This is a genomic window from Paraburkholderia graminis, assembly GCF_003330785.1.
Classification (GTDB): Bacteria; Pseudomonadota; Gammaproteobacteria; order Burkholderiales; family Burkholderiaceae; genus Paraburkholderia; species Paraburkholderia graminis.
The window spans coordinates 229,905-287,575 of record NZ_CP024936.1 but is presented as its reverse complement, the minus strand read 5'-3'; the positions used below and the strand labels follow the sequence as shown (position 1 = coordinate 287,575).

The window sequence follows — 57,671 nt, the reverse complement described above, 5'->3', positions numbered from 1 at the left end:
GACGCGGTAGGTGTGCCTAGCATAGACCCGGAACGTCGCAACTTTTCCGTCAAAAGCTGGGCGGAATCAGTCGTCTTTCGTCGACTTGACTTCGCCAGCCTCTGGATAGACTGGAAACCAGGCAGAACTGACAGACAAGTGTCAGTTCTATCGATAGTCCCGGCGCATCGCTACGAACTGACACTTAAGTGTCAGTTATCTGATAGATCGCCGGCCCTTTGCGCCGAAGGCGAACCCACTGGCACTGATCTGTCAGTTTTCTATCACTTCGACGCTTGGACCACCTCAGTGAATGGAGTCATCTTGAAAACTTCCGTCTTCGCAATCGACGTCGGCTACGGCAACACCAAATACGCTTATCGCGCTGCAAGCGGCACCATCGCTACCGGTATGTTTCCCTCACTCGCACCGCTCGCCGCAAGCCTCGTGCTTTCGCGACATGACGATCGCATGCTCACCGCGCGCAACGTTTCTACGATCGTGATCGATGAGATCGAATACGAGGTCGGCCCCGACGTATCTCTCTCAGCCGCCTATGGCAACACCGGCCGCACGCTTTCCAACGATTTCGTCGCTTCGAATAACTATGAGGCCCTGCTCTTTGGCGCAATCAAGTTCGCGGGCGTAACTCATGTCGAACGGCTGCTGCTAGGGTTGCCTGTCCACACTATGAGTAAATATTCTGGCGCGTTGCGCGACCAGTTCACCGGGACCTTCGATTACGGCCCCGGTCAGGTGACGATCGACAAGGTCGTGGTAATCCCGCAGCCGCTCGGCTCTCTCGTAGCGGCATCAGCGAACCGTCAAAGCGAGTTCGGCCGCGACCATGCGCACCTGGTCATCGACGTTGGCTATTTCACGACGGACTGGGTCTACGCCACCGGCTTCACTATGGATGACAAGCGCAGCAACGGTATGCCAGGCGGCGCTTCGCAGGTCTACCAGCGCATCGCGGATCTCATTGGCAAGGACCAGGACGACAAGGTGGAGGAGATCGAGCTTATCGACAAGGCACTGCGCGAGAAAACGCCGTATTACCTGTTCGGCCAGCCCATTGATCTCGACCCGTATCTTCAAAAGTCGCAGCCCCTCATCAACGGTGTGGTCGAAGAAATCAAGAGCAAGGTTGGCTCGTTGTCCAGTGCGCGTTCGATCGTGCTGTCAGGCGGGGGCGCTTCGTTGTACGCGCCCGCAATACGAAAAGGCTTCCCGCGCGTGCCAATTGAGGTGGTCGAGGGGCCCTGCACCGCCAACGCCAAGGGCTTCCTCATTGTTGGCGAAGCAGGCCTCGCTCGCGAGCGCGCAGCCGCGAAAGCATGAACGGCAAGTTCGACATGAAGCTGGTCATCGACGCGGTGACTACGCCTCTCCTGCACGCCCGGTTGAGTCAGGCCAGCTCATACCGGGAGCGCGCGGCGCTTCTTCGGTCTCTCGCGGAAGCCGCCTTGCGGGAAAGCGTCGCTTCGATGGGCAAGTCGACCTATCCGGTGGCGACGTCAGCGGCCATTTCGTCCCGCGACGGAATTCCAACGGAGCCGCAACGTCAACGGGACACGCGGCCCAGCGTTGGGACATGCACAGCTTTGAGCTCAGAGTCCACGCCTCCGTCGGTGCCCGACGAAAGTAGCGAAGCTCATGCTTACGACGTCCAGGGAATCGGCGAAGCGTTCGGTGCATTCGGCTGAGCGCCTTGACTTCTCTGCCGGAATGCGAAGATAGGTCATGACATCGGGACGCGCGGCGCGCCGCGCCGCGCACCGGCGCAACACAGCGATAAGGAGGAGTTATGCTTGAACTGATGGAAATTCTGCACAACGGTCTGCCACTGAGCGAGCCGCGCTCATGGCTGCTGATCGCCACGGTCGCTGCGGCGTGTGTCGCAGGCTGGTACAGCGGCGACGTCGCTGCGTGGTATGCGAGCCGGAACAAGGACGGTAAGTGATGGATGCTATCGACCTGATGGTACCGTACTACAGGAAGTTCACCGCTCTGCCCTTTCTCGCGCGACGCGCGATCATCTTCGCACTCTCGATCTTCGTCTGGATCGTTGGCGCGGGGCTGGTGAACCTGCATGTCAATACCGACTTCTGCGCGCTGATTCTTATTGCAGGCGGTGTGGGTGCCTTGTGGTCAACCGAACTCTGGCGGCTGTGGAAACCCCTTTTCTATCTCGTAGTTGTGTGCATCGCGATCATGAAATGAATGTTTGCGATGAACAAAAAAAACGGCTCCACCATACCTGGTGGAGCCGTTTCGCTTTACATGATCAGTGAGACCGGGGAGCCGCAGTAACGAGAAGACGGCGCGCACAAAAGTCCCACGCGTCAACAAAAGACTGATCACGACATGCGTAATGCATGTTGCCGCGATCCTTGCGGTCGATCACATCAAATGCGACCGCCTCCGACTTGCCGACGCGCTGACGGCCACCTTCTGCACCGTTCGTTGCGACGATTGCAAAGCCACCCACGAGAATCTGGAACGAAGCCATTTTCCACTCCAAAGAAATTGGCCCGACGAGATAGTCCCCGATGGGGAAAATATCCCCACCGGGCGAACTGAAGAAATACGGCCGAAACCGCGATTAAAGATCGATGCTCGTTAGACGGCAGCGAGGTGTTGCGTATCGGATCTCGACGCGCGAGTTATGTCCGCTAGAACAACATCGGCGAGACGCGCACACCATTGGTCGGTGAAATCGGTTCCCCGCACGCGGGGACGATGCACAAGGACAGTAAAACCCTCTGCCTTGAGGCGCTTCGCTAGTTCGAGCCCACCCGCAACGCCTGTCGACTTTCCCGTCTTCGGATCGATGTCGTCGAAGTCGACGAAAATATGGACAACGAGGATACCCAGCCCCTCTGGCACCACAAATTGACGTAGCAGTCCGATATTCAGGCAGTACCACATTGGGACACCGAACTCCATATATGCAGCACAGGCCGTTTCCAGCCCCTCAGCCACCCCGATTTCGCCGTCTACAGGCTCCATCAGGCGTATGGCGCCACCCCGGAGGGGATTGAGCGTCATGTCGTTCAGCTTGTTGTCGAGAATCTCGCCATCGGCCGACACGATCCGCGCTTTAGCTGGTGAAGATCGCTCCAGAAAGGTTCGGTGCAACGTACCAAGCCGGCCATCGGGCAATTTGAATCGGGCGAGAATGCCCGGCCAGCTGCCGATAGGCTTCTTCTCATGCCGGTATTCCAGCATGCCAAGCCGCAAAGCCGGCGATGGTGCCATCCGCAATCCCGGTACACGTGCGCCGAGGTAACGCATCGCGAGATCGCCACTTGACACGGGCTTTGCTGAATCCCACATCGAATTGAGGCGGTTTGCGATAAACGTCGCGTCCGGCTTGCGTTTCGGCCGTGGTGCCTTGGCCGCTGGAGCGCTGGTGAGCGCACGCGGTGCAGGTCCCCCGTCCAGTTGACGCATCAGCCGATACAGCCCGATGCTGCTCAGGCGGGTGATCAACTGGAGGCCATCGCCTGCCATGGCCTTTCCGTTATCGCATTTACGGCATACCCAATCGCCACGCCCACGCTTGTTGTCGTAGGTGAAGCGATCGTCTCCGCCACATACAGGGCAAGCACATGCGTCGCCGGTGAGACGGTCTGCAGGCACGCCATAGCTCACAAGGAGCGAAATCCATTGCTCCGGGGAACGCTCGAAGCCAGCGAGCTTCTGCTGAAGCCACGCGTACTGCTCGGGCGACAGCTCTTTGCCTCTTACAGTCATGAGTCACTCTCCTTAAAGTGAGTTGGTTGGGTCGGTGCCTGAGACAGGCGTGAAAACGCGTGCTCAAAAAAGCGGTCCGCGCCGGAGCGGGCAGCTTTTTTCAGCAGACGTGCTATCGGACAAAGGGATTTGGCGAAAACAGCCAAGCGGAAGATCCGTCGCACGACACACCCGAGGGTGTGCCGTTGCGATGGTGAGGAGATACGGGAGTGAAGTGAAAGACTGGTGAGCCTTTACGGGATCAGATGACAGACCACACCGCACCTGCATAGGCGGGGTTGATCTTTACACTTTCCGGTTACGAGACCTCAAAAGGGGATGTCGTCGTCCATCTCGTCGAATCCACCTCCCGCCGGTGGCCGCATAGCGCCTCCGCCACCATGAGAAGGCTGGGGCGGATGAGCACGGGTGCCAACGTTGTCAGCTGCGGACGATCCGTTCGATCGGGACGCCGGCGCGGGCCGTTGAGAGCGACCGCTCGCTCGCTGCTCGAAGCCGCCATCGCCATCGTCATCGCTGCGACGACCGCCAAGCATCTGCATCGACTCGGCCACGATCTCTGTCGAGTAACGGTCAGTGCCGTCCTGCGCCTGCCATTTGCGCGTGCGAATACGGCCTTCGAGATAGACCGCCGAACCCTTTTTCAGATATTCCGAAACGATCTCAGCAAGCCGTCCAAAGAAGGAAACACGATGCCACTCCGTTGCTTCCTTCATTTCGCCCGACGCCTTGTCCTTGTAGCGGTCGGTTGTCGCAAGTCGGATATTAGCCACAGCGTCCCCGCTAGGGAGATAGCGCACTTCAGGATCAGCGCCGAGATTGCCGACGAGAATCACTTTGTTTACAGATGCCATTTTGTCTACCTCTATTTAGTAATTGACCAGAGCCATTTGTCCCACATGACCGGCTTGCCATCCTTGACCATTGCGGAGCCATCAGCCCTGATTGCCGGAACCTTGATCTTGCGTAGGCGCCTGACAGACACGACGTCACCGACGGCACACCTGCATTCGGCTATGGCCTCCTTCAGGCCTTCGCCCTGCAGCGTGCGCTCGCCGGATGAAGTGTCGATATGAATAGCAAACGACTTGTAAAACCGCCCGGGCTTCTTCCGGTCTGGAAACTTCTCTTCGCCCCAGCCCGCAATCCGGCCGATCACCGTAGATGCGTCAACCGGCTGGGCGCGACGCTGGCGAACCGCACTTACGTCGGCGGCATCGAAAGGTTCTGCTTCCACCTCCAGCGGTGATTGCGCTTCCTTGCGGGACGCATCAGGCGCTGCATTCAAAGTAGCGGCCATCACAGCGCTGTTTCCTTCGCGAATGGCGGAAGCGATCGCAGCCTTGAGCGCACAACGATGAACAGTCACCTTCGACCAGTGTGGCTCGAGGTCAGGGACGATCTTCAGGCCAAACTCGGTCTCTTCCGTATGGTCGTCGAAGGCCGGCACGAACTGGACGATGTGATCGCCTTCGTCGACGAACAGATGCGGTGTGTCACCGATCGTTACTACCGTTTCGTTCCCGGCGCCCTGCCCCACAACGTGTGGGGCTGAACTGTGGTCGGGAGCGGGAGCAACGGCGGCCGTCCAAGTCATCGGCGACATTGTTGAGTCTGCGGATGACTGCTGGCGCGGATGTTGAGCGGCAGATTTGCCTGGGAAGAGATCCGCGAGGACGCGGGTGAAAAGTGTCGCAGTGTTTCGCACAATGCCTCCTATAACAGAGTGCCGAAGCACATGCGGCGCAGTTCGCGAAGATCACGCTCGAGCAGCGGCGTGGTCAGGATCACGTCCTGCATTGTCTCGGGGTCAACGCCGTTGACCTTGCACACATAGACATAGGGCAAGGCGCCCTGCCAGTAACCCATGATCCACCCGAGGGTTGCGTGATAGTCGTCGATGTCGATCTTGCGATTGCGAAGCCGCTCGGAAAGCAGCGCCGCACAATCCATCAGCGACTCCGGCATGCTGTCGCCGCGCCGGCTGTCGCTCGCGAGAGAGATCAACGCATCGATCATCTTTTCGCGAACCGCGTCGGCCCACAGATGCGGGTCAGGCAAAGGCTCAGGCTTGGGAGGGATAACGACTACCGGCGATGACTCGCCGAACATGTCCAGCTGCCAGGCAGCCACATGCATTTCCATCAGATTGCTCCGGTGGCGCCGGCAATCTCATGTCCCATGACCGGGAATGGGATTCCCGGCGGGATAAAGGTGCCGTCACCAGGGCGGAAGCCGAGGTAACGGTAGGTTCTTGCGGTAACCCGACTTACTGGGTACCGGTCTTGAAAGGAATGACGACGGCCGACTTTGCGTATTGCTTTGTCGGCGCTGGTGCTGCAACGCTGTCATTCGCTGCGGCCGAAGCGGTTACGTTTTCGACGCTTCCACTCGCGGCCATCTGACGGGATGCAAGCTTTTGCGCTTCTGCTCGCGCAGCCGCAGCTTCGGCCTCCGCTGCTTCGATTGCCTTCGCCTTTTTCTTCATCTCCACGATCACCCAGCGTGCGCTGAGCAAAAGAAGGAATGCTGCGACGGCAAAAGAGATCGTCGCGAAATACACGACGAAGCACAGCGCGACCAGCTTGCCAGGCGAGGTGATAGCGTTTCTAAACAGAACTTTCAGCATTTTTCTCTCCAGAAAAATTCACAAAGGAATGTCCGGACAACGTCCGGGGGTTTCGATGCTCAACGAGCAAGGAAACTCGGCGCCATGCGCTTTCGTCCGCGCCCGGTGCTTTGGGAGGCGCGCACGGAAGTGCTGGCGTGTCTGAAGTCAGGTGGGGAAGGTAAGGGATAGGCGCGCGAGGACCTGCACGCTACTTTCGATGCGTCGAGCCGACGCGGGAGATAGAACGAGGTTACCGGGCCCGGCGTTACTGAGAGCCCGGAATGCTCGCGAACTTCATGCGGCTTACGCTTTTTCGCCGCCCAGCATCTTCGGACCACTGGGACGAGCCGGCTCACGGTCTTGACCCGGAAAGCTCCAGAAAAATTGGACCTTTCCGGGCTGCAATGTGAAAGATGGGGAGGCTCTGCCCCTTGGAAGCGGTCGCTTGACTTGGTCATTCCCGTGGCAAGCTTGACTCACCGTCTGATATTTGGAGTGAGTCATGAGTACAAGCCTGTGGATTCTGGCCGCGGTTGCTTACGTTGCATGGCGGACCTTACGTGCACGCGGTCTCAAACCACGCGCGGGGAAGGAGTCGCCGTTCCCGAAAGTACGCAGCGACCGGAGTGGCGACGAAGGAGAGGCGCGCGTTCAGGCCGAGTTGGTTGAAATCCTGACCTGGCTTTGCGGCCGGAACTTCTACCTGCACTGCGGCCCTCTCCTGCTCAACCATGCGCCCGGGACAGAGTTTCCTACCGCCGAGATCGACCATCTCGCCATTACGCCTTTTGGAATTTTCGTTTTCGAGACGAAGAACTGGACAGGTCTGATCAAGCCAGGGCCGAGTGCGGAGGTGTTGATACGTATCGGCGCCGACGGTGAACCGCAGGCGCGCAAGTCCCCGCTCAGCCAGAACCGCTCGAAACTTGCGTTCCTGCGCGGGATATTGCCGCCGGTGTGGTCCATAGAAGGCGCGGGCGTATTCGCTAGCGACAGTTGTGTCCTATCGCCGGAACTGCCCGTCAACATCGTGCGCCGCGCCGACTTGCGCCAGTGGCTAAGGGACAGACGCGCTCGGCACGCAGCGAGTAAAGCGATTCCGATAAACGTAGCGGCTGGATGGCATGCCATCCAGCGAATTGCCACCGCAGACGATGCGGCCGTCAGAAAGCATTGCGAAAGGCTGAGGGTTAACCCTAAAAAATTATCCGCTTCCTTCCTAAAGTTTTAGCCGGTTTTGCCGAATCTAGACGTTTGCTTCGGCGTATTCGTCTGATGTATCCGTCAAAGACGGCTGTTTTTCTGCCGCTTTCCGGAATGACGGGCAGGAAACGAAGCGTAAGCTGGGCTGGAGTTCCGGGGGACTCGAAGAGACTCGCACGTTAAGAGTCGAACGCCCGTTCGTATGTGCGCCCAAAGAACGATCAACTAAAGGCTTCCGCAATGAAAAATGAGAAATACCTTCGCCCTCCCCAGACTGAACGCTTTCTGGCCGAAAGGACATCTTCTCCGGTCATGACGTCGAATTGCGTCCGCCGCGCACGGCGTCATGCAGCATCGAAAACATATTGCGGGAAATGAACATGAGCCATCCCCAAGCACTGCAAAACATCAACGAGCCAGAGTTCGACCCGACCGTGCCCGAGGGGGACGACAACGGCACCGACCTGTCGGCCGATGAGTCCACACCGCTGGCGTTCGCTCACGTACCGGATGAGTCCGAGATTTCGCATACCGTACGCCAGTTTTTCGGCAACGAGATCCCGGAGTCGCTGCGGGCGATCATCGCGTCCGAAAGCAATGAAATCGCGCACTCAACTAGGAAGATTCTCGAAGAACATATGCGCATTGGTGGCATCCTCTTCAATCTGCGCAGCCGGATCGAGAGCCACTTCGCTGCATCGCAGGGCGACACGCGGCACGTACGCAACAAGGCAGCACAATTGTTCTACCGCTACGTAGAAAAGGCATTCCGGAAAAAACAAGACACCGTCAAGGTCTACATCCGTTCCTACCTACGCTTCAGCACTAACGCCGGCGCCGTCGAAATGCTGACGATCACTGACATGCAGATGCTTGTAAGCCAAGATGATGAAGTAATCGACGCGGTACTGGCGGCAAAGAAAGAGAACCCTGACCTGTCTAAGCGCGAAGTCAAGAAAATCATCGATAGCTACAAGGCCAAACTCGCCGAGAAAGACGCGAGCCTTGCTGTAGTGAAAAGCCAATTGTCCGAGATCGTCGGCCAACTCGACGACGTTCGCAATGAAAACCAGTATCTCACCGAAGAAACAAAGCACCTGCGTCTGCAGATTGAGCAGGACAAGGAAAAGAACAAAAAAACGATGGTAGATCTCGACGGCGCGAATCGTTCCGTCAGCACGATGCACACCGAGATATCTAGGCTTGAACGGGAGCGCGACACCTTGCTCCGTCAACTTGCCGAGGCGGCCAACCGAGTTCAGACGAAGGAAGTCATCGTCAGCGGACCGTCCGAGAACATCAAGCACCTGCAGGAAGCGGCGGACGGCCTCATGGCACAGGTGAAGGAAGCAACTTCGCAGATGGAAAGCCTACAGGCCGAGGTCGCTTTGCTGGAAGAACGGCGCAAGCAGCAACTGGCCGAGATCGAATCGAAAGAGGCTATCGAGCGACACATCCGGGAACTCATGAACGACTTTGGTTCGTTCATGCAGAAATACAAGACGGCCCAGTTGCTCGTCACGGCCGGCGGTTCGGTCGCACCCTTCGCCAATCTTTTTGCAGCCTTTGCAGATCATGTCGGCACCTTCCACCAGGAGTTACTTGCCGCCGCCAACGCCGCGTGATTCCCCGCCCGCCCAGCAACGAGAGATACAGGTTGTAGAAATGGAAAATAAAGAAAATTATCGTGCCATCGGCCGCCTTTACGTCCCAGATTGGCTCACCGAACAGATCCAGGTGGCGAACTTCAACATGGTTGATCACATGAAGTGGCTGCTGCAACAGGACAGCCGCTTCAGCGAAGTCTTCAACGTCGAACAAAAAGCCCTTGATCAGCTCCAGCTGAATCAGTTGTCGCTGCGCAATCTGTTGCGTGCACCATTCCTGATGGTCGAACCGACCCTTCAAACGGTCGAGGACTGGCGCTGCTTTGTCGACGATACCGCGACGACTGTGGCGGTAGACATTCTGCGACGGAAGACGCCGGAACTTGATGCTTTGGCGTCGTATGCTGTGGGGCACCAGAACGTGGCGTTCCTTTCGCTTGCGACGCAGATTCTCAATATGAGCGTCCTCGCCGCGCCAATGCTCGGCATGACGAGCGAGGTGGCGAAGTATCTGCTCAACGTCCCGCCGTATCGGCTCAATCTGGCCTTGCAGAGAATGAACGGTCTGCCTTTGTTCCGCTGGCGCTTTAACAGCCAGTCGTTCTGGTATGAGTTCGTGGGAAGCACGTTGACCGACGAGATGATCGCGCATCAGATCATGTTCACCTCGCCCGAGCAGGCGGGTGAACTTCCCGGTGACGCGCGATGGGGCGAGCTCCGGCTCGGCCGCGCAAAGAACGAAGCTTTCGCGGGAGCCCTGCTCGCTCATGGACTGCGTGCATCGACTGCGACCGCTCTCTTCAACCTCACGCAGAATCATACGCGCGGACTCTACTTCAAGATCCATGGCAAAAGCTCACCCTGTGGCAACACGGCCACCTCCCTGCCTTGGTTCGTCGAAACTCCGCAACACCGACTGCATGCCACGGTCTATGCATGGCTCTATCGTTCAGCGATTGCAATGGGTGCCTTGCCGCCCGAGGCCTTGATCGCGACTAATGACGTCTACCATCGCCTGTTTAATGGCAACCGCGTGATCTCTGCGGATCGCGGCTGGAACCTTATCCGGTCAATGGCGGCCGACACGCGCCTCACGATTGCGCCTTGCCGGACGTGCAGCACACACTATGTCGTCTCAAATAACGACGCGAAGATCGAAATGCATAACCGGTTTACTTGTCCCGCGTGCCAGCAACAGCTTGGGATGAAACGTCGCGCCGGGCGGAGAAATGCCAATGACGCCTGACACCTCGCTCAACGAATTGCCTGCAGGGCTCGTCATTTTCAGCACCGACGGCAAGGCTCAGTTCGGTTGGCAAAATCCTGAGACCGGGGCTTTTCACGCCGAAGACGACGGACACATGATTGTGAACGCTGTCGGCGCCGTTGCGTGGCATGCCGGGATAATGCATTGAGCTGAAGAGGATGAGCCCAATGAAAATGCAAGACTTTGACTACCTTGCGCGGGAAAGTAACGCGGCATGGCTCGATGGTCGCGGAGACGGTCGATTTGACCGCTACGAGCAGTTCTATCACAGTGAGCGGGCTCAGACGGCGGACCGATTTGATCTAGAAAAGATCAACGAGAAGTATGGCGCTTGGTCTGCGGGCCGGCCGTCGCGACTCCTCTCTACTTTGAGCGCACCCTGGTTCGGCCGCGTCGCGATCGCCCTGTTCAGCTTGTACATGGGCTGCCGCCTGGTACCTGGGTTCGCTAAGGCAATGCCCGAAGCTACGGGGTTGGCCTTGGTGGTCGCCTTCATCGGTCTTCGCGTATTCCACCGGCGCCGCAAGCGCCGCTGAGAGCCCGCCACTGGCTGGCTTTCTTACTTACGGGGCAGAGGGCTCAACATCGGCCGGATTTTTCCGTTAATCCATAGGATCACGCCTGACATAAATGGCGTCGGCGCAAACCCGTCCACTGGGTACCGTAACTGGCGGCGACTTGACTTTCGTTGCCGCTCTATAAGATGAAATCAAGGTCGCGCAAGGGGCACGGCCACATGACAATCGAGGAAGCAGAACAATGAACCACAAGAATATTTCAGCACTGACCGCCCTTTCGTTCGCCACAGCGGTAGCGCTGTCGGCATGCGGCGGTGGTGGTGGTGGAAGCAGCGGGTCGGGGGCGGCTGCACCGGCGACCACACCGTCTGGCGCCGGCAATCTGCAAACGTCGGTACCGGCACCCACCTATGCAGGCAGCACCACTCAAGCCGCAATCTTTTCGCAGCTAAATGCCTACCGTTCGGCAATGGGCGTCGGTCTGCTGAAACAGGATTCGGTGCTCGATACCTCGGCGTCGGCTCACGCGCTGTATCTTGTCAACAATTTCGCGAACAGCAACATCACAAGCGTCACACACAATGAAGTCTCGGCGTTTGCCAACTACTACGAGGCGACGCCACTGAGTCGCGCCCGCAAGGCTGGCGCTCCGGCGACGGAATGGGTTGGCGAAAACGCGGCGGTCGGTCTTCGCCTAGCGACGGGTGACGCAAACGCGGCAAGCTGCGTCGGTCAGTACCTCAACACTGTCTATCACGCAGTGGCCGCGACGTCGATTCAGGAAACAATCGGCGTCGGCTTCGAGACGAACGCAGGTCAAGGAACCTACGGTTGCGTGTTGGACTTCGGGGAAACAACCAATGTGACGGGCACGCCGATCGACAACGGGTTCTATCCCGGTGGCGGTCAGCAGATGGCAACGGATGCGATCGCAGTATCGCCATACCCGAACGAAACGGGCGTCGCACGCGCGATGATTGCCGAAACTCCAAACCCTGCGCCTGATCTTGCGTCGCCCGGCCGCCCGGTATTTGCCCGCATGACAGTTTCTAGTGCTGGCGATGTGGTTACGGTTTCGAGCTTTACGCTGAAAGCTCCGGATGGATCGTCGGTGCCTGGCCGCATCATCGTTCCCTCGGCGGCAATGACGGGATCGACGGGCGCAACAGCCGATGTGAACAATGCGCTTTTCAATGGCGTCGTGGTGTTCCTTCCCCTCTCTCCGCTCGCGGCTAACACCACTTACATGGCTTCGTTCTCGGGTCAGCGTGACGGGAAGCCGGTCAGCAAGACGTGGGCTTATACGACCGGAGCCTAACGACGGATTCGCAGAAAAAAAGCGCCCTGTGGGGCGCTTTTTGTTTGTTCAGGTCACAGCTGGATCAGCCACCGTCATAGCTCAAGTCCTCCAAGTAGTCATAGCCGGTAATATTGGCACTGCCACTTTGAAACCAGCAGACACCGATGCCGTTGCCTCCGGTGGCACCGCCTGCGGACGGGTTACCGAGGTCACGAACATAGTAGAAGTCCCCCGGACCTTGGCCGCCTCGCATGCTGCCTCCCATGCCAGCAAACATTCCGGGCGGATATACCTGGCCGCCTCCGAGTGTGTATGGCCCCTGCAAAGCCCCCCAGACGCCACGATACGTGCCATTGGTTCCGTTGAACCCAGCTCTTGCCATTTCTGCCGCTATCGCGGACTCACAAACCGATGCGAGTTGTGCCGTCCCGGGTAGAGCAGGAGGCGGGGCGGCGCAGCCGAGCCCGACCCAGCTGGAGCCATTCCATGACGGGGCAGAGGTCTGGTTGAAACCATTCGCGCAGGTCGGCGGCGCCTGATAGTTGCACTGCGGCGCAGAGTACTGCGACCCGATCCACCGCGCCGGCGCGGCCGTCGTCCATCCAAGCTGATTAGGACACATTGGCGGCGTCTGCCACGCGGTCGTCAGATGCCCCACGCACGTGGAGTCCTGGTTACTCACGGAGCACCGAACGGGCCCTGCCATTGCTGCGCTGCCGGCGGTCACCATCCCCGTAAGCACGGCGATCCACATGAAAATCCTGGCGAAGCTCATTTCCCATCCCTCTTCAATAAGTACAGAAGCTCGTCGCGATGGCAGTGCCGCCTATGATGTTTCCGCTGCCATCCGTAATGTAGACCGTCCATGGCCCGCTTCCGACCGTTGGGTAACTGATGACAGCAGTCGGGTCCGTGTACATGCTCTGGCCCGTCACCACCAGTAACGGGGTGCCGCCCGCAGGACAGTTCGGACTCGGCACGAACGTGCCGCCGCCCCCCGGTATGTTTGTGTAGCCGTACCAGAGCTTGGGACCGCCGATCGGCATCCACTGCAGGACACCCGACACGTTCTGGCATGAGAGCATCAGGCCCGAGTTGTCGCTCGCACCTGTCATCTGGTTGATCTTCGTGCACGCCACTCGCGGCCAACCGATATTGCCCGTCGAGACGGCCGTGCCAGCGGACACCGCCCCGCTCGCTGCTACCGCGCCAGTTGCGCCTATGTCGGCCGCACTGACCGTACCTTCAGCATCGAGGTTATGCACGTTGTGAAGGCTGACGTGATTGACGTTCTGGTCACCGGTCCACGTCAGTGCGCCGTCTCGCCGGATGTACACCGAGTTACCGTCCGACGTCGGCCCGTTCGTCGCGAGAACCACCGCGGCCGGGTTGCCTGATAACGGATTAGTCGCATTCCAGGCACCGTTGATGCCGGTAATAGTCCCGGAGTTCTGCGTCTTCGAAAAACCGAACGCGTTACCGCCTGCCTGTGCGATGATGGAAGCGCCGATCACATCCGGATTGCCAGCACGCATTACGGGCTTTGACGGGTACAGCACGTAGGTGACGTGACAGTCCCCTGCACTCGCGGAACAAGTCGACGGTCCGACGCTCATGCTAATCACGTATGCCCCGCCCCAGAATGGTCCATTTGCATGAGGCTGCTGGAGGTTGCCCTCGGTGAACAGATCGTTGAGCGTGGGCAGGTCAGTCGCGGGCAGAACAGCCACCGGCCCGTTCTGTGTGAGGGTCGCATAATGCTTCGTTACCCAGTTGCCGAGCGCGGCGTTGATGACGGCCTCATTCTGTCCTTCAGCCGTCAGCACCTGGTTGCGCCGCTTCGCTGCATCCTCCTTGATACCGACGACCGTCATCAATGCCGCAGCGACCAGCACAACCACCATCTCAACGATGCTGAACATGCCCCGGCTTCCTTAGTTGTTGTGCGTGGCGTACATGCCGATGCTGGCCGTCGCACCTGCCGAAGCGCAAGCCGTACCTGCGGTTGCACCGCTGAACGGCGTGTTCGGGTCGTACACAGTTGTGCCGTTGACGGTGACCTTCGCATAAGCCCCAGCGACCGCGCCGATCGACAGGGAGCAAACCGTGCTCGGCACCGGATAGGTCACGATCATGGCGTCGTCAGTCGACGCGATCGTGCCCGGCACCGCGGTCACCGCACCGCCAAAGATACCGGTAAGCGCCCCGGTGGATGTGTTCACGCGGGAATTCGCCGAATCAAACGCGTGGTTCTTCGCGAGGGTCTGCTGCGTCTCGGTGGAGAAGTCGACGTCGCTCGAGGTGGCGTCCTGAATGCCGCTACGAAAGAGTTGCGCCTCGCTCTTGAACTGGTGCGCGTGAATGCGATCCATGACGAAGCTGCGGCCCTGATACACGACGAGTGCGAGCAGCGCTGCACCGGCCATGACCGCCGCTCCTTCGATGAGTGACAGCTCGCCCGACTGCCTGCGTCGACGTGCCATCCTGAGAAGCGACGTTTTCCGGTCCGCCGGTGCGGGCATGGCTGCAGGCGTCGGCGAATTGGTCTTCAGGTTCGCGGTATTGTTGGTCATTTTGGGTCCTCAGTAATTGGCGCCAGCCGTCGATGACGAGTCGAAGCTGACAGCACCGGTCGCGACGTACGAACCGATGCCGAAAACGAAAAATAGGGCGACGGCAAATCCGAGCAGCACGTAGTGCGTGACTCGCGCATTCCGACGGACGGTTGCCACGACGCGATCCAGCGAATTGCGCCCGAGCGACTTGATGGCTTGTACGAACTGGTCGCGACCAGCCGCATCCGCAATCGTGTCCATCACCGTTTCAGAAAAGATGCCGGTGTCCAGCGCGCGCATTGTCTGGTCCGGATGCTGGGTGAGCCTGCGACCCATCCTTTGCAAGTGCCATTTGAGCCACGGATCCGCTGTCTTCGTGAGCCGGTCGAGCGACGCGCGCAGTGTGAGATTCGAATCGAAGAGCCCCGCCAGCGACACGATGAGCAAAGCGGCGCGCAAATCACGACGGTTGCGCCACATCAGTGGCATTGAATCGACCTTGTTGCGCAGATGACCATTCCACCGCTTGAGCGTGTGAAAGTACCCGAAGACGACACCTCCGACGACGGAACCGCTGATCCACCAGTAGTGGTACGCGAAGCTGTCGAACGCATACAGCGCCTGGGCAAATGGCGACCATTCCGAGACCGGCTTCGTATCAGCGACAGCGGGAAAGATCGTGCCGCCGAACAGCATCGCGTACAGGTACATGTAGACAATGAGTAGAGCCGGATAGGCCATCTGCACCGATGTTGTCGTCGCGAGGATCCCTTTGGCGTTCGCTGCCATCTCCGCGAGCTCGAGGCCGCGAACCGCCGCGTCCTGTTGCGTCGATGCGCCGGCGATCTCAAGAAGCGCGTACTCGTCGTTCGGGATGTACGGCCGGATCGCATTGGCAAAGTTATCGCCCGCCACCATCCGTTTGGCGATAGCCTGGAAGACGGGCCATGCCAGTCCCTTTCGATTGCGGTGGCGCTTCTCGAGCGTGGTCAGCCGCTCAAGAAGCGTCTCGCGGTTGCGCAGGCCCTTCGCAGCGACATCGAGCCGCGTTTCACGGTAGAAGTTCTCGCGCAGCTTGCTGAAGCGCCACGTCGCCACACGCATCCGTTCTTTCTGCGGCAGCATCATGAAGACCGCATAGACGAGTCCCCTGATCACGACGGCATCCTCCCGTCACGGTCCGCAAAAATCCGGTACTCGTCGAAGGAGCGCATCGCCGTGTCGATGAAGCGCGGGTCGATGATGCCCTGCGACGCCTTGTAAAGGGCGTGCTCGTAGATCGTTTTGCCCGTCATGTCGTCATCGTCAAAACCAGACACGCGTGTCGAACGCCAGACCTTCTCCGCGTTGCGCCAGTCGCGTACCGCCACGAAGTCGAGGAATTCCAGCGTCGGCCGGAAGATTTCCATCGCTAGCGTCTGCCCCTTGGCGCCGGCAGCTACTTTGCCTGCGCGGGTAAAGAGGCCCTTCAGACGGCAGTGCTCACAACCGGCTTCGTCACGGCATGCCATCGTCGATGTATCGAGCCCAAACTTCTTTTCCAGCGTGTGGACCTGTGCCGCGCTCAGAACGTCGCGCGCCGGCACCTTGCAATGCGGGCACAGCAGCGGAATCAGCTTCTGGTTGGCAACAGCGTTGACAAACTTCTCGGACGAGACCTCATCCATCGGCAACTGCAGACGGCCACCTGCGAGCCGCATGAACGCGCCAATCGCGCTGTCTGCATGCAGGGTTGTTCTGACCGGGTGACCGGTCAGTGCCAGTTCTGCAACGAGCGCGGCCATCACGCGGTCGCGGATCTCATTGACCGTCAGATCATCCGGGTCCATCCGCATCAGTGTGCGAATCACCTCAGCGCCTTTGCGGCTCGCATCGTCGTCGGACTCATCCGGACGGCGGGGAATCGATATCTCCGACAACCAGGGATGCGGAAACTCCGACGGCTCGCTGACCACATACTGTTTGCGCAGATCGCGCGACGAGAGCATGTAGGAGAGCGCCCGCAGCAATGTCGATTTGGCAGATCCGGTTTCCCCCGTAAAGATGGAAACGCCGCCACTGACGTTGCACAGTGAACCGAGTATTTTCAGCTGGCTGCGTGTGAGGCCCATCTGGTCCGGCATCAGCAACTTCAGATTCCGGAAGTTGCCGTCGAGCAGACGCAGGGCGACATCGAAGCCGCCGACGAGCGGCGAGCTCTGCCAGCGGATGTTGAGAATGTCGGTGTGCACAACGAGCGGGATCATGGCCGACTGCGGCGCGCTCGGCTGGAACGTCTCGCCTGAGTTTGTGTTGCGTGCGACCAGGTCCTGATAGGACGCGGACAGTGCGCGACGCACCAGCGACTTGGACAGCTTGCGATAGGTGTAAAGGTCGCCGTTTACCCGGAAACGCACTTCGACATCATCGTTGAAGTCGCGGTACTCGTAATGGACGTCGCCGGCGCCGTATTCGTGAGCGGCTTCAGCCACGTCGCGAAACGTTCCAATCGCGCGCGACGTTTCGGGGACGATTGCCGCGGAGCGGTTACGCTCACGAGCGTAGATCGCGTCGATGACCGCCTCGCCCGCGATCATCTCTTCATGTACCTTGATATCGGCGCGTTCAAGATCCTTCAGGTACGTCGGATACAGTGCAGATTCATGAAACGATTGCGTGGTGACGACGATCGCCATGCCCGCCTGGACCTCCACCGCCACGAACTCACGACGAGCCGCATCAGTGATGCGCAATGTCGCATAGGCACCGCGCTCGCTCAGGATGCGTTTGAATGAAAGCGCGTCAGGCGACGGAAGTTGTGGCAGTCCGACCGCGATCAGTTCGGGCTCCGGCTCCACAACCGGCCCAGCATGCGCATGAACTTCATGCACGTTGTCCGGCACGGGCGCCGACGTATCTTGGTCGCTTGTCGCCGGTAATTCCCGCTTCGCATTGCTGTCGGCCTCTGGATACCCCGGAGCATGCGTCTGCCCGTCCACGACTTCGGCCGCGGCCTTGCTGCCGTCTGTGGATCTTGCCGTCGCCGGTTCAGCCGCAGTCGGCGGGAACGTCGCGCTGCCGTCATATGCTGCTGGCTCGCCTCGTGCCTCCGGCGCCACATCGACGTACTGCACGAACGGCTGTGCATCCGCAGAGCGCGGAAAATGCGAATCACTCTCGTCGTGCACGTCTGCGTCGCTGATGTCGGCCATCCGCAGTCGCATACCCAACGTCATGGGCTGACCGGGCTTCACCTCAACCGGCTCGGCTTTGACCTTGATACTTTTCTTCCTGAAGCGCGGTTCGCGGTCTTCGGTAATGCCCGTGTCCGTCCCGGCGATGGGCATCGACGCAGGTGAGTCTTCCGAGAAGCCAGCGCGCAACGCGCGCAGGCGCCCAAAGATGCCACCAGTGGACGGCTCATTCTTCTCAATGCCAGAAAACATGCTCATGGTTAGCGTCCTTACTATTACCGACCGACAGCGGAAAGAGGCAAGTTAGGGGGCAGCGGCCCCGACAGATCCGGCACACCACGAGCCGCCAGGTTCGTTGCTGCCGTTTGCTGGTTATCCTGCGCGGGCGTGCCGCCGCTGATCGTCTCTGTCCAGGTCCGCGCGCCCTTACCCGTCCCTTCTGCAACGGTGACAACGAAACCGTCGACACGCTTAACGGTCCATCCGTTGAGCAGTTTTTCGCCTACATGCGCGGGGTACGAAGCATTGCGGTATTCGTAGAGGACCGACTGTCCGCTCACGTCACTGAAGGCACCGACGAATCGCACAGGCTCCGCGCGAAAACGGACAGGCGCCGGTTTGATGCTGGGGGGAGGTGCAGGCGCGTTGGTGGGCGCCGCGGGAACCACTCCATTGAGAGCCACACCGTTAGGCAGCCCGCTCCCATTGCCGGCCAGTTGCCGCGCAATAGACGATCGGGCGATCCGGTCCACGTCCTCGATGGACAGGCGCGACTCTGACGGCACGGGTGCCGACGCGGGCGCAATGGACACGGGCGTTGCAGCTGCGGACTGGGCAACTGCAGGCTGTGAGGCCGCGCTTGTATGGGCGACCGCTCTGGCGGCCGTCGATTCCGTGGTCAGGTCGAGGTCCGCTGACGGCACCTGTGAACCGGCTGCTTGCGGATGCGACGCCCGCGGCTCTGGCTGCGCGTGGACGGCGACAGACGCAATCATCAACGCGCACGCGAGCGCCGACGGGACTTTAGTTGAGCACATAGTATTTGCCCCTGGCAGTGAAATGAATACCGTTCTGGATCTGCACGCCACCGTCCTGCGTTTTGCTGGCACCGGGGTCTCCCAGCTTCAGTTCGACGGTGATCGTGTCCAGCGTCATGTTCGACGGCAGTCGCGCCAGTAATGGCGACTGCCACCGATAGCCGTTGATCGTCCACTCGCCCACGCGGATCATCTGCGCGGGTCGCGAATCGTTGGCGCCCACCGGCGTCGCGAGAAGTGGCTTTGGGGGATCGAGATGGACCGTGTAGCCGTAGCTGTCGAGATCAAAAGGCTTCGACGAAAGCTTCTGTGGCGGCGTCTGCAAGGCGTCGACCAGTCCCTGCTCCGTCGGCCAGGCTTTCTGGTCCCGCGCTGCCACGAAGGCGACAGTGGGTATCTGCGGTCCCCGCGCACCCGCATGCAAACCGTCAGCATCGAAATGCAGCGGTCGCATCGACTCGGGGGCCAACTGGCGAAGATCATCGAAGCTGCCGCCGTGGCGGCGCAGAGTCTCAGCGCAATACCCCTGCGTGCCACACACCGCTTTCTCGAAGACGAAACCTGCAACGACGGTTTCGCTGTCGCCAAGGCGTTCCAGCAGTGCCGGCGCAAGCAGATTCGCCCGCGGCATCTTCGCGGCAAACGTCTGACGCACCTGCAGCGCGTATTTCTCTTCGAACGATGGCTCGCGCGGCGCCGGGGGCGGCGGCGGATTGAGGATATCGGCCAGTTCAATGCCGCCAAATACCAGCGCGGCACCAATCACGACGATGGGCACGATGGATGGAACAGCGGCGGGCACTCTGGCCACGCGGGCGGTCTTGCGCGCGTCGAGCAGTGCATCGGGGCCAAAGCTCTCGTCGACGTCCCTGACGGCCGGCCCGGAGCCAAGCGTCGTCAGCCGCAGGTTCAACTTCAGACATTCCTGCTCGATCGCAAGCTTCCGCTCGTGGGCCTGCGGTACGGTGAGAACCTCATCACTGCGCACAACACCGCGCACAACAAAGACCACGTGTACGCGCTGATCGTCCTGCAGGAGAACCACCGCAGCCGCCTTGCCCTTGACCCGGGCGTGCTGGGCGATGCGAGCCGCTCCCGAGTAAAGCTTTGCGCCCTTGAGTTCGGCCACTTCAGGCGCGCAGAAGCCACCGATGACATCCTTTCCGATCCTGTACTCGACATAATGGGTCGCGCCGAAATCGTCGGCATACCGACGGCGCTCTGCGCGCATCTGCTTTGACGGATAGGCGCGCCACTCGAGTCCGAAAACAAGGCGCGCGTTTTTCTCGCGCGGCAGCGGATCGGTAATGTGCATAGCCGTGCTCACATCGACGGGACGACAGAAGCCGTCAGCATGATGACCTGGAAGGTTCTCGCCTTGTTCCACAGGCCCGTGATACCGGCGATGCCGCCGTTGGTCGTGCTATCAGCGTGACCGGTCATCTCGCCATAGAGCACTACCGTCTGTCCGTCGGACAGCGCGACGATCTGGTCGTCCTTGCTGCCGACCGTGTGCGCCAGCTGGATCGTCTGCTGCGTCTGTCCTGAGCCGACCGACTTCTCGGTGAAGGGGCCGTTCAGCTTCGAACTGTCACTCCAGTAGGCCAGCACGATCTGGTTGTGGTCGTTCACCGACGGCAGGATGTTGACGAAGTCGCCGGTCGTCACCGTGCCCGGGTTCAGCCCAGGTACACCACCTGACGTTGCCGTGAGGCTGCCCGCCGAGGAAGTCGTCGATCTCAGGTAATCGTCGCTCTGGAACGAAGCGATCGACACCGGCAGGCCATTGAGCGTGAGCTTGGTCTGCGTGTTGTCCTGCACCGTGCGGCCGTACTGGTTCAGCGCATTGATGACCGCGTTCGTGCCGGAGAAAGGCGCGTTTGGGCGCAAGACGGACATGCCAAGCGTACCGCCTCCGGACGACAGCGATGTGGGCGACACGAAGCTGATTGCGTACTTTGCGAGACCGCCCTGGATCGCGTTGAACACGACATCGCCGTTCACACCCGCCTGGCTGCCGCGGTTCAACGCAATCTGCAACGTGCGTACACGGATTGCCACCTGACGCGTCGATACCGCGTTTTCCTGGGCGAGCAGCTTGCCCATCGCATCGGCGGCCTCGCGCGTGTCATGGACCATGACAAGGCGGCTCTGGGGATTCACATTCACGCGCCCCATCGGCGAGCGAAGCTTGTTCAGTGCGTCCGTGATCGACTGGATCTGGTCGAACTCGCCCTGACGACCGGTCGAGGTTTGCGCAGAGAACGAACCCGTATCGCCGCTTCCCCCGCCGCTGCCGTTCGCCTGGTTGCCCGTGGACGTGTCCATGCCCTTCGACATGGTCGACTTGATGGAGACCTTGCCCGGGATGGCGGCGATCTGATACATGCGTGTCACGAAGCGCGTGATGTTGATGGTCGAACCATCGAAAGACCAGTCGAGCCCCAGATCCTCCGTCATGCGCGTGAGGTACTCGCCCGCCGTTCCGTCAAAGACCTGCGCATAGCGAGGCTTTTCGTAATTGTTCGCGTTGCCGCCGCCAGATGCTCCGGACGACTTGCCGTCGGACGACGCGCCCTCGCGCGGCACCAGCGAACTGCGCGGCACAAACACGTCAGGGCTCAGATGAACGGCATAGCCGGTCGCGCCGGACACCAGGTTGGCGATCTGGTTGATATCGAGATTCGCCGGCATCGTGATGCGCTTTTCGCGAAACGTCGCAGGCAGCGTTGCTTCATAGGCGACCGGCACGAGGCGATCGCCGAGGAACGCTGTCGGTACATCTTCAACGAGCGCCATCGAGCCCGGCAGATTGTTCATGGCAGCACTCGCGGTGCTATTGGCCGAGTCGTAGGCCGAATTCACATCGCCTTGCGTCACGGCACAGCCAGCGATGACGAGCAGGCACGCAGCAGCAATTGAAGTCCTGAGAATCTGGGCGCGACGCATCGTTACTCCTGGCAGTTGGCCGCGCGTGCCACCACGCGGATGACGTTGTTCGAATGGCGGCAGACGCGGGTTGGCACGCGCATGTGGTTGGTCGCTTTCATGACCTGAACCAGGACGGACGTGAAGTCGCCCGTGAAGGTCGCGTTGAATTCAAGTGGGAGGTCATCGTCGACCTTCCACGCGAGTTGCCACCCCTGGGTCTGCAACCAGCGGTCGAGTGCGTTGCGCAGATTGCGGTCCGATGGCGATACCGAAAACGTGAGTACACCGGCAGGCGCCGCTGCCATAGTCGTAGTCGTTGCCGCTGGCAGAACAACCGGAGCCACGGCCATCGAAACGGGCGCGGTGGACACGGGCAACGCCGGACCACTCACAGCCGCAACGGGCGGCTCGCCGGGCACATTACCGGCTGGCGCACCTGAAAGGACCTGCCAGCCGTCGCCTGCCGGCGCGGCGATGCGCGACGGGCCCGGATCGGTCGCTGCGCGCGTCCACGTGGGGCCGGCGATGAGCAGCATTACGGCGAGAACACGCGCCACCACGCGCGCCCGGTCGTTACGTTCGATGGTCACATTCATTGTTGTTGCCCCAGCCGCTGCAGGCGGCGATAAATGGCGTTTGCGTAAATCAGCTGCTTCTGCGTCGAGACCGCGTTATAGGCACCGACCGCCTTCCACGTCGGGCCGAACTGCCGGATGTTCGACGCAAGAATCCATGTGCCGACGTAGCCGTTTACACACGGGTTGAAAAGATCCTGACGCCGGATGCCGTAGCGCGCGAGCTTTGGTAGCCACGACGAATTGATCTGCATCAGACCGATGTCTTCAGTGCCGTTGCTATTCAGATTCACGGCGTTGGCACGCATCCCGGATTCGTGTTGCGCAATCGCATGGACAAGCTGCGTACTCACGTGCTGATACGCGGCAGCGTCATCAAGGCAGTCCGCGTGCGCGAGCGGCCCGCACAGTGCAGGGACCGTAGCGATGAGAACAGGAATCACGCGCCTCATGATTTCGCCGCTCCGGATGCAGCCGACGCCGTTGTCGGTGTGCCCGCTGCAGGACGCTCGAAATACTTCACGTCGTGACGCCGCGTGACATTCACGGTTGCGCCATCGGCGGTCACGATGAACTGGTCCGCCGTGCCGTTGAACATGTAGTACCGGCCCTTCTGCTCGCCTGAGCCCAGGTGCTTTACGTCGCTCACATGGACCTGCACGACAGAGTCTGCGAACTTGAAGAACGTCTGGCCATCGCGATCGAACACCGCCTCCAGATGCGCGGCGCTGCCCGCGTCGAAGTCGTACACCGTGCCTGCCGAGCGGCCCAGCTCAACCGTGCGCGTTCCGTCCGAAACCAGCATGCGTTCGGCACGCTCAACCGTCATGACAGCGGTTTCGCTATCCCACTTCGGGTGCAGCGATCGACCGTCCGGCGTCCTGAATGTCAGCTCGGTTGCGGGCTTTGCAGCGAATCGGATCTGCGTGTGTGTGTCGTCGCCATCGCGGATCGCCTGAGCGCCGAAGTACTGCGCGAGTAGCGACGCTTGCGGCGTACCAGCGGCGGAGCCGCTTGCTGCGCCCTCTTTCATTGCGACCGTTTGCGCGATTGCATCGGGCGGCGACTTCTGGCCAGCAGCGTAGTTCAGCGCGCCAGACTTGGGCGCGTCGCGATGCACCCTGATATGACGCGACGTGAAATCAACGTCAGCGTACAGACCGCTTTGCGTCATCAGGCGATCAAGCGCCTGCATCCAGTTCTCGCCGGCGCGGGTGGCGAAGCCGGTGTTTTCAGTCAGGTCCACATCCTTTTGGGCAGAGCCCGTCCAGCCTTGGGGGACCAGTGCCTTCACGACTGCGGCCACCGGCATCGAACCGCTCAGTACACGAACGGGCTCGAGCGAGCCGTGGGAGCCGATCAGCACCAGTCGATTCGTGAAGCCGTCGAACGCAGCCGGCTGGTCGTCGCGCAACGACGCGAGCGGACCGCGCGCGCCGTCTCCGATGAAGGCATTCGCCCTGGTCCAACGCGCGCTGGCCGAGCGACCGGCCACCGTGTAGGTGATCGTCTCGGGCGTGCCGTCGACAACAACATACGGCCCTTCCTGATGACCGCCAGCGGCTGTGATTACCTGACCCGCGCGCGGCTGGATGTACGTTTTGGCGCCGTCATTGAAAATGAGCGCCGGGCGCTCGGCGATCCCACCCGCGATCTCATAATCGAAGTCGAATGGGTCGGTGTTCGCGGCATGCGACGCCATCGCCACGAAGAGCATGGCGCACGCGACGGCGATGCGGGAAACGGTGTGCTTCATAGTCCGGCCTGGATCTGGTTGAGGTGTCGAGCAAAGCGCGCGAGATACGCCTGGCCCGGGACCGGATTGGCGCTGTGGTAATAGGCGATCGCCTTTGCAACCGAATGGGTCTTGCTGTAGTTCTCGTTGAGTATCTCTTCAGCGACGCGGATGCTTGTGGCCGGTGCAAGAGCATCCCAGGGCGACGCAAACCGGCGGGCGTGGTACCCCCAATTGATCTGCATGATGCCGACATCGAAGTCGCTGCGACCACGCGCGATCAGTGACCGCACAACGCGATAGGCGTCCTCGCGCGACCTGAAGAAGTAGCCTTGTCCAGCGATATTCAGCGTCCAGGGCCACGCGTGCCCATTGAGCCCTGACTCGTTCAGCGCAATGCCCGCCAGGACCTTCGGATCGACGCTGCTATGCATGAGCTCGAACGGCGTGACCGCGCTCGCACACGCCCAGCCTCCGCGTCTCTCCGTGATAGCTGCCTGTGCTTCGTCGTCGAGCATCGGGGGCTGGAGCCAGCCCTTACTGACGAGCAGCCCGGCCAGCGCGACCTCGCGCTCATCCACTGCAACGGTGATTCCGCTCTCAGGGTTGCTGCCTACCGGCTGCCCAACCAGGTGCGCGGCCCACGATCCAAAGGCGGAAAGCCCACAATAGAACACCGGTTTTCCATCGATCTTTGCGATCGTGCGCGCGGTGCCTTGCGCGAGCACGACGCTTGTCGGACTGATCACCTCTTGAATCGTTGCCGCATGGGCCACCGGCACAAACACAGCGATCAGCAAGGCGGGAAGAAATCGCTTACTGACCACGGTACGGCTCCATGTAAATATCGCGATTCACTTTCAACATGAAGCGACGCTCGCCCGGCTCGTCCGTGATTGTCGGCGGGATATTTTTGTACCGGTCGAGTACGGACTGGGCGGTGGTCGCCGCGACCTGTCCAGCCGTACTGCCGACCTGGGTGACGCCAAGCGGTCCAGTCGTTGTCGAGGTGTCACCACCGTCGAACTTTCGAAGCAGAACCGCAACGAGAAACGATGTGCCGAAGATCTTCAGGAAGTGATTGTTGACGTCACCGGAGAATCCAGCCTTCCCGTCGGCATCAGCGCCCTGTGCACCGAATAGCGGTACGTGTTTGCCGTTCGGCAGACGCATCTCGGTTGCTGCAACGAGAATGCTTTCCTGGCCGGGCTGAATGTCGGAACTGTAGGGCGCGGTGATCATGCTCCCCTTCGGAATCATCAGGCAGTCACCGCGGATGCTGTCGTAGACGTCCTTTTCGACAACCAGCGCAGCAGTGCCGGGCCTGTCTGAATTCAGGCCTTCGATCGACAACACCGGGATGTGATGCGGGGGCGACAGGACGCAGCCGCGCGCCTGCCCGACAAAACCCGTACGAGCGAAGTCCTGGCCATTCCCGGACTGATTCGCGACGTTCTTGATGAAGCCGCCATCGTGATCCTGGCTTGAATAGGGCCGCGGCCCCTGCTGTCCGCCGACGCCGGCAGCCGACAATGCAGCGGCCACCCGGTCACCCATCGAAGCGCCTGCTGCCTGCTGTGCGGCGGCCTGTTGCGCGGCAACCTGCGCGGGCGTGAGAATGCCCGGGATTTGCCCTGCCTGTTGCGGGGCGGTGTCCTTCACCTTCAGGCCGGCGCGAAAGATCGGCGAAGCGAAAACTGCGTCCGAATCTGCCTGTGACTTGATCTGCTGCGTGTGCTGGTCCCCAAGAAAATTATCGGCGTTCAACGCAGGCGTCGAGCTAGCCCCCGCTGCCGCCTGCGCGCCCGGCGCGGCCGCCGCACGCGCTTCCGAAGCTGCCTGACGCCGCGCCGCTGCCATCTGGTCGTCGATGGTCTTATTCAGATCCTGGGTATTGTTCGACTTGTCGACAACCTCCGCCTGCTTCGCCTTCTTCTGGAGCTTCGCCTCTTCTTCAGCCTTGTTGCCTTCCTTGACCTGATAGTAAAAGCCAAGTGCGCCAATAATGACGGCGACTACCACACCTGCGCTAATCAGCACGTTGCGGGGCGACTTGCCTTTGACGATCGTCGCCCGGTCGCTGTCTGGTTGTCCGTTTTGCGTAGCCATAGTTCGACTCAGAATCCGAACAGGCCCGGACGCCGGCGCCTGATGGTCACTTCCTCATTCGGCGCACGCAGCACGATTTCCTTCGCCATCTCCTGAATGACGATGTACTGCCCGCGGCGAATGAAGTTCGGGCTGACGACATCACCGTGATCCTTCACGATCGGGACGGCGAACGGAGCGTCGACCGGCAGGCGCAACCAGACCAACTTGCCATCGTCGAACACTGTCTCAGGCCGGAATGACGCAGAGCCGGAAACCGTGTAATCGAAGTTCAGCTTGTCCGGCGACACGCCGATGGGGCCCGAGTCGTTCGCTGAATTCTGGCCGTCGCGAGATTCGTAGCCAGCCTCTTCCCGCGCACGCACCTTTGCCATCAACGAGCCGGGGTAGTTGAAGCGCACGGTCTGATAGAACAGTCCGCCCATCGGAGAAGAGACGAGCGTCATGTCGTATTCGCGCAGGTTCGTTGTCAGATGCAACGTGTTGACGAGACCGGGCTTGATCGGCTTTACGAACACATGATTAGCTCCGTCGGTGTCCACGATCCATTGCACCGAGTCGCCCATCGCTGGGTCCGTGGTGAGCCGCTCGCCGGGCGCGAGCTCGATTGTCGTGTTCTTCAACGGCGCGGTCATGATCCGGTAGATCTGGTCGCGGCTGTACGGAAACACCGCCATACGCGCGTCGCCAGGCATCGTGACGGGATCGGTGCCAGCGTTGTAGGGATTGACCGGGCTCATTGGATCGCTCATGGCGTTCGCAATATCGAACGACACGCCCGACGGCGCGTCGCCCTTTCTCGCGGCACTAGCCGGCTGGCACATCGCGCCAACGCACAGCGCGGCGGCCATCAACGAGGCAAACGTTCGGGTCGCATTCATCATTGGGTCTTCTGCATGGAGAACAACGGATAGAAGAGCCCGAACGGATTGCGGCCGAGCGCGTCTTCGGCTGTGGGAGGGACAATCTGATAGCGGAAAGTCAACGCGTATTTCTGGACGACCGGCTTGTCGGTCGGTGACTGGGTCGTGCTGGTTGTGAACTCAACGACAGCCGTTGAGTCTTCGAGCAATGCGACGTTGAAGACGCGCGGCTCACGCACTAGCTTCGGATTGAGCGTAATGGCCTGGAATGGCGCGTCGGCCTTGATCCAGTCAGCGAACTGGTTGCGTGCGTTGCCGACCATCATCGCCTTGACGGCGTTGATGTTGCGCGCCATACGCGAAGCCTGGATGTCGTCTGTGAGCACCGGCTCGATCGTGAACCAGCTCTCTACCGTTTCTTTCAGTGCGGTCCGAATCGCCTGATCATCTGGCTTGTAAGCTGTCAACTGCCTGACCACAGCATGGCCGTTAGCGTCGGACGAGACGCCGTAAGCCTTGACCACCGACGGCGGCGGATTTCGCGTGTACACCGCCCCACCGGCAACGAACGCCAGAAAGAAGGCGAAAAGCTTCCAGTGATTCGCTTCCGTGCGCAGGCGCGCGCCCATATCGAAGATGAGCCCTTCCGGGTCCTCTTCCGAATAGCCACCCGGCGCTGTTGAGAGCGCTATCTGTTTTTTACTGCGGAATAAACGCATGACGATCGGTCCATTTGTGCCGACTCAATTGAATCAGCGCCAGCAGGAAGCTAGTCATGCAAAAGAGGTGTGATTTGCAGCCGCATTAGCGACACGGGATTCGTCCCGCGATTGGGACGAGCCGGCTCACGGTCTTAACCTACAAAGACGCTAAAAATGTGGAGCTTTTGCTCCGTGCGTTGAGCGAGATGGAATTACCATTGGACAGTCTATTTCCCCTCTTTCGTTTAAGGGTATTTCTTAACTCGTTGATTCTGCCAACTTCCTGTTCAGACTGACCGTGAGCCAGCTCGTTCGTAGTCAACAACCTCTCGCGAACCGCTGCTCTCAGTATCTGCCACTTGGCGAGCTTCGGAGTACGTGGCCACCCTTCCTAGTAACGAAGAATGACTCAATCAGCAGTGATCGCCGCGCGCGAGAACGCAAAACGAGAGCACACAACGATGCGGGCCTCAGGAGCATCGCTTATGGCCCGAGGGCGCTTCTACGATAGTTTGATGAGGTCGGGGGTCTGGGACAGTCAATCCAGATTGGCAGCGGACCTCGGCGAGTCAGCTGTGCAAGTAACCCGTTGTCTAAAAGCGTCTCGCCTCCTGATGTCGTCGTTCGGGTTTTTGGAGATGAAAAACGCATTTCTTTTCGAACCTTGGTTCTTCTCGGCGAAGTGTCGCCTCAGATCGGAGCATTGAATCTTGCCGCAAACGCGGTAAGATTAGGATAACGAAATTATGTTACTGTGCGTGAGATCCTCTTGGCACTTTTTGACGGAGCTGCAGCTCAGAGGGGCGCCGCGCTGCAGCTGCGACTAGCGGCGCGTCCGAGAGAGGACTTCGTGAGGCTTTACAGCAGCAATCTCAAGCAGTTGCGACAAAATATTCCCCGTGTTGAACGGCGGCTGATGCTGCTCGTGGAGCTCATGGGCTGGAACAACAGCCGGTCCCGCTGAACGCTGGGCGCCGCGCCGGTGCTCCCTGATCAGCGGGGAATGCCGCGATCTTGCTAACGACCAACCCGTTTTAACCCTAGGCTCCCACGGGTTCTTGACCTGGGCGCCACGTGTTGATACCCATTGCTATTTCCACCAGATATTCGGCCGCGAAATGCTGCATTCTCGGCAAGCGACAACTCTTCACCAGCCTTTCGGCGCGCTCGCTCGTCAAGCCGATTGATCTTCCACGGCTTTGACCTTCGAAATCGCCAAACCATCGAACTGACTGCTAACAAGCGCTTCCATAAGCGAGACGGTGCCTTCCGTCGCGGCAGACACCTGTCTACGGCTAATGGCATTCGCATCAGCGAGCTAAAGGGCTATTGATTTCGGGCTGTACATCCCGAAGGTTGCAAATTGGAGCACTTGGCGCACGCGGAAAACACGCAATCTTTTGCTTTCGGCCGTGCAACACCTACCTGGGGAGTCAGCAAGCGACGTGAAATCGCTAACTCGGCGTCAAACAGGTGGTGGAACCAGCCGCAAATCTTGCAGGACGAGGCCCTCATTGAAACGACTGGCCTCGGGTGACAAGCCGTTCCCCTAAGAGCAGATCCACGCTCGGGTTAGCGCCCCTTGCCGTTCCGCGATCTATTGAATACATAGCCGGCGAATCCGTCCTTGAGATCCGGGTATTTCGCTATCATTGCATCCGACAATTCCGCACTGGGATCGATGCCTAACCGCCGCAACGTCAGTTTTCCCGCGGGCGTCCCTTTATAGGTTCGTCGCCAGTCCTCCTGCTGCTTAATCGTCGCCGCTTCGTATGCTGCCCAACCGAGGCGGACCTCCTCGACCATTCTGTCTTGTGCGTGCACTTCTTGCGCAGCGATCCGCAAAGCCATGCGTGTTTGGACCTGCTGCTTCTCTTGCAACTCGCGTTTCTCTTCCTGTGCAAGGCTCTCTTGGATGTGCACCATCTGGCGTTCAGCGTCGGAAACAATCCACTGCTCTTTCAGAGCCTTCATGAAGAACCCGGCAGGGCTCTTCGAGATGTTGCCGAGCTTTAGGCTAAAACGCGTGCGCTCAATTGCCTGCTCCAGGCGTTCGTCGGTGTATTTGTCTCGATCTGCCGCGATCTGATTCAGCTGCGCGCTCGACAGTCCGAGTTCCTGCTTCAACGTCCTATACAGGGCTTGCGCCTGTTCATGCGTGTGCAAGACCCGCTCCGCCAACTCCTTCCGCTCAATGCGAAAGCGCAGGCGTCCGATCTTTCGGGAGCCGGGCTCATTGCGCGTCTCATAGGAAATGTTCAGATCCGAAACTTCGTTGATCTGCTCCACGGCCGGCGCCAACCAGTCTCGCTTGAAATATTTGAACTCGTACGCCTTGGCGCCCATTGCCCCTTGCCACGAGCGAAGCTCCTCTAACTCGAGCCAATCGGTTATCCCATCGTCCGCGTATGGCAACAGGTGATCGTACATCACTCGCGCGTAGCTGAGCGTGAACAGCGATGTTATACGCAGGCTTAGCCAGTGCGACTTCCCTGGCCCGCGTATTATCCCTATGAGGTCAGGTGGGACTCTGAACTGGAAGCGTCCGCCCTGATAAGAGATTCGACCGATTAACTGCACAGAGCCAAATGGCTTGCTTCCGTCGGCCTCTGGTGCAGTGGTGGCTTGTATCAAAGCTCTTTGCGCTTCAGTGATAACTTGCTCAAGGTGCGCGTTGTTACGGCTTGAGTACCGCATGAGCCACTTAAAGTAGTCCAATTCAACGTCATACAGATCCCGCGGCTGCTCTTCCTGTGCGACGATGAAGTAGGCCGCGTCAATTAAACGCCGAGCAGCCACCCCAAGATCGATGATGCGTATGAGAACGTTTTTTCGAGCAAATCCAATGTCTGAGCGGGCGGCGTCGAGCGGCAAGTCCTCAGCGCTTGCGTCGTCGAATAAGGCCAGTGCTAGTTGCCTAGATGTGGCCACTTGCCCTGCTATCGCCATTCGGCCTCCCGGTCGTTGTTTGTTCTCTGGTTGCCACGGAACCGTACCGTACCGACACAAAGGTGCGGTGTCAACACAGATGACCTCACCTTGCAGCGTCTCGAATCACAATTAGCCTCACCTTGAAAAAATCGCGCTCAAAGTACCTCACCTTGCTGCGCTAGCAAACCTCACCTTCGCGCCCAAGCCGTCTCACCTTTCCCGCCAATTAACCTCACCTGTTGGCTCAATCCACAGCACCTTCGGCACAGAACACCTCACCTTAGAAAGATAAGGCCTTGAATCTTAAGCCTTCGTTCCTACAGGTTAGTAGTGGGTTGGTTTTCTTTTTTTTCTAAAAATACAAACAACCTAACGCGGAGGACCGCGACAAACGACGTGATCAAGGTGTCGCGTCCGAGATCACTTGCTGGGAGCAACCCGCGACTGTACTCAACGATTGAAAGTCAACCAGAGGCCCTTTAAGAACAGCGAGACGTCAACAGCGCCTGCCCGAGCAGCTCGAGAAAGGTGAGGTGATTTGTGCAGCGGGGTGAAAAGACGCGCGCTCCTCTCCGGTTTGGCGTCGGTAAGGTGAGGGTTTTTGTGACAGCTGATGGACTGCGATGCAACGGACCGAGAGACAATGGTCGGAGTTTTCGCGCTTATATGGGGCTAAGTGCCTGAAAGTTATAGCGTTGCGGTTGCCGATCGCGTCCGTCTCAGCAGGGCATTGCTGTAGCTATTCTTCGGTGCCGCAGGTATTCTACGGTTCGGCGCTATTTGAATATCAAACCGTATAAACATCCGGTGAGTGTGCAGAAAACACCTCACCGTCAAATTTGGAAAGGAAACGCTAATGAACTTCAGCGAATTGCCTGGCATTGACCGAAGCGTCAAGCTCTCTCACCTTGGAGAGTTCGCTGAACGGCTGTCGGTCATGACGAATGAACTGCGCGACCAAATACTAGCGCCGCGTCCGCGAAAGGCACCTCCCTCATTTACTATCGGCGAGCTGTCGGAGCTCTGCGGGATCGATCGCCAGAAAATCAACTATCTGGCGACGAAAGAAGGTGGCGATCTACCGCCCGGCGAAACGCCCGGGACCGGTCGAGCACGAATATTTTCGCTTAAGGACGTACGCAAGTGGGTTCAGCAGGTATCTGACATCTACCAGACGCCTTTGGTTACCGGCACGCGCGAGCACCAGGGACGTGTTTTGATAACGGCCAACTTCAAGGGCGGTTCCTGTAAGACAACAACGACCATGTGTATCGGACAGGGCCTCAGTCTACGTGGTCGGAAAGTACTGGTTATCGACCTCGACCCGCAGGCGTCACTTTCAGAACTGTGTGGTCTATACGCGGAAAAAGATGTGACTTGGGAAGACACTGTGCTGCCATACATCTATGACCCAAATATCGAAGGCGGGCTGGGTGCCAAGGTGCAAAGCACGTATTGGGACGGACTCGACGTTATCCCGGCGCACAACTATTTGCACGACGCGGAGTTCCATCTCCCCACGGCACAAAAGACTAGCCCGGGTTTCGAATTCTGGTCTGTCCTTCGGAAGGGTATCGAGCCTCTGCGGTCCCAGTACGACTACATCATCTTGGACACGGCACCCTCTCTTTCGTACATGACGCTCAATGGCTTAATGGCGGCGGATTCGATGGTGATGCCTTTGGTGCCAGAAAGCTTGGACTTTATTTCGTCAGTATCTTTTTGGTCGCTGTTTGCCGAGGTCGCCAACGGCTTTGTTGAGCATGAGGTCGACAAGACGTATGACTTCATTTCGGTGCTTCTATCGCGCGTGGATTATGGCACGACGTCGTCCGCGCCGGTGGTGCGTTCGTGGGCGCAACGTGCATACGGGGATTGGCTACACACTACGGAGGTTCCGGCTAGTTCGGTGATGAGTAACGGTGCGCTGGCGTTTTCCACCGTGTTCGACTTGTCGCGAGCCGATTCCGTTGCCAAGACCTTGGCGCGTGTTAAGTCACCGCTCATGGAGTACTGCAAATGGATCGACGACCAATACGTTGCGCAATGGAGGGCTGGGCAATGAGCAACTTACGTGACCGCATGATGAGCAAGACAGCAGAGGTCCGAGCAGCGAAAGACATAAAGATTGAGCAACAGGACAAGCCGTCTAGCCCGCGCACGGCGCCCGGAATGGCCGGCGCGTTAGCTGCCGCACAGCAGCGCATCGTCGAACTAGAGAAATCAGGTGCGGCTTCTGAGCTCCCAGTCGGCGATATTGTGCCCAACCCTTGGCAGCCTAGGCAGGTCTTCAACGAAGCAAAGCTTACGCAGCTTGCGGAATCAATACGAGAGGCAGGGCTTGTCCAGCCCATTGTGGTTCGACGTGCTACGAACGGCTACCAGATCGTGGCTGGCGAGCGACGTTGGCGGGCGCACAAGATGATCGGCAAGCAGTCGATCAAGGTTGTCATCATCGAACTCTCCGACGAAGAGATGGCGATGCTGGCTCTGGTCGAAAATGTCGCGCGGGAGGATCTGTCCGACTACGAAGTGGCGCGTTCCATTCGGCGGGCGGAAACCGAGTTTCCGAACCGGAAGCGTATGGCGGAGGCGCTGGGGATGTCTCGATCCGAGTTGTATCGGTTCCTTGCTTTCGGCGAGTTGCCGGATTTCATCACCCAAGATCTAGACGTTCAGCCGCGACTGATGGGGGCGCACGCAGCCGAAGGCGTTGTATCGGCACTGCGCAACAAAAACGGTCGTGCGTTCGAGATCGCGCGGACCCTTTGGAGGAAGGTTGTGAGCGGCGAGCTCGACCAGACCAAGCTTGCACGGTCGATCAAAGCACAGATAGACGGGGACGGTAGACCGTCCGTCGGAGTGACTGATAGAACCATCGAGAAGATTTTTTCAGGGAAGAATCAAGCGGGGTCCATTACCAAAGATGCGGTTGGGTTTACCGTCAAAATCAAGGCGGGCATGATGTCGGCTGATAAGGAGCAGAAGATCCGGGCGCTTATCTCGGAGCTTTTCTCGAACGCCGAAGGCAGCCTTGAGTGACTGCCGCGCGGCCGCCTGAGGCAACGAGCTCACGAAAGCTCCGCCGATCGCGGCATGCGCCAGCGTTCCCCAGACGGTGTCCCCAGTGGGGACACGAGTGCTAGCGCTACGTTAGCCGGCTGACTGCCGAGCAAAAGGATTGCCCCTGCCGTCGCAAAGTTCGCGTCTTCACTGCGGGTGGGGCAACTGTCATCGACCCAGCGTGTGGCACCGGTTTTACGCCGCTTACGACGCAGCTTGCGGTCGTCGGCAAACAGGCACTTGTGTCCCCAGTGGGGACACGGCCTCGCAACCAGTTAGCCTCAAGATTTCGGCGCGGTTCCATCAGAGCCGTTCGCTTACGGTGTGACGCACAGCCACATCTTCGTCGCAACTGCGGTCTCCCCCGAACCCGTTCGCAGGCCGCCTTATTCCTAGCCGGTGCGAAGTCTGCCCGCGCCCCGGCAAAGTGAATCTGCTAGATAAGTGACGGAAAACTGACAGAAAGCGGTACGTCGCCGTTGACGCCCCGGCCGAGACGTCCGGAACTGTCAGAAAACTCCCAGATCTATTTCCCGAAGCACAACCAAAAGTGCCCACGACCTGTCGCTGACTGCCGTCTGCGCCCCGCATATTCTCCGCACGAAACTCGGCATTCAACAAGAGCCATGCCGACGCTCAGCGCAAGCTTTGCACTGCCAGCCGCCGCAGCGCCGTTTAGCGTAGGAACGCGACCTCTCGGCACCGGGTTCGGTTTTCGATTCGCGTGCCCTCTGGCCGTCGCGTCTTCGCCTACCTAGAGCCGCTCTGTGGTCACCGCAAGTTCGCCTCCCTCTATAGCGCCATTGGCCGATCCCTCTGGTTCCACAGTGCTGCGTGCAATGAGGTTGCATTGGCGCGGCTCTCCGGTCGCCGATCCGTGCCTTCTACGAACCAAGGTCTACGCGAGCTGTGGTCACGCGTCATTACGACGGCAGCGACACGGGTAACCGTAATCGGCGTTAAGGCGGTCGTCCCCGGGCGGCGAATGCCACCAGCGCCTCTCCGCGTCAGTTCGGCCCTGTCCGGTTTTGTGGCGTGGTGAGCGACTGTGATCGTCCTGAGTAAAAACGGACCGGCATCTGGATACTGCTCGACGACGCCTCCCGAAACGCGGCGATGTTCCGGTAGATACTAGGCAGCCGTAGCGGCCTCGCACGAGCGGGACATTGAATTGCTCGCCCTCGGGCCCAGTGGTTAGATGCCGGAACGTCCTGCCTCGGTGCGACGGATAGCGCAGACCTCCCAAATTCTCAGCGATAGACCTGCGCGGTGCGGTGCGGCCCACGCCACGCCCATTGCAGCCGTAGCCCCGGAAACGTTGGAGGATGGAATACCACATCGCGACGACCGACAGGTTCCGGTTAGCCTCCGCTGGACGTGCCTGAGCGTTCTTGGTGCGACGTTTTACTCTTCACGAATCATGTGAATCACTGGGTCGGCGCGCCAGCTAGTGGCCCCGTGCCGTCCCACGAACCATCGAAGTCACACCTCTCGATGCCTTGGTAGCGCGGTGCCGGTTTGCCAGCGCAGAAGGAGAGCGCAGAGGGTACCGGCGCGTAAGCTGGTGGCTTGATCACAGAACTCGCAGTGAACATGCAACCGAGCTCTTTTTCGCAAAAAGGTCTTCTGGCCAGCGTCAGTCGGCAGTGCGTCGGGCAAGGGCTGACGCCAATGGCAGTGTTGCAAATGTCGTCCGGCATTAAGCTTGCCGCCACAGCATCTACCATATCCCGTCATTCGCCGCGGCAGCGGAACATCGGAGATGTAGGCGGATCAGCATGGCCGTGCTCCGAGCGCCAGTTTGTCACACGCGCAGCTTTGGTCTCACGGCGACTGCCGCGCAGTGAGGTCGCACTCCCGTCATACCGAGGCTTCCACGACGCGTCGTCGCACTTGCCGGTGACGATAGAAGGCTTCGGCACTCAGGGTCCGCACGACGTTGGTAAGATGCATCAAATCCGTTGCCCGTCGCGTCCGGAGGTCGTCTGTCACATCGCTGCAGTCGGTGAACGGAGCCGATGGTGCCAGCCACCTTAATCATCGAGTGCTGGCGCCGGAACTGCTCCCTGCGGCGAAGAAATGATGGCAGGTCGTAACGCCCGTCCTGCCAAAAGAGGCGACGGCTAGCTTCGACATTAGTTAGGTAAGCTAAGCGATGGGGCCACGAACGAAATCGCAAGCGAATCGTCCGTGAAACAATGCCGAAGAACCCGGACTTGGTCCCAAGTCCTTGTTCGGCGGGACCTATTTGCCTTCGCCCGCCCAATGTTTCACGGCAAATCGACCGGCGTGGGAGTTCGCGACCTGCGGTTTTCACTCAAATACGGGGCGCTACAGCTAGTTTTCCTCATCAGTCGCTCTTTTCGTAGTGTTTGATACGTTTTTAATGTATTTATTACGAGCAAAGCGGGGAAATCCGAACTTTGGGACTGCGCGACCGCGCCATCAAGCACTTGGCACTCCAGCGCCGGGTCGCCAGAGCTAACTAGCGCTGTACTCATTTGGCAACCGGACGGCGGCTTCGAAGATGCCCGAGGTGCCCGGATGGTTCGCAGCTTCAGCGAAAGATCAACTTGGACTCAACGCACAGAGAACCGGAGAACGTTGTGGGCAACGCACGTATCGTTCGCGTTACGCACTTCCACGCGGTCGCGGCCCACGGTCGATCGGAGCGTCGGTCAACTTCATGGGCATCAGGTCCGATGTCCGGTGGACCAGCAACCTCTAGCCCGGTTCCGGCGTCGGCGCTCGAGCAAAGGCATTAGGGCTTTTAAAGGGTCATCGCAGCGGGGATGCTCTGCGCGATGTCGACAGAGCCGTCGTCCGGCCCCGCATAGCGGAGCCGCCCCCAAGCGTGCGCGATCGTCATGCTACGGCTGTCACCATTGGCCGGCGGCGGCAGCAGTGACCCGGGCCGATCTGGCCCGTTGATGGGCGGCTAAGCCTATCGCCAGAAAATGAAGGGGATGAAAGTTGTGGCTATCCGCCCCTTCGTTTCTGGACATCGACGGACGGCGCGTCAAACGCTCACACAACTAGTTTCGTCACTAGTCGTCAACTAACCTTGTGACTACGATGCGGCGGGTGGTCGTCGCTTGCGCACGACGCCCAGCCGACCGCTTGGTTGCGGCGTGTCCGCTTCACTCAAGAAACAGTGAGGGGCCCTTGGCCGTCGACAAACAGCTCGCTAGCGGCCACGCTCGCGGCCGTCGGGCTCGCGTTGACACTCGCGCCAAGGCAGGGTAGGGCAGCGGGACACTGCTGTCATGACGGGGCATTCTCGCGGAGCGCCCCGGTCCCGCTATGGCGTCGGTGACTGTCGGCGCGCACGCCTGCATGTCGAGCCTTTCGAGAGCGCGGGTTCTCGGGGGGGCGTGGGCGATGTGGCGAGAGACGCTTGTCGACCCACTCCGGTCAGACAACTTGCTCCAGACCGGTCAGTCAGCGGATTTCAAGTTTGCGGACCGGAATGCCAGTAAGCGGCCTATAAGGACCTTCCAGTTTTTGCAAGCTGGGTTTAGTGATTCATATGTTCGATTCCTGTATCGGTCAGTGGAGGACTACAACGACAACGGTTGGCGGCGTGACAGACTGCATGCCTATAAACGGCCTTGTTGGGCGCCATCACAACCGCGCCTGGGCCCGGATAGTAACCGCGCAGCAGGACTCCATCCGTTGGACGGCGAATACATTCGTGTAGCGCCTCACCGCTTATCGAGTTCGCCCGCTGCCGGTCTGACCTGTCGCTATCCTTCGTCAAATGCGTCCTCAACTTCGGAACCAGTTTATGGCGATGTCGTTTGGGGTATCAGGTGTTGGTATTCACAAATGCCGCTAGCCATGTTCACAGGAATGCTAGCGGCCAAAACGCCGGACGGCTTGCTGCGTAAGGCGGTGCGTGCGGTCAGCGCCATTCGACGCCTGTAGCGACGGTACAACAATCATAATGATGCTTGCTCAGTAACGCTGCTAGCGCGGCATCGGTGCTGGATATTAATTCTCACGGTCGACGCGATCCGAGAGGCACTTTTCATGGGTGGAGTTCAGTATCGTTACCGCCCGCATGCTGTCAGCAAGCGCTTCCGCGGTTTCTAACTTGGTTTAAGGAGCGGTAACTTTAACTCTTGTGCAAAGAGCTATTTTGATTAGCGCGTAGGGTAGTGTTCGGCCGCGGCCAGTTTCCGCGAGACGTATCCTGTTCGAAAAGCGGTGCTGTGGCCGCAACGTTTAGCGCGATGCTCGAAATGATCTACCAGCATATGCAAGGCACGCTAGCATAATTAATGGACATGCTAGCGGTGCTATGAACGCTGGCTAGCGCCAATTCTGAACTCCAACAAGTGCCGATGTTCATGATGCGTTCTCCTTTCGGTTGAACAAGGTTCGCGCCAATCGCGTCCTTGTTGTGATCCGCCCGGCGGGGAACGGGCTGGCTGCACCGCTTGCGGCCGCAACGCAGTGGAGGACCGGGAGGCGAAAAAAATTTGTCTTGCGAGGAATGCGCGCAGCGCAGGGGAAATTGTTTTCGCCGGACTGTTGCAGTCGTGAAATCCGAGGCGCAGCCGTGCCCTCGCCAGGATTCACACAAGACAAGGACGCCATGGCGCCGACCCACCCCGAAAGGAGTCGTGGCCGACTCGGCATCCCTGCTGCATAGCTTCACCGACTTACACCCTGGCGCGGGCGAGGTCCATCCCCGCAACGACAGATGAGAACGTCCCCGCCGCATTCGGCAGCGCCATGTTTGTGTCTCGACGTGGAAGCTCCATGGGCAAGGCCGGGCAGTATGTCGGGGAACCATCCTTCGTGACACGTGAGCGGTGTACCGCCAGCGTCACAGCACGTTTTCGAACAACCTGCCGCAGCAAACCGGGGCGCAGTCCTGAGCCCAGCGCATTGCGGTGAGGCGTCTCCGGGCCAGCCCCTAGAGGCAAGCGACTGCCCGCAGAACCGCAGGCGCGGATGGATCGAAACCGAATGGCCGTGACGCTATTGGCGGACCGGGGCGCAGCCTGAAAGCCTGGCGGCGCTTGCGCCGACACGCCCAAGATATCCAAGCTGGGTAGGACAGCGGCGGAAACAACGTCAAGCGATCGCCTGCGTAGGCTCCAACCAGCAGTGGCACTGAGCCAAGTACCGAGTCAACCGAACCACGAAGCAGTGCCCACTTGACATCCCATTTAGGGATTTGTACTATTCATCCCTAACAGGGATAAATCATGCAACTCCTCGGCACATCCAGGCTAGAGAACTTCATGCAAGAGCGCGAGGATTCCCGCGCGCCCTTCGATGCCTGGCGCCTGGAAGTCGAGGAAGCGCAGTGGGCTGGACCGGACGATGTACAAGCGCGATATGCCGACGCGTTTGTCCAACCCGACCGAGTAGTGTTCAGCATCAAGAACCTATACAAGATTGATGTGAAAGCTAGATTCAAGCACGGAGTTCTGCTGATCGAGAAGGTCTGGATGGCCACCACATCCAAGCCGGCTCGCAGTTCCGCCAAGAGCGCAGCCCTCAGGAGCAAGGCATGACGCATATGGTCCGCATACTGAAGAGCGATCAGGAGCTTGACGCCGCACTGCAGCGCATGGCCACGTTGATGGAGCAGGAGTTGTTGCCTGGCTCCGAAGACGAGGCAGAGTTCGAGTTGCTGAAACTGGTCATTAGCGATTACGAGTCCAAGCGGGTTGCCCGTCCAGTCGTCACGCCTCTACAAGCCATTGAATTCCGGATGGAGCAACAGCGGTTGACCCGCAAGGATCTTGAGCCTTATATCGGCTCTCAGTCCAAGGTTTCGGAGGTACTGTCTGGCAAGCGCCCTCTGAGCCTTCAAATGATCCGTCGTTTGCACAATGGCTTGGGCATTCCTGCCCAAGCCCTGCTCGGCTCGTCCGAAAATTTGAAGGGTGACGCCATAGACGAGGAAGCTGATTACGCCTACGACAAATTTCCCCTGAAGGAGATGCGCGAGCGCGGTCTGCTGAAAAGCGATATCAAGGACAAGGCACGGGAGCAGGTGCGCGCATTTCTGCAGCGCGTCGCGCAGCTGGATGTTGAGCCCGCACTGCTGCGAGCTCCCCTGCATCAAAGCGGCGCACGCACCATGGATACCTACGCGCTGCTGATTTGGCGAGCGGTCGTCGTGGACAAGGCGCATTGCAACCCACCGCAGGGCATCTACCGGGCAGACTCCATCACGCCAACCTGGCTTCGCGACTTGGCCAAGCTGTCGCGCTTCGAGCGTGGTCCGCTGCTCGCCCAGGAGTATCTGAGTCAACACGGCATCTGCCTCGTGATCGAGCCGCCTTTCAAGAAAACTTACCTTGATGGCTGCGCCATGCTGGATGGCGACCGTCCGATTATCGGGCTGACCCTGCGCCATGATCGGCTCGACAACTTCTGGTTCGCACTGCTGCACGAGGTGGTGCATGTACAAAAGCATCTGACTTCGGCCTGCCGCTTTATCGCAGACAACCTGGATGACAAGGGCCGCGCCGGGCAGGCCCAAGAAGATGAGGCAGATGCTGGTGCTCGTGATGCGCTGATCCCACCGGAATTCTGGTCGAAAGCAAAGGTTCGGGATACCCACGATGCCGAAGACGCCAAGGCATTAGCCAGTCAGGCAGGCGTGCATCCGTGCATCGTGGCTGGCCGAATGCGCTATGAAACGGGCAACTGGCGTTTGCTGAGCGGGTTCATCACTGAGGCAGGCTCCGTGAAGGCTTGCTTCTCGGAGCGGGGGCAATGAATGCTGCCATTTCCAACCCAACAAAAACGGGGGGCCGAATGACGAGCCAGAAATAGAAAACGGCCGAATACCGAAGCACCCGGCCGCTGGGTGACGAGCTTGTGACTCGCCGGATTGGCGTCTGCGATTGTCCATTGCCCGTTTCCTCCAGTCAAACGTGCAGATCGCCGAGCTCAATGCGTTCAACGCGGCTGTGGCCGTGATGCGCTACAAGCAACTGCGCGGGTTCTATACGGAGGCTGATCCCCTGTGTCATCTGCTCTTCGACTTGGCTGATCTAAAAATCGTGGGGCAGACCGACCATGAGATTTGAGGTGCAGCACGTTGAAGTCATGCCACAAAACCTACAGCCCGGCATCCTGTATGTTTCGCTGGAGTTCGAAACGGCACACCATCTCTGTGCATGCGGCTGCGGACACAAGGTCCGTACACCCTTGAGTCCCGCCGAATGGGAAGTACAGGAAACACCGCAAGGTGTGACGCTGCGTCCATCGATAGGCAGTTGGCAACTACCCTGTCGGTCCCACTACCTGATTCAGCGAGGTCAGGTGGTGTGGGCCGATCAGTGGAGCGATGCGCAGATTGTCGGAGGTAGAGCCCGAGACCAGCAACGGCTTCAAACCTATCTGGACAGCCGGCATCACAAGCGTCCTGGTTGGTGGAGCAGGCTTCTGCAATGGCTGGGCATCCGCAGTTGATGCAGCGAGCTGCAGGCCTTTGACACCGGGTGCGGCGACCGCCGCGCTCGGATTTTCTCGCGTCAAATGGCTCGTCGGTGACCGTGGGCGAACCTGGGCGCAATGACGGTAGCGGCACGTCGGTAGGGCCGCATGACTCCTTTATGAGCGGGTACGAACGACAGCGGCGCGCTCGGCGGTTTCCTCAAGTAGGCAAGTAAGCCCGACTGAAAGGCCGCTCCGCATCGCAAAGCTGCCGCTGTACACCCGGCGATAGAACCGTCCGCTTCGGGTCCAGAGCGTGTGAAAACGCAGTTTCCACACGCTCTCGGTCGCTTTATGCGTTTTGCATCGAGAGCTCAACCGAGGCGATCGCCGCGCGCGGTTGTTGGACGCTCCCCGGCCCATCAACAGCCGTTCACCTTCGCCGCTGCTGAGTCGCTCCCGAGACTGCTCCGCTTTCAGAAACCAGCCATTCATTCTGCAGGCGGGAGCAAGATCGCCCCTTGGAGCTTTCTCGACTTGCTGATTCCATTGGGACATCGGTGATAGGTTACGATGCCTCCGTTACGGGAGATTAACTGGAAGCCCCCAGAGTTTTCCTGCCCATGCGAGACAGCACAGAGGAGATACGGATGCAATCGCGGACCTTCGTCTTGCCGAAAGCCGGTGTGGCGTTTGACCAAAACAGTAAATGGCCTGCCGATAAGTGCACGGCCCTTAATGTACAGAAGTCGGTGGTGATTGTAGGCGCGAACGGTAGCGGGAAGACCCGTTTGGGCACGTGGATCGATCTATATTCGCCGCAGAAGGAATCAACGCTTCGTGTGTCTGCACAAAGATCGTTGACCATGCCCGATAGCTCGCAGCTTATTTCTCTCACGATTGCAGAGTCCGATTTAATCTACGGCTTTGGCAAGGCGACCGAGAACCAAAATCCCGCAGGATACAAATTGGTCAACCGCTGGGGCAGGCGTCCGTGCGCTTCGAGATAACAAGCAATTTCATCACCTCGACATAGTAGGCGTTATAGACCGTGACCGGCGAGGCGATGAAGAAATACAGGCACTTGGAGAGGACGGCATCCATGTGCTCGACGTGGCCGAAGTCGAAAATCTCTTCTGCACCCGTGAAGTCTTAGCGCTCTGCTCGACGCGCTTGGCAAGAGATGCACAGACCGATTTCGAGAAGATCGCCAAACTCGCCTTCGAACGTCTGAACTCGGAACTCGAGACGCAGGTTTCGATGCGCGTCGCCGCCGAGATCAAATATCGTTTGAATCTTTTCGACCTGAAGGCGAAGGGCCCGGATGCCCTCGACAACGCGCTCAAGCAGACGGTAGCGGACATTCATGTTCCCGTTCTATGTTCCGAAACAAAGGGATTGTTTGTCTCGTTGATTTCCCGAAACGACTACAACGGATTACTTAAATATTACAATCGAAAATCGTTGGCCTCGCAAATCGGAGCCACGATTGGCCTCGCAAATAAGGAGCTTCCGGCGCTCGTGTTGCGAATGGCGAGCGGTGACGGCGTGCACGCAATTCGGGAAGCCGTGCGACCGTACTTCGGCGATTTTAAAGACAAGATACCTGTGAAGCCGACTGAAGACCCTGCGGTTGTGGAGCCTTCGAGCGCTACCGTCTGACAGGTCCCCGCTGCTTGGCAGGCGCTATTACGTCCTCGCCGGCCGCAGGCAGCAGACGACATGCGCAGTCGGACGTCTCATACTAACTTGTGAGCGGTCGCTGCTGGTGCAGTGATCTGAATGGCGGCTCAGGGTCGTGCCCGGCCGACCGGCCTTCCTTGGCTGCGCCGACCCGTTGCACAATTCACATCAGGCGCTCATCGGCCAATAAGTTCTCGGCGGGCAAAGCATTCAAGGATGCAGTGAACGTTCACGGCTAACACCCACGCGTTCATTTTTACCTCGCTATAGGTGCCATGAACTGGCAGCCGATGCCAACACGATGCTAGTCTCGTTCAATTTTTACTACCGTTCACGCGTCGTGTACACTAGAGAAAATTGAACGGAGTCGCAGATGCACGCATCAGTCGCCGCCCTCGATCCTCTCCTCACGTCCGCCACGCAGGCATTCAGCGTCAGCGCGGGCGTTGCGACGTCGGTCATGCCAACGCCGCCTGGCACCGGCTACGACAGCGCAGTCGAGTTCGACCTGGATCCGCCGGTGCGCCGCGCGGCCGTCGTAGTGCCCTCAATCGACCGCCAGGAGCGGCTCTCCGCTCTAACTGCCACCAGCGGCCTGCACGACGCCCGGCATGTTCTTCTCGTGACGTCGTATCTTTCGCCTGCCCTTGTCGAGGCCTGCCGCAGCCTTGGCGTGAACGCGATCGACGAGGCTGGCAACGCGTTCTTGAAAGACGGTAACACTCTAGTGCTGATTTCCGGTCGTCCGCGCGTCAAAGAGCTCCGTCGACCCAGCCTCTGGTCCAAGCGATCGCTTCAGGTCATCCTCGCGCTGCTCGTTAGGCCAGCGCTACTCCACGAAAGCAGACGCACGATCGCAATGTTCGCCGGTGTGAGCACCGGCACCGCACACACCACCGTGCAAACGCTACTGCAGCGTAAGGACCTGACCGAGCGCAGGGACGGACTGGCTTTCACCCACTTCGACCGGTTACTCGATGAATGGGTCACCCTGTATCCCTCGCTTCTAAGGGAATCGCTGAAACTAGGACGATACCGCGCGACGGAGCCGAACTGGTGGACCGACATGCTGGCGTCGAACGACGAGTGGATGTTGGGTGGTGAGTCGGCCGCTGCGCTCATGACGAATTATCTGAAGCCGGAGGTCGTGACGGTGTACTGCACCAACGGAATCCCTACTCAGGTGATCAGCCGCGGTCGGCTGCGGCCGGACCCTACGGGAAACGTTGAATTTCTTAAGGCGCCCTTCGAGTTGAACCGCACCCCGGGGCTGGTCGACAACGTCGTCTATCCCGTGCTCGTGTACGCCGATCTCGTCGCGAGCGGTGACTCGCGCAACCTCGAAACCGCGAAGCTGATTCGTGACCGGTACATCCAACATGGCAATTAAGCTGCACGAGGCCCACCCTTTCCCAGAGATGTCCATTGCCGTCCTGCGCGACGTCCTGATCGCGGCGAATCAAGCCGGCGCAGCATGGTTTGTGGGCGGGGCGACGGCCCGCGATATCCTCACCACACACTGTTTCGGGATCGAGCAGTCGCGGGCGACCGCCGACGTCGACATTGGTGTGTGCATTGAAAGCTGGCAAGGCGACAGGGAACTGCGCGACGCGCTCATCGGGACAGGAAGGTTCGAGCCCAGTGGAGAAGCTCAGCGGCTCCACTACACCGCGCCCGACTCAGGCGAAAGGATGTGGCTAGATATCATTCCCTTCGGGGGACTCGAGCGTGAGGGCGACCGCGAGATTGAATGGCCAGGTGGCGCATTCCGGATGAACGTCGCAGGTTTTGGCGAAGCGCTGGAAGCGGCCGTCGAGGTTGAGCTGGCAGACGACGTCGTTGTGCTCGTAGCGTCCCTTCCGGCTCTCGCGATGCTCAAGATCCTCGCGTGGCGAGACAGGCACACCGCGCATGCGAGGGACGCGACAGATCTGCGGTTCCTGATGTCGAGATATGCAGACGCTGGTAACTACGATCGCCTCTACGACGGCGACGCTCTGGATCTTCTCGAAGCCCACGGATTCGATCCGGATGTCGCTGGAGCCGCACTTCTCGCACGGGACATGGCGGCTCTCGTCGCACCAGCAATCCGGCCGCTAATTATAGAGGCGTTGGCACCAGGCGAAGCCTATCCGCTGTTGCTTAACCAGATGCTGGGAGGGGGACACCGTATGCTACAGCTCGAAGGAGAAGGGACTGGTGCGATTGAGGCCCTGTTCAACGCATTTCGAACGACGTTCGAGCGAGTCTTGCGAGCGCTACCTGAGTAGATGTGATGTTCGAATGGCTTTTCCACGATGAATTCCGAGCGATTCCCAAGCAATACTGAAGGAAGGGGCGAGCGATGCGCTTAAGAAGATAGATCGTCAAATCCCGTTCGCGATATGCGGAACGCGCGAGGTATCTGGACTTTCGCATCATCGTGACCTAGGCTCCGAGTGCCTACGACAGCGCGCGAATTGCGAAAGGGGGCTCGATGATTGCCAAGACAACGGGGCCGTCCATGCGCAGACGGCACCTCCTAATGAAAGGCGTTCCGTTAGCTGTGACGTCGGCCGCCATCTTTCCGCTGCTTTCCTGTCGAACAAGCTCTCTTATAACCAGTGCGGCGCATTCACCAACCTTCGATCAAATACCGGCCGGCGTTAAGGCGGAAATCAAGGCATGGCCCATGCCCGACACGACAGGGCCGGGAGGTCCACGTTGACGACATTACTTCGTTCGGCAGCGAAGTAATGTCGTCACCTCGCATCAGCGCGAAGTAAAAGTGTCAATTCGCGTTCGGCCTCGACTGCCAAATTCTCGAGTGAGCGGCGAGCATAGTTGGCGGTTTGCGAAGTTTCGTGCGTCTAACATTCCAGAGTTCCTTCATGCGAGGAGATGAGGCGGGCGGTTGCCCGTTCACCATGAAAACTGAGCTAACGTCAATGATTGGCACTGCTATCAATGTTCATCCGCGGGACACATTCGTTGGGGATGGTGTGAGGGATTTGAACCGTAAAAGCAGCGACGGGTGGCGCATCGGCGTAGCGTGAGTCCCAACGAAGCAGGCAGTCAGCAAAGCCTTCGCATCCCATCGTCCGACATCTCCGAAATCGTATGACATGCAGAATTCGCCTTGGCGGTGACGACCGTGGCCTGTAGCTTCCCGAGCATGGCGAACAGTGCCGGCGCTATGGTGAGGCGAAGTTCTTCCTGGGTTCGTCGTTCCGAAGCACTTGTCTGAGATATACGAAACGGGTGTTGACAACATTACTTCGCTTTTGGTGACAACTTTGCTTCGTACTACGGGAATCGGTGCGGCCATTGCGTTGGCCCTTGCTGAACGCGGTGCAGATGTCGCCATAAAAGCCGACAGTGCGAATCCAGTTGCGGTGCAAAGCTCCGTCAGGCGCGCGGGCCAAGACTTGGGTGGGTTGGACATTCTGTTTGAAGCCCGGCTCGGACTTACATCGCCGCGTTGTTCTTCGCGTAGACCTTTCGCTTGTCCGCGAAGACATGGTTCAGGCGGACATCCCCCAAGGCGTGATGATGCTAACCGGCGTCGCGTCGGGAGTGTCGCGCGCAACGACGTCAGTCATGTCGAGCTCGCCGACTCAGCGCAGCAGACTTGCCAATCCTTCGCTTGCTGCTCTGGCGACCCTTACCAGCCGCGCCTGGCTCATTCCCTCGCGTGCGCTGCCGGACAGTCCCGACATGACGCTCGAAACGTAATCCGTCACGACGCTTGCCTCGCGAGGATGGGTTCGCGCGACAAATTCGCGAACCTGCGCACGGCGACGTTCCGCAACCCGTCGCGCTAGCACGGCGCTTTCACTGTCGCCATGACCGCGTGCAGCTTCGAGCACCAGGCAACCTCTTCGGTCGGGGTCATGTGAGTAAGTCTTGGCCGCACGTACGAACAGGTCCGTTAGCGCCTCGTCCGGCCGTCGACCTTCGCGCAGGATATCGCTCAGCGCAAGTTCGCTGCTCGCGTACCGCTCCAGCACGCTCGCGAAGAAAACCGCCTTGCTGCCGAACGCGGTATAGAAGCTCGGAGGGGTGACGCCGAGCGCGTTAGTCAGCGCGCTCAGGCCAACCGCATCGTAATCCGCTGCGTGGAACATCTGCTGGCCAATGGCAAGCGCGGTTTCGGGATCGAACGACCGCGGACGCCCGCGCCCCGGCTTCGCTTCGTTTTTTAAATTAGTGACCACTATAAAAGTCCCTTGCGTCGACGTTTCGTCAAATATATAGTGACCACTAGTTTAATTCAAGGAGCACGACATGACGCTTTCGAACGACGCACACTGGCGCGGCGAGACAGTTATGGTGATTGGCGGCAGCCGCGGTATCGGCGCGGCTATCGTGACGGCCTTCGCGGAGGCCGGCGCACAGGTCCGCTTCACCTATGCGGGTTCGGAAGAGGCAGCCTGCACGGTCGCCGAAAAGACCGGTGCGGTGGCCGTGCACGCAGATGCCGCGAATCGCACAGCGCTGCTCGATGCCGTCAAGGCTGCGGGCCCGCTCGACGTGTTCGTCTATAACGCGGGTGTGCTCGTGAGCGGCGATCCGCTTGCGCTCGAGGCCGACGCGGTCGATCGCCTGATCGACGTGAACCTGCGCGGCGCGTATCACGCATCGGTGGAAGCGGCGCGGCGCATGCCGGAGGGCGGACGCATCGTGGCGATCGGTTCGGTGCACGGCGACACCGTGCCGTTCGACGGCCTCGCTGCCTATGCGATGAGCAAGGCGGCGCTGCAAGGCATGGCGCGCGGCCTTGCGCGCGACTTCGGCCCGCGCGGCATCACGGTGAACGTGGTGCAGCCCGGTCCGACCGATACCGACATGAATCCCGCCGACGGCCCGCTCGTGCAATTGATGCATGACCAGATGGCTATCCGCCGTCATGGCGCCGCGCAGGAGGTCGCGAGCCTCGTCATGTATCTCGCCTCGCCGCCCGCGCGCGGCATCACGGGCGCTATGCACACCATCGACGGCGGCTTCGGCGCCTGAATCAGGGAGCACACGATGTCTAACGATTCCACCGTCACGCTTTACGTCACCTACGCGGGCGCGCACGGCGCGCGCTTCGATCGCACGTATTACGTCGATCGTCACTTGCCGCTGGTAATGCATCACTGGGCGCAATACGGCCTGACCAGCGTCGCCGCGTTCTTTCCGGCGACGGAGCAGCCCGGGACGCTGGCGATCTGCGAGTGCCGATTTCGCGATGATGCCGCGGTCGATACCGCCTTCGCCTCGCCCGAAGCTGCGGAAGTGATGGCTGATGTGCCGCGTTTCACCGATATTGCACCGCGCCGCCTGTGCGCGATGCCGCTATGAGAGGGCGACACGCATGAGGACACATTTCGCGCCGTGGGCGCATGCGCCGGTGCGCGCGATCCGGCGCGGCCATTTCTGGATTCCGGGCGAGCGCGTGACGAGCGGCGGCCGTACGTGTCAGCGCGGGCCGATGTATGTCGAATGGGAGGCGCCCGAAAGCGTCACGCGCCGATGGCCCGTCGTGCTGATGCACGGCGGCGGGTTTCAAAGCACCGAGTGGTTCGATACGCCGGACGGCCGGCCCGGCTGGGCGCAGCGTCTGGCGGAAGCGGGCTATGCGGTGTTGGTGGTGGACCGCCCGGGGCACGGGCGCTCGCCGTATCACGTCGATACGTTGGGGCCGATGGGACCGCCGTTCTCTTATGAAGGCGGCCGTCAGATCTATTTTCCGGGCGACGATGCGCGACATACGCAATGGCCGTTCGCCGCCCATGACGGCGACGCGATGGATGCGTTCATCGCCGGCTATGGTCCGCTGCCGGCCGACCTCGAAGCGTCGCAGACCATGGACGCGGATCGCACCGCCGCGCTGCTCGACCGCATCGGCCCGGCGATCCTGCTCACGCATTCGGCGTCGGGGCCGAACGGCTGGCTCGTCGCGGATCGTCGTCCGCAGCTCGTCAGGGCGATCGCACCCATCGAACCAATGGGCCCGCCGTTCGCAACGATTCCCAACATCGGCGAAATGCGCTGGGGACCGGCGGCCACGCCGCTGCGTTTCGAGCCGCCCGTGAGCGATCCTGCCATGCTGCGGCAGGCGCGGCCCGGCGAGTTCCGGCTGCCGTCGCTGGCGCACACGCCGATTCTCATCGTGACTGCCGAGGCATCGGCGTTCGCGGCGGCCAGTCCGCCGACCGCCGCGTTTCTGAATGCGTGCGGCGCGTCGGCGCAGGTGTTGAATCTGGCAGATCGCGGCGTGCATGGCAACGGCCACGGTCTGATCTACGAAAAGAACTCTGACGCGACGCTCGCGCCGGTGCTCGAATGGCTCGCATCTCTCAATTGAACAGGAGCGAACATCATGGAAATAGGGATCATCGGACTCGGCGCGATGTGACGCGCCATGGCGCGCAATCTGGCGCGCGCGGGACATGACGTCAAAGCGTGGAATCGCTCGGGCGGTTCGGTCGACGGCGTGACGATGGTCGCGTCGCCCGTGGAAGCCTTGCAAGGCGATGCCGTGCTCACGATGCTGTCCGACGACGACGCGATCCGCTCGTCGCTCATCGCATCCGGCATGCTGGCGCAGGCGAAGCGCGGACTCGTGCACGTCGTCACGTCGACAATCTCGGTGGCCTTTGCGCGCGAGCTCGTCGCGTTGCATGAACAGGCAGGCCTTCGTTATGTTTCCGCGCCCGTGCTCGGCCGTCCCGATGTCGCCGAGAAGGGCGAACTGAACGTGCTGGCGGGCGGCGCGCCCGATGCCGTGGAGGAAGTGCGTCCGCTGCTGGAAGTGATTGGCGGACGGATCTGGGACCTGGGCACCGAAGCGCCGACCGCGAATGCGGCGAAGATCGCCTGCAACATGATGATCACGATGGCGATTGAGGCGATGGCCGAAGCCGTCGTGCTGACGGAGGCAAACGGCTTGCCGCGCGAACGTTTCTTCGATGTGATTCTGAACACGCTCTTCGGCAGCCGTTCTTATCAGGTTTATTCGTCGAAGATCATGCATTCGGATTACGAGCCCGGTTTCAAGGCGACGCTCGGCTTGAAGGATTTGCGCCTGGCATCCGACGCGGCTCTGGAAGCAGGGCGCGTGCTGCCGATGCTGGCAGCCGTTCATGGCCGGATGGCGCAGACAGTCGAGGCAGGCATGGGGGACCGGGACTGGTCGCCGATGGCCGCACTTAGCGTCGGGCCGCCGGCTCTTCAGTCTGCATGCGGCAATCCCTAATAAACGGAGGCCAACGGCCCTTTGCGGGAACGTTTTCTTTCGAGGTAAAACGCAGCGGACGGTCCACGAGTGCAATTGCTATATCGCAATTTTGGCTCAATGCGATTTAACAAGACGAGCTGCGTTGTTGCGCTGTAGGGGCGCCGAAAATGGGGGGCTCTTCCAACCCCATCCCCAAGCGGCTTCATCTTCAATCTTTACCTGATCGGGAAAAGGAATGACCAAACTGATTGTCGTATGCACTGGCGACAAGAGCACCCGGTTCGACCAGAACTACTACGCGACCCAACACCTTTCGCTGGCGATGGAGTGCTGGGGGCAGTATGGCCTTGAGGCGGCTGACGCGTTCTACCCCGCTGGTGAAGGCGACGGATGGGTATCTATCGGGGTGTATCGATTTCGAGATCCCGCGGCGATCGAGGAGGCTCTTGCTTCACCGGAGATGGAACGCATCATGGCGGACGTGAACAACTTCACGGATTCACCCTTGGTTATGCGCACGATCTTCTCGCCTCTCTAAACACCGAACCTGGCCTATTCTGGAATCAATCCATGAACAAGCTAAAAGACAAGGTCGCCGTCGTGCGGGCGCTTGCAAAGGTATCGACGCGGGCATAGCCCGCCAGCTTGCGGCAGACGGCGCAAAGGTCGTCGTCAACTACGCCTCGAGCAAAAGTGGCGCTGACGAGGTCGTCGCCGACATAGAAGCGGCTGGTGGAAAGGCGGTGGCAGTGCGTGCGGATGTCACCAAAGAGGCCGACGTGGACGCGCTGATAAGAGGCGCCATCGACTCCTTTGGGCGTTTGGATATTGTGGTGGACAACTCCGGTGTCTATCAGTTCGCGAAGATAGAAGAGACCACAGAAGAGCTTTATCGCATGCAGTTCGACCTCAACGTTCTCGGGCCGCTACTGGTCGCGGGTGCGGCAGCGCCGTATCTGGGCGAGGGCGGCAGCATAATCAACATCAGCTCGAACGTTACCGCTGTTCTGCCGGCCGAGAGCGCTATCTACAGCGGCACGAAAGGTGCCGTTAACGCGATCACGGGGTGCTCGCGCGAAAACTTGGCCCACGCGGAATCAGGGTCAATGCCGTGAACCCCGGCTTGATTGAAACGGAAGGCACCCACGCTGCGGGGGCAATCGGTTCGGAGTTCCACGCGTGGAACGAGGCCCGGACGCCTCTTGGTCGCATCGGACAAGTGCAAGACATCGCGCCGATCGTCTCTTACCTCGCATCGGACGATGCGCGCTGGGTGACCGGCGAGATCATCGTCGGTTCGGGAGGCGTGCGCTGAGTGTGTGAAGTGCGCCGCACGGGTGAAGCGGTGTGGCGCGCTTGCATGTCATAACTCGACGAGAACGCGCCTTGCTTAACGATCACTCGTGTCAGAGCGGATTGACCACCCGTTGCCATCAAGTCGCGCCATTAAGGGGTGCCTTCGTGCGACTGGTCGTAGACTTCGCGGCCCGGCCACCCGACTTCTTAGGGGACTTGCCCGTCTGCTGTCCCGTGCGCGCCAACTCACGAACCCCTGCTGCCGCGAAGCGGACCAGTTCCGAATAATGCGCCGTTGACTCCTTTGTGCGATCCTTTGCGCCCAGACGCATTGCCCGGCCGTTGATCGCATGCGCTTGTTGCCGCGCCCCGACGGAAAACAGATAGGCCCAAACCGCCTGTTCGCGCGCAATGCCGGGCACGACCGCATGGAGCGCATCGACGAACCGCTCGGCAATCGGGTCATAGTAAGTTTCGCGGATGTGCCGCGAGCGCTCGTCACTGCCCAGGCTGACAGACGCCACCAGTTGAACATACAACGCAAGGTTGCCGGCGTCCTCGTCATGGAAGATTTCGGACAGTGGCGTAAAAGCAATCGTCAGCACGTCTTCGACTGTCGCGGTCCGCTTACCCGCGAACAGAGCGTCGAGCAGCCGGCCGCGGTATTGATTGATCGCCGAGGAGCGGCGTTCGAAGACCGCTTCGTAAAGCTTGTCCTTCGTTGCATAGTGGTAATGCACGAGCGCTTGTGCGACCCCGGCTCCTTCGGCGATGGTCCGCATGCTTGCGCCAGCATAACCATGCTCGCCGAATGCGCGCTCCGCCGCATTCAGAATAGCCGAGAGACGTGAGCCCTGGGCCCGGTCGGACTCCTGATTCGCGACGGCGGGCTTCACGGGCTTTCCACGTTGGACCTTCATCTCCGTATCCTCATGAAGCTATTCGATCGATCAATCAGTATATCGCAACCCGCCGCCGCCCGGAACGACTGTGGCAGGCCGCAGCACCGTCTCAACCCAGGAATTCCGGCTCAGGCAGCCCTTTCACGCCGGGCCGCACGGCAAGCACGTTGCCGGCAAGCGGCTGTTGCGCCAGTTCTTTCTCGCTCATCCGACGGCGCGCCGTGGTGATGAAGAGGGTGTCCAGATCAGCGCCGCCGAAGCACAGGCTGCTCACGCGTCGCACCGGAAGGTTGATGACCATGTCGATGCGTCCACGCGGGTCATAGCGCGTCACGCACCAGCCATCCATGTTCGCGCTCCAGAAGCAACCGTCGGCGTCGACCGTCGAGCCGTCGCAGATGCCGCGCCCGAGCGGCACTTCGGCGAACTTGCGACGATTGTAGATGGCACCATCGACGGAATCGTAGTCGAACACGTCGATCTTGCAACTGAACGAATCCGTCATGTACATCAGACGGTTATCCGGGCTGAAGCTGATGCCGTTGATGCAGGTGATGCCTTCCATGATCAGTTTGGGCTGGAGATCGGGGTCGAGTCGGAACAGGCGCCCGCGCGGCGTGTAAGCGGCCGCCTCCACCGTGCCGGACCAATAACGCCCATATCTGTCGCACTTTCCGTCATTGAAGCGGTTCTTGGGCCGTTCGGCGTCGGGTCGGGCGATTTCAGTCAGTTCACCAGTTTCAGGGGAAAAGAAATAAAAGCCCGAGCGCATGCCGACGATCAATCCACCTTTGGCACGCAGTCCGATGCTGCCGATCTCTTCCTGCATCGGCCAGCTTTTTTTCGATCCGCTCGATATGTCGAGTCGATGGATCGCTTGACCGATTCCGTCGACCCACCAGAGCAGTTGCGTCTTTTCATCCCAAATGATCGATTCGCCGAGCACGTCGGGTGTCGAGTCGATCACGTCGACGACCGAACCGATCATATCGATGGGTCTCGTCATGCTGTTGACAGTCATGTAACCTCCTTTATCCTGATATTCGAAGAAAATATGTGTTCAATGGGCTGCCTCAGCCCGCCGGTTCCTTCATTCGAGCGATGCCCTCGAGCGCAAGCCCATACCCCAGTACGTCATGCAAACGCGCTTTCAGTTCCTGATTCAGGCACGTTCGTGTATAGCGTCGCACGAGCCGGGGCTGCTTGAGCATCAGTCTGGCCAGCTCGCGCGCGCGCGGCAGGAGTTCCGCCTGCGGCAAGACTTCGTTGACGAGGCCCATTTCCAGTGCTTTCTCGGCGGAAATTTCCTGACCCGTCAGCAGGAAATAGTGTCCGCGCGCGCGTCCCATCAGCAACGGCATGATCAGATGCATGCCGTCGCCTGGGACCATGCCGCCCTGAAAGTGAGCGGTGTCCTGAATCGTCGCCGTGTGCGACGCCAGCACGATGTCGCCCAATAGTGGAATCTCCGAGTGCCGCACCGCCGGTCCGTTGATGATGCTGATCACGGGCGCCTCGATGTTGAGCAGGTTGATCAGCAGATGCTTTGCCTCCCAGTAGATCGGGTCGTAGATCGTGGGCGTCATCGAATTGCGGTTCTGGTGCATGCCGGGCGCGATGGCAGGACCGCTGAAGGCGTCGCCGGTGCCCGTCATGATGACGACCTCGTTTTCACGGTCGCGGCCGACATCGAGGAACGCCTGTTCGAACTCCCGGTGCGCGGTCAGATTCCATACGAGCGGTTCCCCATGCGTGTGAAAGTGCATCTCCAGCACGCCATCTGTGCGTGTCATGCGGATAGTCTCGAACTTGTCTGCGTATTCGTTGAAAATGGTCACGGCTCTGTCCTTATGATGAATGTCCAGGATTTGCACCGGTTACGCGACTCGACGCGACGCGTAGCCGGACAGGCTTTCAACGTGAAGATTAGAATTGACTGATCGATCAGTCAACAAGGGTTTGTCCTATCGTTCTTGCGGTTGACCACACGCTTCCTGTTCCGCTACCGTACTAACTGTTCAATCAGTCAGTTTTCGATGTGAACGATCCTCCGCCCCCGGGCCCGGTCCAACAAGAGCAGACGCTGCCTGAGCGCGAGCGTCGACGCATCAAGGAGACACCTTCATGAATCGCTTTCCGTCGATCGCAGGTTGTTCCCTCCATCTTCGTTGAGGGAGTCATCATGTTCCGCAAAATCGCTTTCGATGTAGACACGCCAGCCGATATGAGGGCCGAGGACGACGCGCGAAGCGCTCTTTATCTCAAAGTCGCGTTGCGGCTCATGCCGCTCCTGATGGTGTGCTATGTGGTCGCTTATCTGGATCGCATCAACGTTGGTTTCGCCAAACTGCAGATGCAGGAGGCGTTGGGATTCAGCGACGCGGTGTATGGTCTGGGCGCCGGTATCTTCTTCATCGGCTACTTTCTGTTCGAAGTGCCTAGCAACCTGCTGCTGCAGCGCATCGGCGCGCGCAAGACCATCACGCGCATTATGGTGCTGTGGGGTATTACAGGGTGCGCGATGGCTACAGTTTCGAGCCCCGCGGCGTTCTACGTGTTGCGCTTCCTTCTTGGCGTATTCGAGGCCGGCTTCTTTCCAGGTGTGGTCTACTATCTGGGCCTATGGTTTCCGCGCCAGCGGCGCGGCCAGATTCTGGGCGTCTTCATGACGGGCTTTCCGATCGCCGGAATGATCGGCGGTCCGGTATCGGGCTGGGCGATGTCGCACCTTGGCGGTCTGGCCAATCTCGCGGGCTGGCAATGGCTCTACATCGTCGAAGCGGCGCCTGCGGTGCTGCTCGGAATCGTGACCTGGTTCACACTGTCCGATGGCATAGAAGGCGCGAAGTGGCTTAGCGGGTCGGAACGCGAGAGCTTGCGCCAAGCGTTGCGCAACGAAGGCGAGAGCATCGAGACGGTGCATGCCGGAGGGCTTCGGCAAGTGATCGGCGACCCCAAGGTGTATCTGATGAGCTTCGCCTATTTCACGTTCATCTGTGGCACCTATGCGCTGAGCTTCTGGCTGCCGACAGTGCTGAAGAGCGCCGGGGCAACGAGCGTGGAGCACATTGGCTGGCTCTCGGCGTTGCCGTACGGCATCGCGGCCATCGGAATGGTGCTGATCTGCCGCAGTTCGGACCGGCTGCTGGAGCGTCGCTGGCACGGAGCGCTCGCGGCGTTTGTAGGCGCGGTCGCGCTCTCGCTGCTCCCGCTTCTACAGAGAGACCTGATTGTCACCATGGCGCTGCTCTCGATTGCATCGACCACCATTTTCGTTACGTTACCGCTGATCTGGTCGCTCGCATCGGACTACTTCGCGGGGTCGCCCGCGGCCGCCGGAGCGATCGGATTCGTCAACAGCCTCGGCTTGCTGGGCGGATTCTTCAGTCCGTTCGCGATGGGCTGGCTCAAGGCGTTGAGCGGCACGCTGAGCAGCGGACTCTATCTGATGACGACGTTGCTGGCGCTTGGCGCGTGCGCGATATTGTGCGTGCGCATCGAAGGAGCGGCCGAACAATGACGCACGAATCAACCATGACGCCCGCGCTAGCGGGACCGGACGCCGCAGACATGGAACAGCCTTTCAAGGATGCGTCTGCGGGAAGCTTGCTCGGAAAGAACGAGACACGGCTGGATGGCGCGCGTTTCGTGTCGGGACGCGTGGACTATAGCGCCGATCTGATTCCCGCCGGTTCGCTTCATCTCGCCATACTACGCAGCCCCCACGCATGCGCTGCGATCGTCTCGATCGACCTATCCGAGGCGCTTGCAATGCCGGGAGTGGTCGCAGGACTCACCGGGGAAGAGGCGGCGCGCATGAGCGACGCGATGCCGCCAGCGATGGACCTGCCCGCGCGAGGCGCACGCGGTCCCTTGCAAAGCCGGTGTCTCGCGCTCGGACAGGCGACTTACTTCGGCCAACCGCTGGCGGCTCTCGTTGCAACTTCGGTGCATGATGCGCAAGCCGCGCTTGCGAAAATACGCGTGGAATACGAGGTGCATGCGCCCACGGCGAGCGCACGCGACGCGTTGCGCGACGATGCGCCGATCGTCCAGCCCGGGTGGGACACGAACCTGCTGGTGTGCGATCGCATCCGGTCCGGCGACGCCGATGCCGCCTTCGCGCGCGCGGCGCATGTCGCGCGGGGCGAACTGACGATAGGATCCTCCACGAGCGCGCCAATGGAGACGCTGTGCTATGTGGCCGAGTGGGATGCACGCGGCGAACGCTACACATTGACGGGCACATTCCAGAATCCTCACACGAGCCGGTGGCTGCTCGCCGCTGCGCTGCGCGTCAGAGAGACTCAGGTGCGCGTGATTGCGCCGCGCATCGGCGGGACATTCGGGTTGAAGATGGCCGGACACCCGGAGGAAGTGTTGGTCGCGCTGTTCAGCAAGCTCACACGGCGCACGGTGGCATGGGTCGAGGAGCGGCGTGAGACGCTGCTTGCGGGCTCGCGCTCGCAGCATCACACGTTCGAGATCGCAGCGGATGAAGAGGGCAGACTGATTGGCTGGCGCGACCGGATGCTGGTCGATGTCGGCATCGTCGGAGCGGGTCATAGCTGGGCAATGGCGCTCGTCACGCCAGCCGTGTTCCCGACCGTCTATGCGATAGACAATTGCGAAATCGAATGCTCGCTCGCCATCACCAATCAGCCACCGTGGCAAGCGATACGCGGATACGGCAAGGAGATCGGCAACCTCGTGCTCGAGCGCGCCATCGATCTACTCGCTCAGGAGACAGGCATGGATCCGGTCGAGATGCGACGGCGCAATCTCGTGCCGCGAGAAGCGTTGCCACGTCTGTTGCCTTCCGGCCTGAACGTAGACAGCGGAGACTATCCGGGCGGCCTGGAGCAGTTGCTGACCATGTTCGACTATTCGGGCTGGCGGACGAGGGCGGATGCCGCGCGGGCTTCCGAATGGCGTATCGGCATTGGCATCGCTTTCGAACTGACACCGGAAGGCGGCGCGCGGCCCGGCAATTTCCCGAATGGCTTTGAGACGTCGACCGTCCGCATCATGCCATCGGGCGACGTGCAGGTTCTCACCGGCGTGACCTCGCCCGGCAGTGGCAGCGATACCGGCATCGCGCAAATGGTCGCGGGCGAACTCGGTTTGCGCACCGATCAAGTGCGTGTCATCGAGGGCGACACGGACGTGACGCCTCTGGGCACCGGCAATGCGAGCAGCCGTGCGCTCATGTACGGCGGAACGGCGGCGTATCTCGCAGCACAGGAGCTTCGCCAGCGG

General features: G+C 60.0%; 52 protein-coding genes and 1 pseudogene (1 of these 53 only partly in view). 27 read left to right on the top strand and 26 right to left on the bottom strand.

What is annotated here, in order from left to right; translation table 11 throughout:
• Positions 1–303: 303 nt before the first annotated feature.
• The 4 genes from CUJ91_RS32875 to CUJ91_RS32865 all read left to right on the top strand — a co-directional run bounded on the left by CUJ91_RS32875 (position 304) and on the right by CUJ91_RS32865 (position 2,202).
• A complete protein-coding gene (locus CUJ91_RS32875; RefSeq protein WP_114158332.1) occupies positions 304–1,320 on the top strand; it encodes a PRTRC system protein D in 1,017 nt (338 codons plus the stop codon).
• Positions 1,317–1,685 carry a hypothetical protein gene (locus CUJ91_RS32870; protein ID WP_114158331.1) on the top strand — a complete coding sequence of 123 codons (369 nt, stop codon included), beginning with the start codon at positions 1,317–1,319 and terminating at the stop codon, positions 1,683–1,685. Before CUJ91_RS32875 ends, CUJ91_RS32870 begins: the two co-directional genes overlap by 4 nt.
• 101 nt (positions 1,686–1,786) lie before the next feature.
• Positions 1,787–1,942, top strand: a complete 156-nt coding sequence (locus tag CUJ91_RS34555) for a hypothetical protein (protein ID WP_167450701.1) — start codon at positions 1,787–1,789, stop codon at positions 1,940–1,942.
• Positions 1,942–2,202: a hypothetical protein gene (locus tag CUJ91_RS32865; RefSeq protein WP_114158330.1), complete on the top strand. Its 261-nt coding sequence runs from the start codon at positions 1,942–1,944 to the stop codon at positions 2,200–2,202. Before CUJ91_RS34555 ends, CUJ91_RS32865 begins: the two co-directional genes overlap by 1 nt.
• 64 nt (positions 2,203–2,266) lie before the next feature.
• Here the strand turns inward: CUJ91_RS32865 and CUJ91_RS32860 are convergent, their stop codons facing one another.
• From CUJ91_RS32860 to CUJ91_RS32835, 6 genes are all read right to left on the bottom strand, one after another.
• Positions 2,267–2,491 carry a hypothetical protein gene (locus tag CUJ91_RS32860; RefSeq protein WP_114158329.1) on the bottom strand — a complete coding sequence of 75 codons (225 nt, stop codon included), beginning with the start codon at positions 2,489–2,491 and terminating at the stop codon, positions 2,267–2,269.
• 110 nt (positions 2,492–2,601) lie between these two features.
• Positions 2,602–3,738: a DUF7146 domain-containing protein gene (locus CUJ91_RS32855; protein ID WP_114158328.1), complete on the bottom strand. Its 1,137-nt coding sequence runs from the start codon at positions 3,736–3,738 to the stop codon at positions 2,602–2,604.
• A 308-nt stretch (positions 3,739–4,046) separates the two neighbouring features.
• The gene (locus tag CUJ91_RS32850; RefSeq protein WP_114158327.1) at positions 4,047–4,592 is read right to left on the bottom strand and encodes a single-stranded DNA-binding protein; all 546 of its coding nucleotides are present in this window, start codon (positions 4,590–4,592) and stop codon (positions 4,047–4,049) included.
• An 11-nt stretch (positions 4,593–4,603) separates the two neighbouring features.
• Positions 4,604–5,344: a hypothetical protein gene (locus tag CUJ91_RS32845; protein WP_244231105.1), complete on the bottom strand. Its 741-nt coding sequence runs from the start codon at positions 5,342–5,344 to the stop codon at positions 4,604–4,606.
• A gap of 110 nt (positions 5,345–5,454) precedes the next feature.
• Complete coding sequence (locus CUJ91_RS32840; protein WP_114158325.1) at positions 5,455–5,883, bottom strand: hypothetical protein; 429 nt, start codon at positions 5,881–5,883, stop codon at positions 5,455–5,457.
• 124 nt (positions 5,884–6,007) lie between these two features.
• Complete coding sequence (locus CUJ91_RS32835) at positions 6,008–6,367, bottom strand: hypothetical protein (RefSeq protein ID WP_114158324.1); 360 nt, start codon at positions 6,365–6,367, stop codon at positions 6,008–6,010.
• Positions 6,368–6,851: 484 nt separating this feature from the next.
• Between CUJ91_RS32835 and CUJ91_RS32830 the strand changes: the two genes are divergently transcribed.
• The 6 genes from CUJ91_RS32830 (at position 6,852) to CUJ91_RS32805 (ending at position 12,262) form a co-directional block, all read left to right on the top strand.
• Positions 6,852–7,580 (top strand): nuclease-related domain-containing protein, encoded by a 729-nt coding sequence (locus CUJ91_RS32830; protein WP_114158323.1) that lies wholly within the window; start codon positions 6,852–6,854, stop codon positions 7,578–7,580.
• A 352-nt stretch (positions 7,581–7,932) separates the two neighbouring features.
• On the top strand, positions 7,933–9,177 hold the full coding sequence (locus CUJ91_RS32825) for a coiled-coil domain-containing protein (RefSeq protein ID WP_153067660.1): 1,245 nt from the start codon (positions 7,933–7,935) through the stop codon (positions 9,175–9,177).
• 40 nt (positions 9,178–9,217) lie between these two features.
• Positions 9,218–10,405 carry a FlhC family transcriptional regulator gene (locus CUJ91_RS32820; protein ID WP_114158321.1) on the top strand — a complete coding sequence of 396 codons (1,188 nt, stop codon included), beginning with the start codon at positions 9,218–9,220 and terminating at the stop codon, positions 10,403–10,405.
• Positions 10,395–10,574, top strand: a complete 180-nt coding sequence (locus CUJ91_RS32815) for a hypothetical protein (protein WP_114158320.1) — start codon at positions 10,395–10,397, stop codon at positions 10,572–10,574. Before CUJ91_RS32820 ends, CUJ91_RS32815 begins: the two co-directional genes overlap by 11 nt.
• 19 nt (positions 10,575–10,593) lie before the next feature.
• On the top strand, positions 10,594–10,962 hold the full coding sequence (locus tag CUJ91_RS32810; protein WP_341868941.1) for a hypothetical protein: 369 nt from the start codon (positions 10,594–10,596) through the stop codon (positions 10,960–10,962).
• A gap of 223 nt (positions 10,963–11,185) precedes the next feature.
• Positions 11,186–12,262 carry a CAP domain-containing protein gene (locus CUJ91_RS32805; protein ID WP_114158319.1) on the top strand — a complete coding sequence of 359 codons (1,077 nt, stop codon included), beginning with the start codon at positions 11,186–11,188 and terminating at the stop codon, positions 12,260–12,262.
• A gap of 770 nt (positions 12,263–13,032) precedes the next feature.
• On the opposite strand, the gene CUJ91_RS32795 is transcribed toward CUJ91_RS32805, so the two are convergent.
• From CUJ91_RS32795 to CUJ91_RS32715, 15 genes are all read right to left on the bottom strand, one after another.
• Positions 13,033–14,166, bottom strand: a complete 1,134-nt coding sequence (locus tag CUJ91_RS32795) for a hypothetical protein (protein ID WP_114158317.1) — start codon at positions 14,164–14,166, stop codon at positions 13,033–13,035.
• A 12-nt stretch (positions 14,167–14,178) separates the two neighbouring features.
• Positions 14,179–14,766, bottom strand: a complete 588-nt coding sequence (locus tag CUJ91_RS32790; protein WP_244231189.1) for a type 4 pilus major pilin — start codon at positions 14,764–14,766, stop codon at positions 14,179–14,181.
• Between the two features lie 60 nt (positions 14,767–14,826).
• Entirely contained in the window at positions 14,827–15,927 is a 1,101-nt protein-coding gene (locus CUJ91_RS32785; RefSeq protein ID WP_244231104.1) for a type II secretion system protein, read from the bottom strand.
• A gap of 26 nt (positions 15,928–15,953) precedes the next feature.
• Positions 15,954–18,230: an ATPase, T2SS/T4P/T4SS family gene (locus CUJ91_RS32780; RefSeq protein ID WP_114158314.1), complete on the bottom strand. Its 2,277-nt coding sequence runs from the start codon at positions 18,228–18,230 to the stop codon at positions 15,954–15,956.
• Between the two features lie 17 nt (positions 18,231–18,247).
• Positions 18,248–18,784, bottom strand: a complete 537-nt coding sequence (locus tag CUJ91_RS32775) for a hypothetical protein (protein ID WP_244231103.1) — start codon at positions 18,782–18,784, stop codon at positions 18,248–18,250.
• Between the two features lie 211 nt (positions 18,785–18,995).
• Positions 18,996–20,324 (bottom strand): hypothetical protein, encoded by a 1,329-nt coding sequence (locus CUJ91_RS32770; RefSeq protein WP_114158312.1) that lies wholly within the window; start codon positions 20,322–20,324, stop codon positions 18,996–18,998.
• Between the two features lie 8 nt (positions 20,325–20,332).
• Complete coding sequence (locus tag CUJ91_RS32765) at positions 20,333–21,958, bottom strand: type II secretory pathway protein (protein ID WP_114158311.1); 1,626 nt, start codon at positions 21,956–21,958, stop codon at positions 20,333–20,335.
• 2 nt (positions 21,959–21,960) lie between these two features.
• Complete coding sequence (locus CUJ91_RS32760; RefSeq protein ID WP_114158310.1) at positions 21,961–22,536, bottom strand: toxin co-regulated pilus biosynthesis Q family protein; 576 nt, start codon at positions 22,534–22,536, stop codon at positions 21,961–21,963.
• Positions 22,533–22,967: a lytic transglycosylase domain-containing protein gene (locus CUJ91_RS32755; RefSeq protein ID WP_114158309.1), complete on the bottom strand. Its 435-nt coding sequence runs from the start codon at positions 22,965–22,967 to the stop codon at positions 22,533–22,535. The genes CUJ91_RS32760 and CUJ91_RS32755 overlap by 4 nt, the downstream gene beginning before the upstream one ends.
• Positions 22,964–24,271, bottom strand: coding sequence for a TrbG/VirB9 family P-type conjugative transfer protein (locus CUJ91_RS32750; RefSeq protein WP_114158308.1), 1,308 nt, complete (start codon positions 24,269–24,271; stop codon positions 22,964–22,966). Before CUJ91_RS32750 ends, CUJ91_RS32755 begins: the two co-directional genes overlap by 4 nt.
• Positions 24,268–25,077, bottom strand: coding sequence for a transglycosylase SLT domain-containing protein (locus tag CUJ91_RS32745; RefSeq protein WP_244231102.1), 810 nt, complete (start codon positions 25,075–25,077; stop codon positions 24,268–24,270). Before CUJ91_RS32745 ends, CUJ91_RS32750 begins: the two co-directional genes overlap by 4 nt.
• The gene (locus CUJ91_RS32740; RefSeq protein ID WP_114158307.1) at positions 25,067–26,359 is read right to left on the bottom strand and encodes a TraB/TrbI/VirB10 family type IV secretion system protein; all 1,293 of its coding nucleotides are present in this window, start codon (positions 26,357–26,359) and stop codon (positions 25,067–25,069) included. The genes CUJ91_RS32745 and CUJ91_RS32740 overlap by 11 nt, the downstream gene beginning before the upstream one ends.
• Positions 26,360–26,367: 8 nt before the next feature.
• Positions 26,368–27,243, bottom strand: coding sequence for a TrbG/VirB9 family P-type conjugative transfer protein (locus CUJ91_RS32735; protein WP_114158306.1), 876 nt, complete (start codon positions 27,241–27,243; stop codon positions 26,368–26,370).
• On the bottom strand, positions 27,240–27,941 hold the full coding sequence (locus CUJ91_RS32730) for a VirB8 family type IV secretion system protein (protein ID WP_114158305.1): 702 nt from the start codon (positions 27,939–27,941) through the stop codon (positions 27,240–27,242). Before CUJ91_RS32730 ends, CUJ91_RS32735 begins: the two co-directional genes overlap by 4 nt.
• A 1,554-nt stretch (positions 27,942–29,495) precedes the next feature.
• Entirely contained in the window at positions 29,496–30,872 is a 1,377-nt protein-coding gene (locus tag CUJ91_RS32715) for a replication initiation protein (protein WP_114158302.1), read from the bottom strand.
• Between the two features lie 838 nt (positions 30,873–31,710).
• Between CUJ91_RS32715 and CUJ91_RS32710 the strand changes: the two genes are divergently transcribed.
• From CUJ91_RS32710 to CUJ91_RS35040, 6 genes are all read left to right on the top strand, one after another.
• The gene (locus tag CUJ91_RS32710; protein ID WP_114158301.1) at positions 31,711–32,919 is read left to right on the top strand and encodes an AAA family ATPase; all 1,209 of its coding nucleotides are present in this window, start codon (positions 31,711–31,713) and stop codon (positions 32,917–32,919) included.
• The gene (locus CUJ91_RS32705) at positions 32,916–33,896 is read left to right on the top strand and encodes a ParB/RepB/Spo0J family partition protein (RefSeq protein WP_114158300.1); all 981 of its coding nucleotides are present in this window, start codon (positions 32,916–32,918) and stop codon (positions 33,894–33,896) included. The genes CUJ91_RS32710 and CUJ91_RS32705 overlap by 4 nt, the downstream gene beginning before the upstream one ends.
• Before the next feature lie 5,240 nt (positions 33,897–39,136).
• On the top strand, positions 39,137–39,448 hold the full coding sequence (locus CUJ91_RS32700; RefSeq protein ID WP_114158299.1) for a type II toxin-antitoxin system HigB family toxin: 312 nt from the start codon (positions 39,137–39,139) through the stop codon (positions 39,446–39,448).
• Entirely contained in the window at positions 39,445–40,665 is a 1,221-nt protein-coding gene (locus tag CUJ91_RS32695) for an ImmA/IrrE family metallo-endopeptidase (RefSeq protein WP_244231178.1), read from the top strand. Before CUJ91_RS32700 ends, CUJ91_RS32695 begins: the two co-directional genes overlap by 4 nt.
• A 127-nt stretch (positions 40,666–40,792) precedes the next feature.
• Positions 40,793–40,978 (top strand): hypothetical protein, encoded by a 186-nt coding sequence (locus CUJ91_RS32690; protein WP_114158298.1) that lies wholly within the window; start codon positions 40,793–40,795, stop codon positions 40,976–40,978.
• Positions 40,968–41,363: a ubiquitination-like system serine protease family protein gene (locus tag CUJ91_RS35040; protein ID WP_114158297.1), complete on the top strand. Its 396-nt coding sequence runs from the start codon at positions 40,968–40,970 to the stop codon at positions 41,361–41,363. Before CUJ91_RS32690 ends, CUJ91_RS35040 begins: the two co-directional genes overlap by 11 nt.
• 936 nt (positions 41,364–42,299) lie before the next feature.
• On the opposite strand, the gene CUJ91_RS35165 is transcribed toward CUJ91_RS35040, so the two are convergent.
• Positions 42,300–42,431, bottom strand: coding sequence for a hypothetical protein (locus tag CUJ91_RS35165; RefSeq protein ID WP_279635449.1), 132 nt, complete (start codon positions 42,429–42,431; stop codon positions 42,300–42,302).
• On the opposite strand from CUJ91_RS35165, the gene CUJ91_RS32680 reads away from it, so the two are divergent.
• The 3 genes from CUJ91_RS32680 to CUJ91_RS32670 all read left to right on the top strand — a co-directional run bounded on the left by CUJ91_RS32680 (position 42,372) and on the right by CUJ91_RS32670 (position 45,280).
• Positions 42,372–42,989, top strand: coding sequence for a hypothetical protein (locus tag CUJ91_RS32680; RefSeq protein ID WP_244231185.1), 618 nt, complete (start codon positions 42,372–42,374; stop codon positions 42,987–42,989). The genes CUJ91_RS35165 and CUJ91_RS32680 overlap by 60 nt on opposite strands.
• Positions 42,990–43,383: 394 nt before the next feature.
• Complete coding sequence (locus CUJ91_RS32675) at positions 43,384–44,400, top strand: type IV toxin-antitoxin system AbiEi family antitoxin (RefSeq protein ID WP_114158295.1); 1,017 nt, start codon at positions 43,384–43,386, stop codon at positions 44,398–44,400.
• Positions 44,390–45,280, top strand: coding sequence for a nucleotidyl transferase AbiEii/AbiGii toxin family protein (locus tag CUJ91_RS32670; RefSeq protein ID WP_114158294.1), 891 nt, complete (start codon positions 44,390–44,392; stop codon positions 45,278–45,280). Before CUJ91_RS32675 ends, CUJ91_RS32670 begins: the two co-directional genes overlap by 11 nt.
• Before the next feature lie 1,326 nt (positions 45,281–46,606).
• Here CUJ91_RS32670 and CUJ91_RS32660 read toward each other — a convergent pair.
• Entirely contained in the window at positions 46,607–47,116 is a 510-nt protein-coding gene (locus CUJ91_RS32660) for a TetR/AcrR family transcriptional regulator (RefSeq protein ID WP_153067659.1), read from the bottom strand.
• Between the two features lie 160 nt (positions 47,117–47,276).
• Here CUJ91_RS32660 and bdcA point away from each other — a divergent pair, with 160 nt between their 5' ends.
• From bdcA to CUJ91_RS32630, 6 genes and pseudogenes are all read left to right on the top strand, one after another.
• A complete protein-coding gene (gene bdcA / locus CUJ91_RS32655; RefSeq protein WP_114158292.1) occupies positions 47,277–48,005 on the top strand; it encodes an SDR family oxidoreductase in 729 nt (242 codons plus the stop codon).
• A 15-nt stretch (positions 48,006–48,020) separates the two neighbouring features.
• Positions 48,021–48,335 (top strand): EthD family reductase, encoded by a 315-nt coding sequence (locus CUJ91_RS32650; RefSeq protein WP_114158291.1) that lies wholly within the window; start codon positions 48,021–48,023, stop codon positions 48,333–48,335.
• Between the two features lie 13 nt (positions 48,336–48,348).
• A complete protein-coding gene (locus CUJ91_RS32645) occupies positions 48,349–49,341 on the top strand; it encodes an alpha/beta hydrolase (RefSeq protein WP_114158290.1) in 993 nt (330 codons plus the stop codon).
• 57 nt (positions 49,342–49,398) lie between these two features.
• Complete coding sequence (locus tag CUJ91_RS32640) at positions 49,399–50,232, top strand: NAD(P)-dependent oxidoreductase (RefSeq protein ID WP_244231177.1); 834 nt, start codon at positions 49,399–49,401, stop codon at positions 50,230–50,232.
• A gap of 217 nt (positions 50,233–50,449) precedes the next feature.
• Complete coding sequence (locus CUJ91_RS32635; RefSeq protein WP_114158289.1) at positions 50,450–50,752, top strand: EthD family reductase; 303 nt, start codon at positions 50,450–50,452, stop codon at positions 50,750–50,752.
• Between the two features lie 32 nt (positions 50,753–50,784).
• Positions 50,785–51,529: pseudogene (locus tag CUJ91_RS32630) on the top strand (SDR family oxidoreductase).
• 118 nt (positions 51,530–51,647) lie between these two features.
• On the opposite strand, the gene CUJ91_RS32625 reads toward CUJ91_RS32630, so the two are convergent.
• From CUJ91_RS32625 to CUJ91_RS32615, 3 genes are all read right to left on the bottom strand, one after another.
• Positions 51,648–52,430: a TetR/AcrR family transcriptional regulator gene (locus tag CUJ91_RS32625; protein WP_114158288.1), complete on the bottom strand. Its 783-nt coding sequence runs from the start codon at positions 52,428–52,430 to the stop codon at positions 51,648–51,650.
• A gap of 91 nt (positions 52,431–52,521) precedes the next feature.
• Positions 52,522–53,358 carry an SMP-30/gluconolactonase/LRE family protein gene (locus tag CUJ91_RS32620; RefSeq protein WP_244231175.1) on the bottom strand — a complete coding sequence of 279 codons (837 nt, stop codon included), beginning with the start codon at positions 53,356–53,358 and terminating at the stop codon, positions 52,522–52,524.
• Positions 53,359–53,485: 127 nt separating this feature from the next.
• Positions 53,486–54,250, bottom strand: a complete 765-nt coding sequence (locus CUJ91_RS32615) for an enoyl-CoA hydratase/isomerase family protein (RefSeq protein ID WP_114158286.1) — start codon at positions 54,248–54,250, stop codon at positions 53,486–53,488.
• Positions 54,251–54,594: 344 nt separating this feature from the next.
• Between CUJ91_RS32615 and CUJ91_RS32610 the strand changes: the two genes are divergently transcribed.
• Positions 54,595–55,932 carry an MFS transporter gene (locus tag CUJ91_RS32610; RefSeq protein WP_114158285.1) on the top strand — a complete coding sequence of 446 codons (1,338 nt, stop codon included), beginning with the start codon at positions 54,595–54,597 and terminating at the stop codon, positions 55,930–55,932.
• Positions 55,929–57,671, top strand: the 5' portion of a protein-coding gene (locus CUJ91_RS32605) for a xanthine dehydrogenase family protein molybdopterin-binding subunit (protein WP_244231173.1). Its footprint extends 699 nt past the window's final position; the window shows 1,743 of its 2,442 coding nt (coding positions 1–1,743); it begins with the start codon at positions 55,929–55,931; its stop codon lies off the right edge, out of view. The genes CUJ91_RS32610 and CUJ91_RS32605 overlap by 4 nt, the downstream gene beginning before the upstream one ends.

Coding starts and splice junctions, on each gene's coding strand:
- CUJ91_RS32870 (WP_114158331.1), top strand. CDS start 1,317: ATGAACGGCAAGTTCGACATGAAGCTGGTCATCGACGCGGTGACTACG.
- CUJ91_RS34555 (WP_167450701.1), top strand. CDS start 1,787: ATGCTTGAACTGATGGAAATTCTGCACAACGGTCTGCCACTGAGCGAG.
- CUJ91_RS32865 (WP_114158330.1), top strand. CDS start 1,942: ATGGATGCTATCGACCTGATGGTACCGTACTACAGGAAGTTCACCGCT.
- CUJ91_RS32860 (WP_114158329.1), bottom strand. CDS start 2,491: ATGGCTTCGTTCCAGATTCTCGTGGGTGGCTTTGCAATCGTCGCAACG.
- CUJ91_RS32855 (WP_114158328.1), bottom strand. CDS start 3,738: ATGACTGTAAGAGGCAAAGAGCTGTCGCCCGAGCAGTACGCGTGGCTT.
- CUJ91_RS32850 (WP_114158327.1), bottom strand. CDS start 4,592: ATGGCATCTGTAAACAAAGTGATTCTCGTCGGCAATCTCGGCGCTGAT.
- CUJ91_RS32845 (WP_244231105.1), bottom strand. CDS start 5,344: ATGTCGCCGATGACTTGGACGGCCGCCGTTGCTCCCGCTCCCGACCAC.
- CUJ91_RS32840 (WP_114158325.1), bottom strand. CDS start 5,883: ATGGAAATGCATGTGGCTGCCTGGCAGCTGGACATGTTCGGCGAGTCA.
- CUJ91_RS32835 (WP_114158324.1), bottom strand. CDS start 6,367: ATGCTGAAAGTTCTGTTTAGAAACGCTATCACCTCGCCTGGCAAGCTG.
- CUJ91_RS32830 (WP_114158323.1), top strand. CDS start 6,852: ATGAGTACAAGCCTGTGGATTCTGGCCGCGGTTGCTTACGTTGCATGG.
- CUJ91_RS32825 (WP_153067660.1), top strand. CDS start 7,933: ATGAGCCATCCCCAAGCACTGCAAAACATCAACGAGCCAGAGTTCGAC.
- CUJ91_RS32820 (WP_114158321.1), top strand. CDS start 9,218: ATGGAAAATAAAGAAAATTATCGTGCCATCGGCCGCCTTTACGTCCCA.
- CUJ91_RS32815 (WP_114158320.1), top strand. CDS start 10,395: ATGACGCCTGACACCTCGCTCAACGAATTGCCTGCAGGGCTCGTCATT.
- CUJ91_RS32810 (WP_341868941.1), top strand. CDS start 10,594: ATGAAAATGCAAGACTTTGACTACCTTGCGCGGGAAAGTAACGCGGCA.
- CUJ91_RS32805 (WP_114158319.1), top strand. CDS start 11,186: ATGAACCACAAGAATATTTCAGCACTGACCGCCCTTTCGTTCGCCACA.
- CUJ91_RS32795 (WP_114158317.1), bottom strand. CDS start 14,166: ATGTTCAGCATCGTTGAGATGGTGGTTGTGCTGGTCGCTGCGGCATTG.
- CUJ91_RS32790 (WP_244231189.1), bottom strand. CDS start 14,766: ATGCCCGCACCGGCGGACCGGAAAACGTCGCTTCTCAGGATGGCACGT.
- CUJ91_RS32785 (WP_244231104.1), bottom strand. CDS start 15,927: ATGATGCTGCCGCAGAAAGAACGGATGCGTGTGGCGACGTGGCGCTTC.
- CUJ91_RS32780 (WP_114158314.1), bottom strand. CDS start 18,230: ATGAGCATGTTTTCTGGCATTGAGAAGAATGAGCCGTCCACTGGTGGC.
- CUJ91_RS32770 (WP_114158312.1), bottom strand. CDS start 20,324: ATGCACATTACCGATCCGCTGCCGCGCGAGAAAAACGCGCGCCTTGTT.
- CUJ91_RS32765 (WP_114158311.1), bottom strand. CDS start 21,958: ATGCGTCGCGCCCAGATTCTCAGGACTTCAATTGCTGCTGCGTGCCTG.
- CUJ91_RS32760 (WP_114158310.1), bottom strand. CDS start 22,536: ATGAATGTGACCATCGAACGTAACGACCGGGCGCGCGTGGTGGCGCGT.
- CUJ91_RS32755 (WP_114158309.1), bottom strand. CDS start 22,967: ATGAGGCGCGTGATTCCTGTTCTCATCGCTACGGTCCCTGCACTGTGC.
- CUJ91_RS32750 (WP_114158308.1), bottom strand. CDS start 24,271: ATGAAGCACACCGTTTCCCGCATCGCCGTCGCGTGCGCCATGCTCTTC.
- CUJ91_RS32740 (WP_114158307.1), bottom strand. CDS start 26,359: ATGGCTACGCAAAACGGACAACCAGACAGCGACCGGGCGACGATCGTC.
- CUJ91_RS32735 (WP_114158306.1), bottom strand. CDS start 27,243: ATGATGAATGCGACCCGAACGTTTGCCTCGTTGATGGCCGCCGCGCTG.
- CUJ91_RS32730 (WP_114158305.1), bottom strand. CDS start 27,941: ATGCGTTTATTCCGCAGTAAAAAACAGATAGCGCTCTCAACAGCGCCG.
- CUJ91_RS32715 (WP_114158302.1), bottom strand. CDS start 30,872: ATGGCGATAGCAGGGCAAGTGGCCACATCTAGGCAACTAGCACTGGCC.
- CUJ91_RS32710 (WP_114158301.1), top strand. CDS start 31,711: ATGAACTTCAGCGAATTGCCTGGCATTGACCGAAGCGTCAAGCTCTCT.
- CUJ91_RS32705 (WP_114158300.1), top strand. CDS start 32,916: ATGAGCAACTTACGTGACCGCATGATGAGCAAGACAGCAGAGGTCCGA.
- CUJ91_RS32700 (WP_114158299.1), top strand. CDS start 39,137: ATGCAACTCCTCGGCACATCCAGGCTAGAGAACTTCATGCAAGAGCGC.
- CUJ91_RS32695 (WP_244231178.1), top strand. CDS start 39,445: ATGACGCATATGGTCCGCATACTGAAGAGCGATCAGGAGCTTGACGCC.
- CUJ91_RS35040 (WP_114158297.1), top strand. CDS start 40,968: ATGAGATTTGAGGTGCAGCACGTTGAAGTCATGCCACAAAACCTACAG.
- CUJ91_RS35165 (WP_279635449.1), bottom strand. CDS start 42,431: ATGGATGCCGTCCTCTCCAAGTGCCTGTATTTCTTCATCGCCTCGCCG.
- CUJ91_RS32675 (WP_114158295.1), top strand. CDS start 43,384: ATGCACGCATCAGTCGCCGCCCTCGATCCTCTCCTCACGTCCGCCACG.
- CUJ91_RS32670 (WP_114158294.1), top strand. CDS start 44,390: ATGGCAATTAAGCTGCACGAGGCCCACCCTTTCCCAGAGATGTCCATT.
- CUJ91_RS32660 (WP_153067659.1), bottom strand. CDS start 47,116: ATGTTCCACGCAGCGGATTACGATGCGGTTGGCCTGAGCGCGCTGACT.
- bdcA (WP_114158292.1), top strand. CDS start 47,277: ATGACGCTTTCGAACGACGCACACTGGCGCGGCGAGACAGTTATGGTG.
- CUJ91_RS32650 (WP_114158291.1), top strand. CDS start 48,021: ATGTCTAACGATTCCACCGTCACGCTTTACGTCACCTACGCGGGCGCG.
- CUJ91_RS32645 (WP_114158290.1), top strand. CDS start 48,349: ATGAGGACACATTTCGCGCCGTGGGCGCATGCGCCGGTGCGCGCGATC.
- CUJ91_RS32640 (WP_244231177.1), top strand. CDS start 49,399: ATGGCGCGCAATCTGGCGCGCGCGGGACATGACGTCAAAGCGTGGAAT.
- CUJ91_RS32635 (WP_114158289.1), top strand. CDS start 50,450: ATGACCAAACTGATTGTCGTATGCACTGGCGACAAGAGCACCCGGTTC.
- CUJ91_RS32625 (WP_114158288.1), bottom strand. CDS start 52,430: ATGAAGGTCCAACGTGGAAAGCCCGTGAAGCCCGCCGTCGCGAATCAG.
- CUJ91_RS32610 (WP_114158285.1), top strand. CDS start 54,595: ATGTTCCGCAAAATCGCTTTCGATGTAGACACGCCAGCCGATATGAGG.